Here is a 56,416-nt window from a genome sequence, read left to right as displayed (position 1 = left end):
TGTTCATCGGCGTCAAGCGTCACCGGCTGGCCTGGCTGCAGATGGGTCACCTCGCGCGCCGCTACCGAGGCCTGCTCGGGAAAAAACGGACTGGCATCGACCGCCTCGACCTTGCCGTCCTTGGCCGCTGCCTGCGCCGCCTTGGCCTCGCTGGCGAATAACAGCAGGCGACCGCTGACCGGCTGCTGGGAGGCGCCGTCCAGTTCGATCTGGAACAGACTCTGCGCCGGCGCGGCCTGCTCGGCCTGTGCCAGTCCCGTCCACGCCATCCCGGTGCCGCTTACGCACACTGCCAGCAGTGCGGCGGCGATCTTGGTTTTATATTGACCCACAAACACTCCTAGGCGGCCATAGGCGCCGCCGGTAAAAACATCGCTGATCCAGGAAGCCAATACGAGCTGGGATCCCGGGTATTCTAATTTGGCGTTGACTGGCGCCAATGGCTTTCGCCGCAAGTCCTGATCGTTTGCTTGTGCGTGCGCTGCAGTCATCGTCATGGCAACAGACATCCCGCCAACCATCGATCGCAAGTACTTGTTCGTGATTTGTCTCCAGGAAAGGCCATTGGGGCAATGGCTCTTTTCTACTTCGCTGGCAGTACGAACCCGGTTACGTATTTTTTCTGTCGGATGAAATGAGAGCTGCTCCGAACTCTTCCTGCATGACGAGGCCGGAAATTCGTACCTCCTGCAGTTGCGGGGAGACTAAGCGTCACCGAGGGCCCAAGCCGCGCCAAGGTCAACGAAGCGGAAGAACTTGCTTGTCTTGAGCTGCGCGTGCGCCAGCCGCGCAGCGGCATGATGTCGTTGGCCCGAATTGACCATCAGGCCAAGACGAGATCTCTCAAGGAACATCACTCATGAATCTCACTTGTAGCTTAGGTCGGAACCGTAAGGTCCGCTTTCGACCCGCAGCGGACCTTGCGATACTTGCTTGAGGTTCGTTGGGGGCATGGGGATGGCGCGAGAATGGAACCTGAGTGGGCGCTTGCGGCTGGGCATCGTGTGCCTCGCTGTGGCCTACCTGTTGGTTGCCTGGTTCTGGAGCGCGTATCACCGGTCCATCATGTCTTCCGCCTATGACTGCTCGGCGATGCTTTTGATTCTGGCGCTGGTTCCCAAGCGAACACGACTATGGGTCGCTGTTTGCTTTGCGGTTGCCGTGCCGCTTTTCGTGCGACTTGCGTTGGATTTTTCTCGTCTCTCACAGTAGCGATTGGCTACGAGCTGCCGCGAGATCGGCATGGAAGCCTGCGGTGGCGCTGCAGGCAACGGGTTGTCGCGTGAAGTTGATCGCGCCGCAGTTCGTGGAGCCGTAGGTAAGAAGCAACAAGAATGACGCCAGGGATGCGGGGGCGACATTGGAACGGTGGGAGAATAGATCTTACGGTGCTGCGAGCTACGATCGAAAACGGGATTGAGCACCACGTTTAGAGGTCACGCAGGAGGTCGTATGAGTGTTGATGAGAAGATCAACGACTATTTCGCTGCCCAGCCCGAGCCGAAGCGCACCGATATGAGGGAGTTGCACCGCGTGATCCTGGGTCTCATGCCGAAGTGCAAATTGTGGTTCATGGATGGCAAGGACAGTTCAGGCAAAACCGTCTCCAACCCAAATGTCGGGTACGGAACTCAGACGTTGAGATACGCCAACGGAGACACCCGGGAGTTCTACCAGATTGGCATCAGTGCAAACACCACGGGTATTTCCGTCTACATTCTCGGGATCGAAGACAAGAAGTACTTGGCGCAGACCTATGCAAAGGATCTTGGCAAGGCCAAAGTAACCGGGTACTGCATCAAGTTCAGAAGGCTGCGCGACATAAGCATAGAGACACTGAAAGCAGCCATGCGATATGGCATTGATCAGACGACCGGCTAGCATGGCTGGCAGTAAAGGCAATCGTACCTGTGCGTTGCCGGAGCTGATGTGTCCATGACCCTGCTGGGCGGCTCAGTAGCAGCGGGATAACGTACGCACGCAGCGCAAGGTCCGCTTCCGATCCAAAGCAGAAACCCCATTTGGCCTACTGCCGCCATAAGATTCGTCAAGCCGTTCCAGCCTCAGGTGACAAATGGCCAAGTACCCTGTTGTGAACATCGGCGAGTTGCGTCGCATCGTGAACGACCTTCTGGATCATGTTGAATCCGTGAATGGCCCTGAGCTTCGACTTGACCAGGACTATTACTGGGATTTGAACAGCGAGGCCATGTACGACGTCACCAAGAAGGTGTCTAACGTCGATCTGGTGGGAAGCCTCGGTGATAGTTGGGAGTTTCTACTGAACATGCAGCGCGACGACATCAAGCAATATGGCCCTTCCCTCATGCTCATCCATGCGGCGCCACTGTTGCGCTAGATCGGGGAGAAAGTGGGTCAGTAGGCGGAAGTGCCACCTTTCGGGTCGAAGCGGCCACCGTTTGGCATCCGGGCATGCCGCGCCATCTGCCAATCCAGTACAGGGGATGATTTCATGCAGGCGACGATCACTGGGCTGGCGCTCGTACTGGCAGGGATGAGCATGGCGTCAGCGTCCCATGTGGGACAGGCCGCTTCGCGTGGCGACCTCAATGCGCCCGACACCTATTTCCGTTCGTCTTGGAAATCTACGTGCTCGGTTGCGGGCGGCCCCACGATCATCGAGTTCACGTCGGCTGGCGGAGATGCCACCGAGGACGATATGCAGGTGGTGGCAACGTGGCCTGACGGGTCGTCGACCAAGGTGGGCTTGAAACCGGGGCTCTTTCCCCAGGCCAGGGGATTTTCCAGCGCAAGTGCTGGCTGCGAGGGGATCGGTGTGACGGTGCCGCGGCAGGATCAGATGTTGCTTTGGATTAAACGCGACGAGAGACCGGCCAGGTCCCGCATGGTGCTGGTGTTGCTGGACACGAATCAACGGCGCGTGCTTGATGTGGTGGACGACGCGGGAAACGAACTGTGGGGCAGCGAACTTTGCCTGACAAAGTCGCAACCAGCACTTTACGAAACGGTACTTGTCGGCGGCTACCAGGCGCGCGGCCAGACTGCTGAACCTCTGGATCTGCCGCGTATCATGCGTATCGAAGTAGTTGGCAACCAACTGAAACCGACTTGGGGTGACTGGGTCTCCAAATCGCACAGGAAAGGTAAGTGCTTCGATTAATGGCGGGCAAAGAGTCAAGCGGTTAAAGCGTCCACGTCCGACCCCATGTCGGCATGTCAGAGACCAGGCCGCATGTCGAAGCGGCGGCCCCGGGCATATGAAGACCGCGCTGGGCACCAAGGCCAGATGCGCCGATGGGCGTTGAGCCGTGCCCCGGCGCCTGACGATCTTGTGAATGGCTGCGCAACTTCCGGCGCTTTTCGTCGGTTCCTTGCGCCACGGGCGCTTTTTTATGCGATGTTGTCTGCACATCGCAAGTACCTGCAGAGAGTCTGCGGCTCCTTGCGGGGGACGCCAACCATTTCTCTTCTCAGGTACGGGACCAACATGAAGCGCGCTCTTTCCTTTCTTATCGTGGCCAGCTTGCTTGGCGCCAGCGGTCTGGCTGTTGCTTCGTCCCATGATGATCACGGTCATGGCAACGACAAGCATTGGGACGACGACCATGGTCATGGCCACAATCCCAAGGACGAGGGCCGCCACGACAACGGCAAGCACAAGGGCTGGTACAAGAAGGGCGACCGCTTGCCGGATTACTACTATGCGCGCGAGTACTACGTCGTCGATTACCCGCGGTATCACCTGCGCCGGCCGGATCCCGGCTACCGCTGGGTGCGCGCGGACGGCGGCCAGTTCTATCTGACGCTGATCTCCAGCGGCGTCGTCATCGATATCGCCGCCGGCCTCTGATCGCACATCGGGTTCAGCAGGCCATCCTGGTTGACTGCCTGCTTCCGGCCGGAGGCAGGCCGTCGAGGCAAGTCGGAAGGCAAGCAGCAGGCGGCAGCGCCGCGACTGTCACCTGGGCTTCGCATTGCCCATAAACTACGCATCTTATCCAGGAGATGCCCGCTCGTGACGCACTATATCGGCCCCTTGCTCACGCGCTCCGTTGCCGACGGGCTGTTTGCTGCGCGCGATGCCGGCGCCAGTGAATGGGCGGGTTCGATGGACCTGGGGCGTTCGAGCGGCAGCGCAGCGCTGAACGCGGAAGGCTGGCAGTGGAAGGGCCAGGGCTATCCGTATCCGGCGAAGGTCAAGGATCGCACCATCTATTACTGGGACGGTGAGGCGTTCTCACCGGTGTCGCGCTATGCCGGCTCGCTGATCAAGCTGGTGCCCACCGAGTGGGGCGCGCCTACCTTCGAGATCGACGGCATCAAGATGCTGCCCACCTCCAAGGAATCGCCGGTGGACGATGCGCGCCGCAAGGTGGCGTTGGTGGACCCGCGCGACAAGGTGGTGCTCGATACCTGCGGCGGCCTCGGGTACTTCGCAGCGTGTTGCCTAGAGGCGGGCGTGGCGCGGCTCCAGTCGTTCGAAAAGAATCCGGACGTGCTGTGGTTGCGCACCATCAATCCGTGGTCGCCGGATCCGGACTCCGATGCCGCTGGCGGCCGGCTTGAACTGACCCATGCGGATGTCTCGCAGGCGATCGTGCAGATCGCCGATGCCTCGGTGGATGCCTTGCTGCACGATCCACCGCGCTTTGGCATTGCCGGTGAGCTGTATTCGCAGGTCTTCTACGATCAGCTGGCGCGCGTGCTTCGTCGCGGTGGTCGCCTGTTCCATTACACCGGCAGTCCCAATAAGCTCACGAGCGATCGTGATGTTCCGCGCGAAGTGGCCACGCGGCTGGAGAAGGCGGGTTTCCGTGCCGAGCTGGCATTGGATGGCGTACTCGCAACGCGGCGCTGAGCAGGGCGCTTGACGAGTAGACGGCTAAACATCTGACGGAGGTTTTGCATGTCTGGCAGAACGGCATCGTGTTACTGCGGTCAGTTGAGCATCGAGGTGCAGGGCGAGCCGCTAGGCGTCGGGGTCTGCCACTGCCTGGCCTGCCAGCAGCGCACGGGCAGCGTGTTTGCTGCGCTGGCGGGTTTTAGTGCGCCATACAAGGTCACCGGCCATGCCACCGAATTCGTGCGTACCGGCGACCACGGCTCGCAGTTTCGCTTCCGCTTCTGCCCTGTATGCGGGAGCAACGTGTTCCACACGGAAGAGGGCGTGGAGGGGCGCGTCTCGGTGGCGGTGGGCGCTTTCGCAGATCCCTCATTTCCGCCACCGGCCGACTCGGTCTATGAAAGCCGGCGGCACTGCTGGGTGCAGTTGCCCGAAAACGTCACGCGCTACGACACCGACCCGTCCTAGCGCGCATCGTCACGCGATCACTCAATCCTTGATCGCGCCCAGCTGCTTGAGCAGGGTCAGGTTGTCTTCCAGGTGCCAGTTTTCGACGATCTTGCCGCCGGTGACGCGGTAGATGTCGGTGGCGATGAAATCGATCGCCTGTCCCTTGCCCTGGATGCCGTTGAAGTTGCCGGTGAAGTGGCCGGCGAAATGCAGATGCGACACCACGCGGTCGCCGACCACGAGCATCTGTTCCACCTCGCAGGTCAGGTCCGGCACCGCCTGGCGAAACGCCTTGGAAGCCTGTAACGGACCGTCAGGCCCTTGCACGCGTCCCGGCGGCGGCGTGCGATCGACAAACTGAGGCGACAGCGCCTGCTTGGCCAGTGCTTCATCGCCGTTGTTCCAGAACGTGTCGTAGCGTCGGGCGGCCAGCACGTTGGCGCGGGCGGTGCCTTTGGGCAGGCTGGGATCAACGATCAGCTGTTTGGGCACGACCAGTGAGACGTCGGTGGCCGCCTGGGCCAGGGGTGCGGCAGCAAGTGCAGCCAGGAGCAGGGGGGCGACGAGGTGACGAGGGGCCATGACCGGTCTCCGAAAGGGTGGCTTACGTTAGCGCTGGCCCGGTGACGAAAGAATCAGTGCGGCGCGCAAAGCATCCTTTCCAAAAACGAAAAAAAGGCCGGCCAAGGGGGCTTGAACCGGGCCGGACGAGCCCCAGCAGGACGTGCGCCGTTGGGGTCGTCAAACGCATTTCAAGTGGCCATGCGATCTATTTGGACGGCTAAATAATCGCTGAAAGTGCTTCCTTGAATCACCTGCTGCCAGCCACATCTCCTTGTCACCGGTCGCTACGGGGCCGGTGCGTCGCTGCATGTTGCGCGACGTCTACCTGTTGCTCATTGGAGAATTGGTTATGCGTACTGTTCTGGATTTTTCGCCGCTGCATCGTTCCAGCATCGGCTTTGATCGCGTGTTCGACTTGCTGGAAGCAGCGCGCACGCAGGCCAACGACAACTGGCCGCCGTTCGACTCGGTAAAGCTCAGTGAAGACAGCTACCGCATCACGATGGCCCTGGCCGGCTTCAGCCGTGAAGACATCAGCCTCACCGTGCAGGCCAACATGCTTACCGTCAGCGGCGAGCGCAAGGGCGAGCAGGAAGGTGAAGTGCTGCACCGTGGCATTGCCAACCGCCCGTTCAACCGCCGCTTCGAGCTTGCCGAGCACGTGCAGGTGACCGGTGCGCGCATGGAGCATGGCCTGCTGGTGATCGACCTCAAGCGCGAAGTGCCCGAGGCTTATAAGCTGCGCCGCGTCGAGATCAGTGACTCGGCGGTGTCGCCGTCCGTGTCGCAACTGCGCGATCAGGCCGCGTAATTGCAGCTGGCCACAAGCTGATGGCACCGAGAGGGTGACGGCGTCGTCACCCTCTTTTTGCATGTCCGTGATGCGCGCCGGTGACACTGGTGTTCCATCGATCGAACGTCACAGGAGTACCGCATGCGGGCTAGTCGAATGCTCGTCACGGTGTTGATTGCCATGCTGGCGTGGCCGGCCGCGCATGCACAGCAGCTCGCCAATGAACCGGTGAAGCAGCTGGATCTCAAGCGCTATCTCGGTCAGTGGCACGAGATTGCGCATCTGCCGATGTTTTTCCAGCGCCAGTGCGTGGACAACATCAGTGCCGCCTACCGCTCGTTGCCCGACGGCCAGGTGAGCGTGCGCAACGCCTGCCGCACGCGCAATGGCGAGATGGACGCATCCGATGGCGTCGCTCGCACCACGCCGGTGGCCGGCGCACTCAAGGTGCGCTTTGCGCCTTCATGGTTGTCCTGGGTGCCCTGGGTGTGGGCGGACTACTGGGTGCTGGATGTCGACCCGGATTATCGCTGGGCGCTGGTGGGCAGCCCGAGCCGCAACTATCTGTGGGTATTGTCGCGCGATGCGCACATGCAGCGCAGCCAGTTCGAGGCCTTGCGTCATCGCGCGGCAGAGCGCGGCTATCCCACCGAGCGGCTGGTGATGTCCGCGCCGCTCGATTAAGCGTCGTCGGCGCGTTCGCGCACGCGATCCATCAGCTCGCGCAGGCGCTTTTGCTCATCACGGCTGAGCACGCCGAACAGCTGTTCCACCGCGTGCCGCTTGGGTCCCTGCACCTCGTCGAGCTTGGCCTGGCCGACCGCGGTGATGATCACCAGCTGGGCACGCCGGTCGCTGGGGTGGGGTGAGCGCTCGATCCAGCCACTTTCCTCCAGTGCATCCAGCGCCGTGGTCACGGTGCGGGGTGCGTAACCCATCTGCGTGGCGATATCGCTGGGCCGGCACGGCGCCAGTCGGGCCACCAGGGCCAACAGCTTGGCCTGCGAGAGCGAGAGGCCGGCCGCTGTCATGGCCGCGTCGACGTGCTTGCGCACCAGGTGATGCAGCGCGAGAAAGGCATCGGCCAGTTCGACCGTGGCCGACTTGCCGGGGGTTGACTTGGTTGGGGGCGTCATGGAAAAGTATTGAGCAAGCTCACTATGAGTTGCATCCATTATACCGTCGCGCCCCCACCGCGACCAGCGAGGTCCCCATGTCCACCTCTCCCCGTGAAATCCGGCGCGTCCGCCATCCCCTGAAAATGCGCGAACTGACCGTGAAGCGCCTGACCCCAGTCTCGCCGCGCCTGTTGCGCGTCACCCTGACCGGCGATCTGGACGACTTCGTGTCCGCCTCGTTCGACGATCACGTGAAGCTGTTCCTGCCGGCCGATGGCGAGTCACGGCCAGCGTTGCCCACCGTGACCGAGCAGGGCATGACCTTCGATCCATCACGTCCGCGCCCTCCCAGCCGCGACTACACCCCGCGCCGTTACGACCGGGCCGCCAACGAGCTGGATATCGAATTCGTGCTTCATGGCGACGGTCCAGCCGTGTCGTGGGCGCGAAACGCCGGGGTGGGCGGCGTGCTGGGCCTGGGCGGCCCGCGGGGTTCATCGATCCTGCCCGACGGGCTCGACTGGTACCTGCTGGTCGGTGACGAAACCGCCTTGCCGGCGATCGCGCGTCGCCTGGAAGAGGCCGCAGCGGGCGAATGCATCGTCGCTCTGGTTGAAGTGGAGAGCGCCGACGCACGCATCGACATCACCACCGCAGCAAACGCCAGCGTCACCTGGCTGTGCCGGGAGACCGGCGACGCCGGGCTGGCGGCCGCCGTGGCCGAGTTGATCCTGCCCGAAGGCGACGGCTTCGCGTGGGCGGCCGGCGAGTACGCCAGCATCCGCCAGGTGCGCCAACGCCTGATCGATGTGCATGGGCTGGACCGCCAGCGCATCCGTGCCTCCAGCTATTGGAAGCAGGGCGAAGTGGCCAGCCATGAAACGCTGACCGACTGAGGTCAGGCGCGCGCTCTACGTAGTTTTGCTATTCCACTTTGCAAACCGCGGGCGTCAAATGAAGCGCTCAGGGCCGGCGCTACGCATACCCAGGCCTTCATCGTGAGGTGGCAATCATGTCGAAGACGAAAGACGGGCAAGCTCCCAAGGTCACCCGCATGTCGAGGACGAAGGACGAGCGAGCTCCCAAGGTCACCCGCAAGCGCCCCGCGAGCGCGGACAACGGGCCCTACGACAAGTTCGCCCATCGCGGCGACGGGCCGCTGTCGCAGGAGAGCTGGCTGAAGAGTCCGGGCGATCGTCAGGCGATGGCACGCGCCATCCGCGACAAGGTGACCCGCAAGTCGCTGGGTGGCTGGAAGCCGGCGAAGAATCGCTTCGATCCCGTCGATGTGCTGATGGAAACCTCCAAGGGCCGCGTGGAATCGCTGGTGCCGATCCGTTATGGCCGCATGATGGCCTCGCCGTTTGCGTTCTATCGCGGCGCGGCGGCGATCATGGCGGCGGACCTGGCCACTACCGCGAGCACCGGCATCCATCTGCAGATTTGCGGCGACTGCCATCTGGTCAACTTCGGCGGCTTCGCCACGCCCGAACGCAAGCTGGTGTTCGACATCAACGATTTCGACGAAACCACCGTGGGCCCGTGGGAATGGGACATCAAGCGCTTGTGCGCGAGCCTGGTGGTGGCCTCACGCGCGAACGGCTTCAGCGAGGGCGACGCCAAGGACATCGCGTGGGAGGCCGCAACCGCCTACCGCACGCACGTGGCCGACTACGCCCAGATGCCGGTACTGGAGGGGTGGTACGACCATATCGATCTGCAGGACGTGATCGATCGCATGCGCGACGAGGAGATGAAAAAGCTCGCGACCAAGAGCGTGCACAAGGCCGTGCAATACACCGCGCATACCAAGGAGTTCATCAAGCTCACTGTCGAAGGCGGCTCACCGCCGCGCATCCAGGACGAGCCGCCGCTGATCTATCACGACGAGGATCTGGCCAATTACATCTCGCCGGACGAGCGCGCCGCCGCGTTTGCCGACTATCGCGAGTCGCTGCTGCCCGAACGGCGCGTGCTGCTGGATCGCTTCAATGCGGTGGACTCGGCCGTGAAGGTGGTGGGCGTGGGCAGCGTGGGCACCTATTGCGGCATCTTGCTGATGGTGTCGGGCAATGGCGATCCCTTGTTCCTGCAGTTCAAGGAGGCGCGGCAATCGGTGATCGATCCATTTGTCGCCAACAAGCCCTACAAGCACCAAGGTCAGCGCATCGTGTCCGGCCAGCGCCTGATGCAATCGGCCAGCGATTTGTTTCTGGGCTGGTCGCAAGGGCCTCGGCGCCACTTCTATGTGCGCCAGCTGCGTGATGCGAAGGTTTCGCCCCAGGTGGAGATCATGCGCGTCCCCAATCTGCGTCGTTACGGTCGCCTGTGTGCACACGCGCTGGCACGCGCGCACACGCGTTCGGGCGATGCGGTGCTGTTGTCCGCGTACCTGGGCAAGAGCGATGCGTTTGCCGATGCCATCGCCTCATTCGCGGTGCCGTATGCGGACCAGAACGATCGCGACCACGCGACGCTGGTGAAGGCTGTGCGCGCCGGCAAGGTCGATGCGATGACCATCCCTTAGTGCGACGGCGGCGCTGTCTGCAGGAGCCGCGTCGCCAGCTCCACGCTGTGCGGTGCGGCCAGGCCGCCGAAGTGGTTGTCCACTTCATCCAGCTGTTGTTTCGCCGCGGCGATGTCGTTGCGCGCCCATGCCGCATCGACCTTGGCCAGCGCCTGTTCCAGTTCGCTGGCGATACGTGCGCGGCATGCCTGAAGCCGGGTGGCGTCGGGTGGTTGGTGGCTTTCCAGCGACGTCAGGGCGCGATCCAGTGCAACGGCGCTGGCCAGGTCGTGACCTGTCGAGGGGATCGAGCGCAGGTCGACATCGTCGATGCACCATTCGTGCAGGGAATGGCGGCTTTGCCGGTCCACGTCCATCCGGGCGGAATCTTGCTGGCCGGTGAAATAGACGATGCGCGTGCCCGTCTGAAACTGTTCAAGCAAGGCTCGCGGAGGCAGCGGAACAGCGCTGCCGATGGGATCGCTGCCCGCCTCCAGCAATGCACCGTGGAACAAGTCCGGATAGCCAAGCGCAAGCCGCAACGCCACGCGCGAGCCGCCTGAGAAGCCGCCGATATAGACGCGCTGTGGATTCACGCGGTATCGCGCCATGGCGTTGACGGCGGCAAGCAAGGCCACGGGATCGCGACGATCCAGCAGGCTGGTGTCGTTGCCGATATTCGCGGCGGTTACAAAGATCATGCCGTGGCGATCGAGGATAGACGTCCATTCACTCGGCACCCGCGCCTCGTTCCACGGTGGCACGAACACGAGCAGGGCGTAACCGTCGGGCGGCGCCTGCGCAGGCACGTACAGGGCAAACTGCTCGCGCGTCAGGTCGATGGGTTGGTCGACAATCGCGGTGCCCGTCGATGCGGCGCGTTGTTGCAGGCGCCATCCATTCAAGGGCGTCACCAGTCGGCGCATCAGCTCGGGGCTGCTGGAGACACTGCCGTATTGCGTGAACACCACCTGGGTGAGGACGCCCTGGGCACCATCGCTGGCCGAGGCGGCAAACGCCACCCCGGCCATGCATGCCAATAAAAGGCCACGACAGTTCATCTCGAAAGACTAGCACCGCGATTGCACGGCGCGGCCGGTTGTACGGGTTACTTGCCGGGCGTTTGTGGCATCACCATCGTGCTTGTCCCGTACGGCGGGTGCAGGGTGCCCTTCGCGTAGTCGATAGTCAGCTGCATATAGCCGGCCGAATAACACGTGCTTACGCGTTCGCCATCGGGCTTCAACTCGTACTCGGTCATTCCGTGCTCGGCATGCGGAAACAGTGCGGTGGTGATGGGCAGACCCTTGGCTTGCAGCGAGGCCAGCCGACGCAGGGTCTCACCGCTGGGTGCATCGATATCGTCCTGCGCCAGTTCCCACAGCTGCGGCGTGTGGAGTTTCTCAAGCACCGCCATGGAGTCGTAGTGCCAGGGCGTGTTCCACATATACGCCTTGCCCTTTTCGCGGATATCGGCGCTGCTCATGGGCAGCACGAGATAGCTGAAATCGCCGCGCACATCCTTGTACCAGGGCTCCTTGCCGTACTTGGCCTTGGCCGCGTCGAGCAGGTCGTAGCCTTCGGCGAGATGGCTGGAGAGGATCAGTCCGATGGCATCGGAGAGCTCCCACGCCTTGTCGATCACCGACTGGTCGTAGCCCTTGAGCTTGAGGTCGAACGCGACGGCTTCGCGATCTTCTTCCAGCGGCGAGATGGCAAGGCCATAGCCCACGATCACGAAATCCACCTTGGTGCGCGAGGCGGCGAGCGGAGCCACCCAGCCGCCCTGGCTGCCGCCTCGATAGCCCACGCGGCCTGCGCGCGCGCCGGCCAGACGACGGGCCTCGGCGACCGCGGCCACTGCATCATTGGCGAGCACGTTGAAATCCTGCGTGTAGATGCCACCGGAGGCGCCGGTGCCGCGCTTGTCGTACACGAACGCGCCCACGCCTTCGGCCGGAAGTTCGCGCTGCATGAAGTCGAAGGAGAGCGCCGAATCATGCTCCGAGCCGTGCACCAGCACGACCACCGGAACCTTGGCCTTGCCCGGCGGCAGGATCAGCCGGCCGACCAGCCGCGTGCCGCCGTCGCCGGCAAAAGTGATGTCCTGCACCTGCAAGGCGATGCGCTCGCCCTGTTTGCCATCGAAGGTCAGCTTGCCCTCGGCGCAATCGCTGAAACGCACGTCCTTGCCATCGGGCCGGTCAGTCCAGCCAAAATGGCTGGTCCATACCTCGTTCGCGCCGCGGGTGAGCTTGCCGGTGCTGCCATCGAGGCGTCGCCAGCGCAGCCCATCGTCATCCGTTGGCGCAATGTCCAGCGTGCTGCCATCGCTCAGGCGATAAGCGCCGACATGGCAATTGGCGGTTGGTGTGGCAGCGGCAAGCAAGGTGGCGAGTAGCGTGGCTAGCATGGACGTTTCCATCGTCGATGAGTGATGGGCAGGCTAGCACCGGGGCCGCACACACCCACTGGCCGCAAGTCATGGCGGTGCCAAGAGTCATGGCTGTTTGTGCGGACCTAGTGCGCGGCGTTTGCGACAAGCAGGCCCGTTGGCGTGTCAATCAACTGCCATCAGATAGGATGATCATGCGCGGATCATTGCGCCGCTCTGGCGCATTCAATCCATCGCAAGGAGTTACCGTGCGTCGTCTAGGTTGGGTCGTTTTTGTCGTGGGGACACTGGTAATGACTGCCGCTATCCAAGCTCATGAGGCACCGATCGCGAAGAAGGTGCTGGTGATCGGCCATCGCGGCGCGAGCGCGCTGCGACCGGAACATACGCTGGCCTCGTACGGCAAGGCGATCGCCGATGGGGCGGACTTCATCGAGCCGGATCTGGTGATGACGCGCGACGGCGTGCCGGTGGCGCGCCATGAAAACGAGATCAGCGGCACCACCGACGTGGCGAAGCATGCGGAATTTGCCGCGCGCAAAACCACCAAGACCGTCGATGGCGAAAAAGTCACCGGCTGGTTCACCGAAGATTTCACGCTGGCCGAGTTGAAGACCCTGCGTGCCCGCGAACGTTTGCCGGAGTTTCGCAGCACCGCGTACGACGGCCAGTTCCAGATCCCCACGCTGGACGAAATCATCGACTTCGTGGCTGCCGAGTCGGCCACGCAAGGTCGTCCGATCGGCATCATTCCGGAGATCAAGCACGGCACGTATTTCCAGAAGCTTGGCATGCCGATGGAGGATCGGGTGTTGTCGATTCTTGCCGCCCACGCGTATACGCGCACGGCGCCGGTGGAAATCCAGTCGTTCGAGATCGCCAACCTGCGCTATTTGCGCAGCAAGCTGGGCAAGGATCATCCCAATATCCGCCTGCTGCAGTTGCTCGGCGATGCGAACGAGCAACCCTATGACGTCGTCGCCGCAGGCAAGCAGCTGAGTTATGCGCAGATGATGACGCCAGCGGGCCTGCGCGAGATCGCCGCTTATGCCGATGCTATTGGGCCGTCTATTCGCTCCATCATTCCGCTGGCTGCGGATGGCAGCCTGGGCCGTCCGACGGCGCTGGCGCATGACGCGCATGCGGTGAAGCTGGAGCTGCATCCCTATACGTTCCGGCCGGAGAATTTCTTCCAGGCGAAGAATTTCTGGAAGGGGAGTGACCCGAAAACGTTCAACGAAGCGGGTTCGATTGCCGAGATTCGGGCGTATCTGGATGCGGGAGTGGATGCGTTTTTTACCGATGATCCGGCGATTGGGCGGAAGGCGTTGGATGGGAGGTGATCGGGCGCTCTTTGACCCCCGGATAATGCGCCTTCCGGGCCTACGGCCCTGCCAGTGCGGACAGGCTCGGTTGTAGGAGCGCACTTGTGCGCGACCAGCCAACGGAGCGGTACACCCCAGCGCGGCGTGTCGCGCACAAGTGCGCTCCTACAAGGGGTGGTACGCCGGTGAGTCGCGGATTGCAGCGTGCGCTCCTATAAAGGGATTGCTTGCTTTGGGTGCGCCGAGGGCTATTTGTGGGAGTGCACCCTGTGCGCGACAGTCACGCCTGGGCGTGCCGCTCCGTAGGGTTGTCGCGCACAGGGTGCGCTCCCACAGGCGAGCAGGCACGGCAGAGGGCAAGGCTCACAAACCCTCCATCCCGCCAAATTTTTTGCACCGCGACAGGGCCCCGGAGGCCATTGGTTCTACCATTGGTGGCATCAATGGATCGGGGAATCCATGCATGTCTGTTTCAAACGCCACGATGAGGTCGGCCTCGTCGCTATGGACGGGTCTCGCCGTGCTGCTGCTGGCGCTGGGTGCGATCGCTGGGGCCACATTCGCAACCGCCAGTGAGATCGACGGCTGGCGGTGGCTGCACTGGGTCTGCAAGCCGCTGGCCACCCTGTTGATCCTGGCTACGGCCTGGCGGGCCAAGCCGGCCGTGTCGACGCGCTACCGGCGCTGGATCGTGGCCGGCATGGCGTGCTCGCTGGTCGGCGATGTATTCCTGATGCTCCCGCAGGACGCCTTTGTGGCGGGACTGGTGTCGTTTCTGCTGGCGCACGCCTGTTTCATCGTGGCGCTGCTGGGAGACAGCCGTTTCGCCGAACGTCCCTGGGGCATGCTGGCCTGTGTCGCGTACGGCGTGTTCAACCTGTGGGCGCTATGGCCCTCGTTGCCGGTGCCGCTGCATTTGCCGGTGGTGGTTTATGTGCTGGTGCTGGCCTGCATGGGTGGCCAGGCGGTGGTGCGCGAGCGCAGGCACGCCACCGATGAGCTGGCGACCTCGGCCCACTGGTCGATGATGGGCGCGCTGATCTTCATGCTCAGCGATACACTGCTGGCCTGGGACCGCTTCCGCTTCGTCATACCGCTGTCGACGTTGTGGGTGCTGGTGACCTATTACACGGCCATGTGGTGTCTGGCGCGGTCGGTACGCGGAGGTGTTGAGCGGCGATGAATATGCAGGAAATCATCATCACCTGGGCGACGCCGGTGTTCTTCGCCCTGATCGCGCTGGAACTGCTGGTGGCCAAACTGCGCGGTCGCCGCGTGTATCACGGCAGCGATGCGATCAACAGTCTGGGCCTGGGCGTGATCTCGCAGATCGTGGCCGTCTTCAGCAAGCTGCTTACGCTGGGCATCTATGCGTGGTGCGTGCAGCACTTCGCCATCTTTGCATTGCCTGCAAACAGCGTATGGGTGTGGATTTCCGCGCTGCTGCTCTATGACTTTTGCTACTACTGGCTGCATCGCGCAGGCCATGAGGTGAATATCCTCTGGGCAGCGCACGTAGTGCATCACCAGAGCGAGGATTACAACCTCTCCACCGCGCTGCGCCAGACCGGCAGCGGCGTGTTGCTGGGCTGGTTGTTCTATCTGCCGATGGCCATCATCGGCTATCCGCTGGAAGTGTTCGTGGTGGTGGCGCTGATCGATCTGCTCTACCAGTTCTGGGTGCATACCGAACTGGTCGGGCGGCTGGGCTGGTTCGATCGCGTGTTCTGCTCGCCGTCCAACCATCGCGCGCACCACGCGGTCAACGATAAATATCTCGACCGCAACTATGGCGGCATCCTGATCGTGTGGGATCGTCTGTTCGGCACCTTCATCGAAGAAGACGACACCGATCCGCCGATCTACGGCACGCGCTCGCCGTTGCGCAGCTGGAACCCGCTATGGGCCAACGCCGAGGTGTACTGGGCGACGGCCAAAGACGCCTGGCATGCCCGCCGCTGGCGCGACAAGCTGCTGGTGTGGCTCAAGCCGCCGGGCTGGCGGCCCGCGGATGTGGCCGAGCGCTTTCCCAAGCCGGCGTTCGATATCCAGCGCGAGCGTTTTCTGCCGCCGCTCACCCGCGGGTACATGATTTACAGCCTGGTGCAGTTTGCCTTGCTGCTGGGCATGGCCGTGCAGTTCCTCGATCTGGCCAAGCATTTGCCGGCGGTTTCATTGATTGGCTATGCCGTTTTCCTGGTGCTGAGCCTCGCCGCGCTGGGTGCACTCACCGAGGGTCGTCGCTTGGGCGTCGGCCTGGAGCTCGCCCGCCTGCTGGCGACTGCGGCGGTCCCACTGGTTACCGGTGGCTGGTTCGGTGCACCGCAGCTGGCGGCCGGACCGCTGGCTGCCCTGGTCGCCGTTCCGGCCATCAGCGCGCTGGTGCTGTCCTGGCTGGCGCTCTCGACGGCAGGGCGCGCAGGCGCCGGAAAACCCATCCCCGGCTAGGACCTATGGCACTCCCCCGCAGCTGCAGCATGGCAGGGGCGGGGGCATTCGCTATGATCGCGGCTCGTTTCCCGGGGATGAGCTGATGGGTTTCCTTGATAAGTTGGTGCGCCACAAGCCTGTGGAGCTGTTGCAGGCGGAGGCCGGCAAGCGTGGCGATTTCCGTCGCGTGTTGGGTCTGTGGCAGCTCACTGCCATCGGTATCGGCGGCATTATCGGCGTCGGTGTGTTCGTGCTGGCGGGCAAGCAGGCGGCGATCAACGCCGGACCTGCGGTGGCCATCTCCTTCCTGATCGCAGGCATTGCCAGCGCCGCGGCAGCACTGTGCTACGCCGAATTCGCCGGCATGATCCCGGTGACCGGCAGCGCCTATACCTATGGTTATGCGGTGCTCGGCGAACTGGCCGCGTGGCTGATCGGTTGGGATCTGTTGCTGGAGTACGCCTTGATCGTCGCGGTGGTGGCGATCGGCTGGTCCGGCTACGTGCAATCGGCGTTGACCAGCATGGGCATCACGATGCCTCTATGGGCGCAAGGCGCCATCGGCACGGGCGAAGGGCACGTGTTCAACGTGGTCGCCGCGCTGGTGACGCTGGCTGTTGCCGCGCTGCTGATTTTCCGCACGGAATGGGGCGCGCGCTTCAACACGGTGGTGGTGGCGATCAAGGTCGCGGCGGTCGCACTGGTGATTGGTGTTGGCGTCTTCTACATCAATCCCGCCAACTGGGTCCCCTTCATTCCTGCACGCGTGATCGGCGCGGACGGCGTTGGCCATTTCGGTTACCAGGGTGTTGGCGCGGCGGCAGCGGTGGTGTTCTTCGCCGTGTTCGGCTACGACACGCTGACCACGGCGGCCGAGGAATCGAAGAATCCGCAGCGCGACCTGCCGCGTGCGGTGCTGTTGTCGCTTGGCATCTCGATGGCGATGTATCTGGCCGTGTCGATGGTGCTCACCGGCATCGCGCACTACAGCACGCTCAATACCGATGCACCGGTGTCCGATGCCTTCAAGGGTCTGGGCCTGCACTGGGTGGCGTTGACGGTGTCCATCTCGGCGGTATTCGGCCTGCTCAGCGTGCTGTTCGCCTTCATGCTGGGCGCCACGCGCATCTGGTTTGCGCTGTCGCGCGACGGCTTGCTGCCGGGCTGGTTTGCCCACGTGCATCCGCGCTACGGCACGCCGCATCGCCCCACCATCGTGCTCGGTGTATTCACCGCCCTGGTGGCTGGCCTGCTGCCGATCGAGGAAGTGGCCAAGCTGGTGAACATCGGCGTGCTGTCAGCCTTCATCGTGATCTGCACCTCGGTGATGATCCTGCGCAAGCGCAAGCCGGATCTGCATCGCTCCTTCCGTACGCCGTGGGTGCCGCTGATCCCGCTGATCGGCATCGCGTTTTCCATCTGGCTGCTGGCGGAACTGCCGGCCGTGACGTGGAAGGTGTTCCTGATCTGGGTGAGTATTGGTCTGCTGGTGTACCTGGGTTATGGCATTCGCCACAGCAAGTTGGAGAAGATGCAGTAAGGGCATATCGCAACACTGTGGGAAACTGGATCGCACAAAAAAAACGGCTGCTTTCGCGGCCGTTTTTTGTTTCCACCGTCAACCGACGCTTAGAACTTCACTTCCACCGAAGCGGAGTACGTCGCCACATTGGCATTGGTCTGCGGCTCTTGCGCGCCGTCGCGACCGTACTTGATGTGGTAGTTGTCGTAATTGATGCCGAGCGCCACGTTCTTGGTGACGTCGTAACCCACGCCGGCGCCGGCGTACCAGCCGTTGTTCCAGCTGCGCTCGCTGGCGGTGGTGTCACCCACGGTGACTGCGCCGGTGGTGCGCGAGCGCAGGTAGCCGCCGTGACCGGTGACAAACCAGTTGTTGTAGAAGTTGTACTTGCCGGTCACGCCGATCTGGCCCACGCGCGGCTTGGCCGAGGTGCTGGCGAAATCGAAATCGTTCTTGACTTTGCCAAGATAGGCGTAGCCGATTTCAGCGCCGACGATGCCGTTCCAGCGCCAGCCGAAGCGCACGTTCTGGAACACGTCGGTCTTGTCCGAGACACCGCCGAGACGGTAGTTGCTCTGGCCCAGGTTGCCGGCAACAAAGAAATTGTCGAGCTGGTTGGATTCGTCAGCCTTGGCAGCGAAAGGCGCAACAGCGACCACGGCCAAAGCGGCCGCAAGAAGAGTCTTGTTCATGGAATGCTCCATCTATTTTTGTGATCCGTGACGACAACAAGGGGGAAGGTCGTCACGGTCCGCGTGGGGATCGCGGTGAAAAAAGAATACGGGTTTTTAACGAGCAGAAAACCCGTGAACGGTTTTGCGGAAGGGCGATGTTCAGACACTTCCATGACCAATGGCAGGGGGTGAGATATGTCAACGCCCACTAGCATCAGAGGTTCATGTTTCGTGCAGCTGCGCCGTGCGCACGACTGTTTATCCCAGGGAGAACCTCTTGAAAGTTTCGCGCCTCGCCTCCGCCATCCTCGCTTCGGCTATTGGCCTGGGCAGCTTTGCGGCACTCGCCGATGTGCCTGCCCCGCAGGACATTCCGTTCAATGGCACGCTCAAGATCAACGTCGACGCGACCGATATTGCCCATCGCATCTTCCGCGTGCACGAAACGGTGCCGGCGCAGGCGGGTCCGCTCACGTTGCTGTATCCGCAGTGGCTGCCGGGCAATCACTCACCGACGGGCCCGATCGACAAGCTCGCTGGCCTGACCGTGAAGGCGAATGGCAAGGTCATTCCCTGGAAGCGCGATCCGCTCAACGTGTACGCCTTCCATGTAGACGTGCCGCAGGGCGCAACCGAAGTGCAGGTGGAATTCCAGTTCCTCTCCGCGCAGGACCTCCGCCAGGGCCGCGTAGTGATGACGCCGGAAATGCTCAACCTGCAGTGGAACTCGGTGTCGCTGTATCCGGCCGGCTATTTCGCCCGCCAGATCAAGGCCGAAACCAGCGTGACCTTCCCGGCTGGCTGGCAGTACGGCAGCGCCCTGGAAATGGCCTCGCGCAACGGCGACACGGTGACGTTCAAGCCGATCGACTATGACGATCTGGTCGACTCGCCGATCTTTGCCGGCAAGTACTTCAAGCGCGTGGATCTGGATCCGGGTGCGAAGACGCCGGTGTTCCTCAACATCGTGGCGGACGATGCGAAATTCCTCGAGATCAAGCCCGAGCAGCTGAAGGTGCACCAGAATCTGGTGCAGCAGATGTACAAGTTGTACGGCGCGCATCACTACGATCACTACGAATTCCTGTTCTCGCTCAGTGACAAGATGTCGGGCATTGGCCTCGAGCATCACCGCTCCAGCGAAAACGGCGTGGGCACCGGCTACTTCACCGAGTGGGACAAGAACATGACCATGCGCGACCTGCTCTCGCATGAGTTCAACCACTCGTGGGACGGCAAGTACCGCCGCGGCGCCGACCTGAGCACGCCGAGCTTCAACGTCCCCATGCAGGACAGCCTGTTGTGGGTATACGAAGGCCAGACCCAGTTCTGGGGCTATGTGATGGCCGCGCGCTCGGGCCTGTGGAAACAGGACCAGACGCTGGACATGCTGGCCAACGTCGCGGCCACCTATGATCGTGGCCGCCCGGGCCTGCAGCAGTGGCGCAACATCCAGGACACCACCAACGACCCGATCATCGCGATGCGCCGCCCGCTGCCGTATCGCAATTACCAGATGAGCGAGGACTACTATTCCGGCGGCCAGATGATCTGGCTCGACGTGGACGGCAAGCTGCGTGACCTCACCGGCAACAAGCGTTCCATCGACGATTTCGCCAAGGCCTTCTTCGGCGTCAAGAACGGCGATTGGGATGTCAACACCTACACCTTCGAGGATGTGGTGAAGACGCTCAACGATATCGCCCCGTACGACTGGACGAGCTACCTGCGCGAGCGTCTGGACGGCCACGGCCCGATCATCGGCGGCTTCGAGGCGAACGGCTGGAAGCTGGTCTACAACGACAAGCCTTCCGACGTGGCCAAGGCGATGGAAACGCGCGCTGGCGGCGCCAACCTGACTTTTTCGCTGGGCGTGTCGATGGGCAAGGCCGGCGACATCGTCGACGTGCTGTGGGACGGCCCCGCCTTCAAGGCCGGCCTGTCGCCGGGCATGAAGGTGATCGCAGTCAACGGCAAGGAATATTCCAGCGACGCCATCAAGGACGCCGTGACAGCTGCCGCGAAGGACAAGAACCAGCCGGTGGAATTGCTGGTGAAGAATTTCGACGAGTACAAGACGCTGCGCGTGGATTACCACGATGGGTTGAAGTATCCGCATCTGGAGCGGATCGAAGGCAAGGCGGATCGTTTGTCGGAATTGCTTAAGCCGCGCTGAGGCGCGCCGCTTGTCGCCGCTCTCCCGGCGGGCTCCGGGGTTTTTTCGACAGGACATCCGTGTCCTGTCGAAAATCTGGCCGCATCCACGCGGTCACCCTGCGGGCTTTCCTTCACCCGCCCGCCGCGTCATGCGGGACCCCGTGGAGCGAGAGCCACATCAGGAACCGAATCACGCCCGGCATTGCGAGGCGTCTTCTTTTTGTAGGAGCGCACTWGTGCGCGACCAGCCTACGGAGCGGTACAYCCCAGCKCYGCGGTCGCGCACAAGTGCGCTCCTACAAGGGTTAYGCAGGTTCGTGGGTTGAGGATCAACCTTGCCGGTCGGCTCTTTGTGGGAGCGCACCCTGTGCGCGACAAACCTACGGAGCGGTACACCSCGGCGTGGCTGTCGCGCACAGGGTGCGCTCCCACAGACAAGCCAAGCGCSAGGCGCGCMWCCAGTGCGCCATCTGTGACCCAAAGCCGATGCGCAGCGAGGCYCCGCTTTAAGTCCTCAGCGATTCGGGCGCGTTGCGCAGCGCTTGGAAGTATCCCCTGTGTACCCTCGGAGGTTGTCCCATCAGGACGCGCCTCGAGCGTTCGGGCTTATCCCAACACGATGCTGCGGGCGTTATCAGGCCATTTTCTTTGGGTTACTTTTCTTTTGGGCCAGCAAAAGAAAAGTGATTCGGTCGGCGGCAGCCGATCGAAACGCCCGCCGCGTAGGCGGCACCCTGGCCTCGAGGCGACAACTAAACACCGAAGCTCTGCAATCCGGCCTACACCGGAATGACAAGCAAAGGGGCGGCCCGCGCCAAATCGACCACGCGCCACACCAACAAACCCACCCCGCCCCCACATGGGCTCCCGCCCCCAACTCCGCTATACTGCGCCCTCGCCGTGCCCCGGAGCCCCGGTTCCACGCACGCGCCGACGCTCATGCGCCCGTAGCTCAGCCGGATAGAGTAGTGGCTTCCGAAGCCATTGGTCGGGGGTTCGAATCCCTCCGGGCGCGCCACCTCCTAAGCCTGTGTCTGCCCTGCGGGCAGCATCGTCCAAGTCGCTATCGCTATTGCCTGCTGGCATCGCGATGCCTCATGCGTTCCAATGAGGCGCCATGGACACGAGTAGCGAGCCGTGCAGCGACCTGAGGTAAAGGCCTTCTTCGACGAGTCGACCAACACCTTCAGCTACGTCGTGGCCGATCCGGCGACGCGCAAGGCGGCGGTGATCGACAGCGTGCTGGACTATGACGCAGTCTCCGGCCGCACCCGGCGCGATTCGGCCAACGCCATGATCGACTTCGTCAAGGCGCAGGGGCTGGCGCTGGAGTGGGTCATCGATACCCATGTGCATGCGGATCATCTTTCCGCCGCGCCTTACGTGCAATCCGTGCTCGGCGGAAAGCTTGCCATTGGCGAGCACATCCGCGAGGTGCAGGAAACATTCGGCAAGATATTCAACGCCGGCGACGCATTCCAGCGTGACGGCAGCCAGTTCGATCATCTGTTCAAGGACGGCGAGCGTTACCGCGTCGGCAGCATCGAGGCAGTAGCGATGCACACGCCAGGCCACACGCCCGCGTGCATGACGCATGTGATCGGCGATGCGGCCTTCGTCGGCGACACCTTGTTCATGCCGGACTACGGCACGGCGCGTTGCGATTTTCCCGGTGGCGACGCGCGCACGCTGTACCGTTCCATCCAGCAGCTTTTTACCCTGCCGGACGCAACCCGCGTATTCCTGTGCCACGACTACAAGGCGCCGGGTCGCGATGTCTTCGCGCATGAAACCACGGTGGGCGAAGAGCGCCGCGCGAACATCCACGTGCGCGCAGGCAGCGATGAAGACGACTTCGTGCGCATGCGCAGCACACGCGACGCGACGCTCTCGATGCCGCGGCTGCTGCTGCCAGCGGTGCAGGTGAACATGCGCGCGGGTCGCTTGCCGCCCTCGGAAGACAACGGCATCAGCTATCTGAAAATTCCACTGGACACCTTGTGAGCGCGGCAGCAGTTACTCAGCGCGAGCCCTGCGAGTGACATAGCTGTTTCTCGAAGGCCTTCACCTGCTGATCGGCTTCGTCGCGCGCGATGCCGTAGCGCTGCTGCAGTTTGCCCGATAGATATTCGGCATTGCCTTCGGCGATTCGCAAATCGTCGCTCGTGAGTTTGCCCCAGTGCTGCTTGATCTGGCCGCCTATCTGTTTCCACTGGCCCTGGATATTGCGCTGTTTCATGACAAATCCTCGATGGATGGCCCATCGTGCCGTACGCACCACGCTGCAATTCAAGCAAGCCGCGAGTTAAGTCCACGTGCCATCGATGTAGTGGTTTTGGCCGGATTTCACCCCCTCCGCAACCGGTTGAGACGGCGTTCGCATTGCGTCGACACGCGGGATGCGTCGATGCTGTCTCGGGCGCTCGCGCGACGAGGGGGAGGGCGGCATGTTCCTGCCTGGGCCGTGAGCGTCTGCGGGCAGCTGGTGCCCGCCTTTCAACCTCAAGGAGGGTCGCGACTATGAGTTCCATCCTGCATCGGGGCGTCAGCCGCACGGGCTGGTTGCTGGTGTTCTACGGCGTCATCTCCATCCTGTTTGGCATCAGCGCGCTGGTATGGCCGGGCGGCACCGTGATTGCGCTGACCTGGGCGTTTGGCGTGATGGCCCTGGCGGAGGGCATCATCAGCGTGTTCGCCCTGTTCAATCGCCATCTGGCGATGTCGCGCGGCTGGCTGATCGTGTACGCGGTCGCCTCCATCGTGTTCGGGCTGCTGGCGATCTGGCATCCGCTGGCCGTGGTCAATGTGTTGCTGTTGTTCCTGGCGGCGTGGCTGATCGTGGCGGGCATCTACCGCATCGTGTTCGCCATCCGCGTGCGCAAGGAGATTACCGGCGAGTGGATGATTGCCTTGAGCGGCGTGCTGGCCATTCTGCTGGGCGGGCTGTTCGCCGCTTATCCGGTGGCCGGCCTGCTCACCGTGGCGATCTGGATAGGCGTGGCCGCACTGGTGTACGGCGTGCTGCAGGTGATCGCGGGCGTGCGCGTGCACAAGTGGAAGCGTGCCTTGTAGCCATCTCGCGCAGCCACAAAAAAGGCGCCGTAAAGGCGCCTTTTTCGTGCGTTACGACCGGCCTAGCTGCGTACTTCGAAGTCTTCCGTAGCCACCGGCCTGCCGTTGAGCGAGATCACGACCTTGTACTTGCCCTTGGGCCAGGCATTGGGGTTCTGCACCTTGAACGTCGTGATCGCCGGGCCGTCGGTGGCGATGGATTCGCTGGTGCTGCTGAAAGCCTCGTCCTTGCCGTCGACGTAGCTCCACTTGGCGTTCAAGGTGGCGTTGTCGGTGGTGCCGATGGTGGCCACGCTGGCGTAGATGGCCTGGTCTTCCGGCGCAAATCGTCGCTGTTCCTTGCTGATGGCATGCGCCGCGTCGACCTGGCTGCCCAGGGTGACGGCGGCCACCTTGATCTCGCCGCCGGTCTGTATGCCGGCCGACTTTCCAGTCGTCTGCACCGGTGCGGGAGCGGTGCTGGTTGGCGATGGCGCGCTCGACGGCGGCGGCATCGGCGTACTGGCCGGCGGTGCCGGGGCCACGGGCGCAGGGGCGCTGGTCGCCGGTGCGGTGGGCGTGGTGTTGGACGCTTCCTGGTTCTTGCCGCAGGCGCCCAGCACGAGCAGTCCGGCAAGGGTCGCGCAGTACAAGGCCGTTTTGCGTGGCTGGATATTCATGACTGACCCCGTGGCTGGTGGCGGACATACCCGGCGGGTGAGGCCGGGCGCATTGCCATTGCGAGGCTAGCTTCCGCGGTCTGAAGCTGCGATTACCGCGGTTTCTGCATCCACGCCACCTTCACGGCGGCGACTACTGGCGCGCACCGCGCGGGTTGCCGGGGCGCTCGCTGCCGGTGCTGCGATAGGGGTTGATGTCCAGGCCGCCGCGTCGCGTATAGCGCGCATAGACGCTGAGACGCTGCGGGCGGCAGCGCTCCATCACATCCACGAAAATCCGCTCGACACATTGCTCGTGGAATTCGTTGTGGTTGCGGAAGGAAACCAGATAGCGCAGCAGGCCGGCGTGATCGATCGGCGCGCCGTGGTAGTGGATCTGCACGCTGCCCCAATCCGGCTGGCCGGTCACCGGGCAATTGGAACGCAGCAGGTTGGAGACCAACACTTCCTCGACCACGGGTGCATGGTCGTTGGTCATCAGATAGTCCGCACGCGGCGGGCCGTAGTCGTCAATCTCGATCGCCAGCTCGTCCACCAGGGTGCCCGCGAGGTCCGTGACGGCATGCCCGCGCGCCTGCGCGTGGCTCAGGGTCACTTCCACCGGGGCGCCGGCAGCGGCCGAGAGATCGCGCACCAGGATGGCCGAAAGGCTGTGGCTGTCGGCCATGCGTTCCTGCGAAAAACCGTTGAGGTAAAGCTTGAACGACTTCGACTCGATGATGTTGGGCGAGCTGGCCGGCACGCGGAATTCCGCCAGTGCCACCACCGGCTTGCCGCGAGCGTCCAGCCAGGACAGCTCATAGGCGTTCCAGACATCCTCGCCGTGAAACGGAAGCGGCTCGGACACGCCGATCTCGTCGCGCTTGCCCTGGCGCGGGATGGGAAACAACAGGGAAGGGTCGTAGCGGTCGGCGTAGACGGTGGTCTTGCCGAGCGGGGAATGTTCGGGGGTGCTCATGAGGCCATTGTACCGCCTCGCGCCGCCGCTCCCGGCCTCGCGGCCGGCCCGTTCGCATGAAGATGCGCCGGCGCCCATGACCACTGACCCGGTTCATCCGGCGTCGCGCTGCCTATATTGTCGGGTTCAGACCGGTGAGCCTTGAGGAAAACGCCTGATGAAGAAACTCGTCCTGGGCTGCGCCGTTGCGGCGGGCCTGATTGCAGCTGGCGCCCTGTGCGCGCCGGCCTTTGCCGACGGCACGGACGCCGCGTTCGATCCCCAGGCGTTGTTTGCGCCGCTCACGCTGCCCGATGCGGCCAATGCGTTCCGCGATGGTGCGGGCAAGCCGGGGCCCCAGTTCTGGCAGAACCGCGTGGATTACGCGATCCAGGCAAACATCGACCCGGCCTCGCACACGCTGCGCGGCGATGAAACCATCACCTACACCAACCACAGCCCCGATGCGCTGGACGTGCTGTGGGTGCAGCTGGACCAGAACATCTATCGACGCGACTCGCGCGGCACGCTTACCTCGCCGCGCCCGCGCAACGACTTCACTGACGGCTACCAGATCGAAGCTGTAGAGGTGGATGGCAAGCCCGTGCACTTCCTGGTCGACGACACGCGCCTGCGCGTGGACCTGGGCCAGCCGCTGGCCGCCAACGGCAAGCAGGCCAAGCTGCGCATCCGCTACCACTACACGGTGCCGGGCACCTGGGGCGGTCGCACGGCGGTCACGCCGACCAAGAACGGCGACATCTACGAGATCGCGCAGTGGTTCCCGCGCATGGCCGTCTACGACGATCTGCGCGGATGGGACACCCAGCCCTACCTCGGTTCGGAGTTCTATCTGGAATACGGCGATATCGATTACGCCGTCACCGTGCCGTGGAATTACATCGTGGCCGGATCCGGTGCGCTCACCAATCCCGGCGAGGTGCTCACCGCCGCGCAGCAGCAACGCCTCGCGCAGGCAGCGCAGAGCGATAGCACGGTGATGATCCGCTCGCCGCAGGAAGTGAACGACCCCGCCAGCCGTCCGAAGCAAAGCGGCACCCAGACCTGGCGCTTCCACATGGAGCACACCCGCGACATCGCCTTCGCCGCATCGCCTGCCTTTGTGTGGGATGCCGCACGCATCAACTTGCCCGACGGCAAGCACGCGCTGGCCATGTCGGTGTATCCGGTGGAAGGCGTGGGCAAGGACAAATGGGATCGCTCCAGCGAATACGTGAAGGGCGCGATCGAGCACTTCTCCTCGAAGTGGTATCCGTATCCGTGGCCGGTGGCGGTCAACCTCGGTGGTCATGGTGCCGGCATGGAATACCCCGGCATCGTGTTCGACGGCTTCGAGGACAAGGGCCCGATGCTGTTCTGGATCACCGCGCACGAAATCGGACACACGTGGTTCCCGATGGTGGTGGGCTCCAACGAACGCCGCAACGCGTTCATGGACGAAGGCTTCAATACCTTCATCGACGTGTATGCCTCGGACGCGTTCAACAAGGGTGAGTTCGCGCCCAAGCGAGACAGCGAGTACGCGCCCAAAGGCGGCAATCCGGTTGATGAGATCCTCCCGCTGCTGGCTGATCCCAACGCGCCCACGCTGATGGCGCCGGCCGATTCCGTCGCCGAGAAGTACCGCCATCCGGTGAGCTACTTCAAGGGCGCACTCGGTCTGGTGCTGCTGCGCGAGCAGATCCTGGGGCCGGACCGGTTTGATCCGGCCTTCCGCAAATACATCGCCACCTGGGCGTATCACCATCCCACGCCGTCGGACTTCTTCCGCTTCATGAGCAGCGAAGCGGGCGAGGACTTGTCGTGGTGGTGGCGCGGCTGGTACCTCAACAACTGGCAGCTGGACATGGGCATCAGCGCGGCGAGCTATGTCGACAACGACCCGGCCAAGGGCGTGCAGGTGACCCTGGCCAGCAAGCAGAAGCTGGTGATGCCGTCGACGCTGCGCATCGACTACGCCGACGGCAGCCACGAGGACGTGCCTGTGCCGGTGGAAGCATGGCGGCAGAGTGCGGCGCCGAAGCTGGCGTTGCATACGAGCAAGAAGATCGCGAAGCTCACGCTGGATCCGGAGCACAAGTTGCCTGATGCGGATCGAGGGAATAACAGTTACGCCATGCCGTGATATCGGCAAAGCCTCTACTACCCGTGATTCCGGCGCAGGCCGGAATCCAGTAGCGTGAGCATCCATCAGTGCCTCGCTACGGGATCCCGGCCTGCGCCGGGATGACGCTGTAGGAAGGCAAGGAAATCCCCTTGAGCGCGACGACACCAAGGCACCGAGAACCATGACCATCGCCAAACACTCGCTTTCGGCCGCCATACTGCTCTCGCTCGGTTGCCTCGGCACTGCTCACGCAGCATCCGGCGACGCCTCCCGCTGGAAGACYGAAGCCGCCGCCGTCACCGTCACCCGCGACGACTGGGGCATCGCGCACGTGCACGGCAAGACGGATGCGGACGCCGTGTTCGGCATGGCCTATACGCAAGCCGAAGACGACTTCAACCGCGTCGAGACGAACTACCTCAACTCGCTGGGCTGGCTCGCGCAGGCCGAAGGCGAGCAGGCGATCTGGTCCGATCTGCGTCAACAGCTGTGGATCGACCCGGCCGAGCTGAAGCAGCAGTACGCGAAAAGTCCTTCGTGGTTGCGCGAGCTGATGAATGCCTGGGCCGACGGCCTCAACTACTATCTGGCCACGCATCCGGACGTGCATCCGCGCGTCATCACGCATTTCGAACCGTGGATGGCGCTGAGCTTCAGCGAAGGCAGCATCGGCGGCGATATCGAGCGTGTCTCATTGAAAGAGCTGCAGGCGTTCTACGGCAAGTCCACCGACGCCGTGGCCTTCGTCGATCCGCCGTCGAGCTGGGCCGAGCCCACCGGCTCCAACGGCATCGCCATCGCGCCGAAACTCACGGCCGATGGCCACGCCTTGTTGCTGATCAATCCGCACACCTCGTTCTTTTTCCGATCCGAGCTGCAGATGAGCAGCGATGCGGGACTGGACGTGTATGGCGCGGTGACCTGGGGCCAGTTCTTCATCTATCAGGGTTTCAACAAGCACATCGGTTTCATGCATACCTCGACCACCGCCGACGTGGTGGATGAGTTTGCCGAGACCATCGTGCGTGACGGCGACAAGATCGGTTATCGCTACGGCAAGGAAGTACGGCCGGTCAACGCCAAGCCGATCACCGTGCGCTACCGCAAGCCCGATGGATCGATGGCGCAGCGTACGTTCACCACGTACGCCACACACCACGGTCCGATCGTGCGCACCGAGGGCGACAAGTGGATCGCCACCGCGCTGATGAACAAACCGATGGAAGCGCTGGAGCAGAGCTGGCTGCGCACCAAGGCAACTGACCTTACGAGCTTCATGAAAATCGCCGAGCTCAAGGCGAACTCATCGAACAACACGATTTTCGCCGACGACAAGGGTGAGATCGCATACCTGCATCCGCAATTCATCCCCAAGCGCGACAACCGTTTCGATTACACCAAGCCGGTGGACGGCAGCGATCCCGCGACCGACTGGCAAGGGCTGCTTCCGCTGGACGCCGCGCCGCATCTGCTCAATCCCGCCAACGGCTGGATCATGAACACCAACGACTGGCCGTATTCCGCGGCGGGCCCGGATAGCCCCAAGCGGGAAAACTATCCGCGCTACATGGATAGCGTCGGCGAGAATCCGCGCGGTATCCACGCCACCATGGTGCTGAGCGACAAGCGCGACTTCACGCTGCCGTCGCTGATCACCGCGGCGTTCGATTCGTATCTGCCGGCGTTCGCGCGACAGGTGCCGATCCTGCTGAAGGATTACGACGCGCTGCCCGCGAACGATCCACTGAAGAAGAAACTCGCCGGACCGATCGCCTTGCTGCGCGGATGGGACTATCGCTGGGGCATCGCCTCCATGCCCACCTCGCTGGCGGTGTTCTGGGGCGATACCTTGTGGGACAAGGTCGACAAGTCGGACGTATCCGAAGGGCTCTCCGTCTACGACATCATGGCTGAGCGCGCCGGGCCCAAGGCGCGCCTCGAAGCGCTGGCGGAGGCGTCCGATCGCCTGCAGAGGGACTTCGGCAGCTGGGGCGTGCCGTGGGGCGAGGTCAATCGCTACCAGCGCATCAACGGCGACATCCAGCAGCCGTTCGACGACAGCAAACCCAGCATCCCGGTGCCCTTCACCTCATCGCGCTGGGGCTCGCTCGCTTCGTTTGGTGCGCATCGCTGGCCGGGTACGCGCCGCTACTACGGCACCAGCGGCAACAGCTTCGTCGCAGCGGTGGAATTCGGCGACAAGGTGCGCGCACGTGCCATCACGGCGGGTGGCGAAAGCGGGCATCCGACATCACCGCACTTCAATGATGAGGCCGAGCGCTACACCACAGGCAACTTGCGTGCCGTGTATTTCTGGCCGGAAGACCTGCAGGGGCACATCGAGCGCACGTACCATCCGGGCTCGTAATCACGCTCGATAGGCACACAAGCGAGCGCTTACACGCATCGCTTGCGTGAGCCCGCGCGCGCGTGCGATGCGCGTCGGTGTCGCCAAAGCGCATTTTTTGCGACTCTTCTTTCGACCTCATGAATCCCCGGCCTTGCTGCCGATTCATGCGACGCCGCTGCGCGGGGGAGAGACGCGTTGCCGGCGGTCGTTGAGGCCGCAAGTGCGAGACGCGTTTGCGTGTGATCTGAGAATTGGATTGGGTTGATTCGCTGCGGCACGCGCGGCGCGGGGTGGATTTGTCTTCGCGGAGGGTCACGGACGATTCCCGCGATCGAAGGAGACATCAACGTCGAAGGCTCGACGCATCGAGGCGCCGCCACGGTGGGATTCCGACAGGACGTCACGGGATCACTTCGACCCAGGCATGTATGGGGAGTTCATATGGAACGTCATACTCGCAAGCATTGGCTCATCGTTTCCCTGTTGATGGCGCTGTCCGCGTCCGCCTCTGCGGGCAACACCGGCGCGTCGCCGCCTTCGGATCGCTTCGACCTGAGCCCGCTACAGAAAAATCAGAGCTATACCGGCTTCATCGTCACCTACAAGGACGGTAGCGCCGAACGCCGCAACACCGCGATCGCGGTGCAGAACGTGAGCGCAGCGGTGTCGCGCGCGAAGCTGGCAGGGGGAACACGCGCCGCGCCGCGAACGCTCAAGGTGAGTTACGCCCGCAAGCTGGCCACCGGAGCCGATCTGGTGCATATCGACCGCGCCCTTTCGGCAGGCGAGGCGGCCACGCTGATCAGGCAGATCGCCGCCGATCCCGCCGTCGCCTACGTGGAGCCGGAATACATGCTCCAGGCCGTTGAAGACCTGCGGCCGGACGGTGCGATGGCTTTCGGTGCTCCCAACGACCCCAATTACGCGGTCTACCAGTGGGATTACCTGGCGCCCAATGGCGCGGGTTTCTTCGACCGCGCGCTCAGCGCGAACGTCGCCAACTGGGGCGCCGCCAACATCCAGCAGGCATGGGCGTTAGCCAGCGGCTCTGGCGTCACCATCGCGAGCCTCGACACCGGTGTTACCAACCACCCGGACCTGAACCTCTCGCTCGCCAACGCCGGCTACGACTTCATCGTCAGCGCCGCTACCTCAGGCCGCGCAACCGATGGCCGCGTGCCCGGTGGGTGGGATACTGGCGACTGGATCCCCGCGGTGAATCAGTGCGGCATGGGCGCACGCAAGAGCAGCTGGCACGGCACGCACGTGTTCGGCACGGTAGGCGGCGAGAAGACCAACAACGGCGTCGGCCTGGCGGGTACGGCCTTCGGTGCACAGGTGGTACCGGTACGCGTGCTCGGTCATTGCGGCGGTACCAATGCGGATGTCGCCGATGGCATTACCTGGGCGTCGGGCGGCAGCGTGTCGGGCGTGCCGGCCAATGCGCATCCCGCGCAAGTGCTCAGCCTGAGCCTGGGCGGACCTGGCGCCTGCACGTCGAGCAGTGCGCTGGGCCTGGCGATCATCGGTGCGGTCGGTCGCGGCGCTACCGTGGTGGTGGCCGCCGGCAACAGCAACGCCAACGCCGCGAACTTCTCGCCGGCCAGCTGCGCCGGTGCGGTGGTCGTGGCAGCCACCGGCATCACCAGCTCGCGTACGTTCTACTCCAACTACGGGTCGATCGTGACGGTGGCAGCCCCCGGCGGCGGCGTTTACAAGAACGATGCATCGTTTGGCTCGCAGACCACCACGGGCTTCATCTGGTCCGCGCTCAACGCCGGGACCACGACACCCACCACGCCTACCTACGGCACCATGGCAGGCACCTCGCAGGCCACTCCGCATGTGGCTGGCGTGGTGGCGCTGATGCAAAGCTATCGCCTTGCACGCGGCAAGGCCCTGCTGACACCCGCGAAGATAACGGAACTGGTGAAGTCCTCCGCCACCGTGCCGCACGTGCCGCCCAGCGCAAGCACGCCGATCGGTGCGGGCATCGTCAACGCTTATGCCGCCGTGCAAGCGGCCGGTAATCAGCCGTGATCAACGGCGGGACCGATGCTTCCCGCATCGGTCCCGCTCACCGCTTGTCTTGTATCTGTCGCCTGTTGTGAGTCGTCGGGGGACGGGCACGCACCGCGGCGACAGTAAGAGCGGCAACAGTGATCAAGGTTTCGTCGCCGCGGTGGAGTTTGGCGGCAAGGTCCGCGATATCACGTCGGGTGGCGAAAGTGACCATCAGGCATCGCCGCGCTTCAATGATGAGGCCGAGCGTTACAGCACAGGCGACTTGCGTGCGATGTATTCCTGGTCGGACTATCTGAAGTCGCACGTCGAGCGTAGCCATCACCCGGGCGAATAAGAGAGCTTCATCCATGATCCGAGATGCATTGCCCGAAGATGTCGAGCCGATCCGCCTGTTTCTCGCCGCCAACGGCTGGGCGCATCGCGTGGAGGACGCGCCGCGGTTTGCCCAGTTGCTGCAACAGTCCCAGCGCACGGCCGTCTGCATGGACGACGGCGCGGTGATTGGCTTCGCACGTGCCATCACGGACGGACTGTCCAATGGCTATCTGTCGATGGTGGTCGTGGCGTCGGGGCATCGCCGGCAGGGCGTTGGGCGAGCGTTGGTGGAGCACATCACGCGCGACACGCCGGACATCACCTGGGTACTTCGCGCTGGGCGCGATGGCGCGGCCGAATTCTTTTCGGCCCTGGGATTTCAGCCGTCACTCGTGGCGATGGAGCGCTGCCGCCGCGGAAGCTGAGCGATGACGCACCACTCTTCCTGGGTTGGCGCGGTGCCGTGCAGGCGCGGCCGTCGATGCGCATCGCTTGTGTGAACTTGATCACATAAGCGTGGCATGCCCGCGCCGGTGACGGCAATTATTTGCGATTCCTTCACCGATGCCATGAATCAATGGCACGGTCGCATCTTCATGCGACGTGGCTGTGCGAGGGGACAACAAGCGCGCGCCACCCATGAGTGACCTACGTTGCTGGCGGCTCCTGGAGCCGCCGGAGCGGTGAGCGTTTGCCTTGGCTGTGGGGATTACCGGTTTCGTTGATTCGCTGCGTTACGCGCGGCGCGGGTTCGTCTTGTCTTGGCGGCGGGTCATGGATGACTCCCGCGATCGCGGTAAACATCAACGTCGAAGGCTCGACGCATCGAGGCGCCGCCACGGTGGGATCCCGACAGGACGTCACGGGATCACTTCGACCTAACCCAAGCATGGAGAGTTCGAAATGGAACGTCATACTCACAAGCGTTGGCTGGTGGTTTCCCTGCTGATGGCACTGTCTGCCTCCGCGTCTGCCGCCGAGTTCGGCACGTCGCCGCCGCCCTCGGCCAATTTCGATGTAAGTCCATTGCAGAGCGATCAGAGCTATACCGGTTTCATCATCACCTACAAGGACGGCAGCGCCGAACGCAGCAACGCTGCCATGGCGGTGCAGAACGTGGGCGTGGCGGTATCGCGCGCAAAACTGAGCGCGGGAACGCTCGCCGCGCCGCGTGCGCTCGCCGTGCGATACGAGCGCAGGCTGGCCACCGGTGCCGATCTGGTGCACACCGACCGTGCGCTTTCGGCGACCGAGGCGGCCACGCTGATCCGGCAGATCGCCGCCGACCCCGCGGTTTCCTTCGTGGAGCCGGAATACATGCTCAAGCGCGTGGATGGCATTCTCCCAGCGGGCGCCGCCACTTTTACGGTGCCCAATGACCAGTACTACGGGGCCTACCAGTGGGATTACCTGGCGCCCAGCGGCGCGGCGTTTTTCGACAACACGCTCAACGCAAACGTCGCCAACTGGGGCGCCGCCAACATCCAGCAGGCATGGACGCTGGCCGATGGCACCGGCGTGACGATCGCCAGTCTGGATACCGGCGTCACCAATCACCCGGACCTCAATCTCTCGCTCGCCAACGCAGGTTATGACTTCATCACCAGCGCAGCCGTGTCGGGCCGCTCCAGCAACGGCCGCGTGGCGGGCGGCTGGGATACCGGCGACTGGACCACGGCGAACCAGTGCGGCTCGGGCCAGCCCGCCGAGAGCAGCAGCTGGCACGGCACGCACGTATTCGGTACGGCAGGTGGCGAGATCACCAACAACAGCACGGGCATGGTGGGTACCGCCTTCAACGCACAGGTGGTGCCGGTGCGCGTGCTGGGTCATTGCGGCGGTTCGAACGCCGACATCGCCGATGCCATTACCTGGGCGTCCGGCGGCACCGTGTCGGGCGTGCCTGCCAATGCGCATCCGGCGAAAGTGCTCAGCCTTAGCCTGGGTGGATCGGGCACCTGCCCGTCGAGCAGCGTGCTGGGCACGGCGATCACGGGTGCGATCGGTCGCGGTGCCAGCGTGGTGGTGGCCGCCGGCAACAGCAACGCAAATGCCGCGAACTTCTCCCCGGCCAGCTGCGCAGGTGCGGTGGTGGTGGCCGCCACCGGCGTTACCAGTACTCGCGCGTATTACTCCAACTACGGCAAGATCGTGACGCTGGCCGCACCTGGCGGCGGCGTGTACAAGAACGACGCATCGAGCGGCACGCAGGCCACCACCGGCTTCATCTGGTCCACCATCAATGCAGGCACGACCACGCCGACCACGGCAACCTATGGCGGCATGGCTGGCACCTCGCAGGCCACGCCGCACGTGGCAGGCGTGGTGGCGCTGATGCAGAGCTATCGCGTCGCGCTCGGCAAGGCCCTGCTGACGCCGGCGCAGGTCACCCAGTTGCTGAAGTCCTCGGCGACGGTGCCGCACGTGACGCCAAGCGGCAGCAAGCCGATCGGCTCGGGCATCGTCAACGCCTATGCCGCCGTGCAGGCGGCCGGTAGCCAGCCCTGATCGACCGCGGGGCCGATGTTCCCGCATCGGTCCCGCTTTCCACGCGCCTGCCATGCGCCATCCGTCACGGGTGACGGAACGGGGTTTTACGGTAAGGTGCGGGCAGGGGGATATTGCAAGACCGTGGCGCAACGCGCAGCGTCGGGCTGTCCGCCCACCGTCATCGTCATTGCCCACGGAGATGCTCCATGCGTTTGCTGCCCCTGTTTTCCGCCATCGTCCTAGGCCTGGGTTCGGTCGCTGCCGCGTCGGCGGACGATGCGCCGGCACCGGCACCAACGCGTGTCGCCGTGCGCGCCGCGCACCTCGTCGACGTCAAGGCGGGCACCGTGCGCGACAACCCGCTGGTGATCATCGAGGGCGAGCGCATCACCGAGGTGCGTTACGACGGTCAGGTGCCGGCAGGCGTCAACGTGATCGACCTGGGCAGCGCCACGTTGTTGCCCGGGCTGATCGACTGCCACGTGCATCTCACCGGCGACCCGGGCGAGGTGAAGGGCGATTACTACGAGGCTGTGCTCAAGCGCGGTTCGATCGATTCGGCGATTCTCTCGCCCACCTATGCCAAGCGGACACTGGATGCCGGCTTCACCACGGTGCGCAACCTGGGCGCGCCTGACTATGTGGACGTGGCGCTGCGCAACGCGATCGATCGCGGCGATATCGCCGGGCCGCGCATGCTGGTCTCCGGGCCGCCGCTGGGCGCCACAGGCGGCCATGCCGATGACACCACCGGCTTCTCGCCGTGGATCGAGTTCCACGGCGTCGAAGGTGTGGCCGATGGCGTCGATGCCATCCGCCATCGCGTGCGCGAAAACGTCAAGAACGGCGCCGACGTGATCAAGTTCATGGCCAGTGCCGGCGTGTTGAGCGCGGAGGCATCGGTCGGTGCGCCGCAGTATTCGCAGGAAGAAATGAATGCCGTGGTGGACGAGGCGCACCGCTGGGGCAAGAAGGTCGCCGCACATGCGCACGGCGCCGAGTCGATCAAGATGGCCATCCGCGCCGGCGTGGACTCGATCGAACACAGCAGCATGATCGACGAAGAAGGCCTCAAGCTGGCCAAGCAGCACGGCACCTATCTGGATTTCGACGTCTACAACGACGACTACATCCTGAGCGAATACGCCAAGAAGGGCTTCCCGGCCAGCACTGTGGAGAAGGAGCGCCTGGTGGGCCGCCTGCAGCGCGAGAATTTCCAGCGCGCGGTGAAGGCCGGCGAAAAGATGGCCTTTGGCACTGATGCCGGCGTCTATCCGCACGGCTGGAACGCAAAGCAGTTCGCCGTGATGACCCATTGGGGCATGACGCCGATGCAGGCGATCCAGGCGGCCACGGTCAACGCCGCGGACCTGCTCGGCATGACCGGCAAGGTGGGTGCGGTGGCGCCGGGCTATTACGCCGACCTGGTGGCAGTGAGCGGCGATCCGATCAACGATGTTGCGCAGCTGGAACACGTCAGCTTCGTGATGAAGGGCGGCGCCGTCGACAAGAACGACATCAAGCGCTGATCCGGGCCGGTTGGTGGCAACCTTCGCGGGACGTGGATGTTACTCAGGCTAAGCTTGTGTATCGCTCTCAACCCGTCCCCGAGGTGTGCCATGGAAGTTCGCCAGCCTGTCCCTCCCTTCACCGCCGAAACGGCGGCGCAGAAAGTGCGTCTTGCCGAAGACGGCTGGAACAGTCGCGACCCGGTGAAGGTCTCGCTGGCGTACTCGCCCGACACCTACTGGCGCAATCGCGCCGAGTTCGTGCATGGGCGTGAGGAGGCGCAGGCCTTCCTCGCCCGCAAATGGAATCGCGAGCTCGACTATCGCCTGATCAAGGAGTTGTGGACCTTCGCCGGCAACCGCATCGCCGTTCGCTTTGCGTACGAATGGCACGACGATTCCGGCCAGTGGTACCGCAGCTACGGCAACGAGAACTGGCAGTTCGACGAGAACGGCTTGATGACGCATCGCCATGCCTCCATCAACGACATGCGCATTGCCGAGTCGGAGCGCAAGTATCACTGGCCGCTTGGTCGCCGTCCGGACGATCATCCGAGCCTGAGCGACCTGGGCTTCTGATTGCCGTCACCATTCATCGATCACCGTCAAGGAGGCCACTGATGAGCCAGGCGGATAGCGGCATCAACCTGGATGCCGAACCCAGCGGCGAAGGCTGCGTCGAATGTCTCAAGGCCGGCGGCTGGTGGCTGCATCTGCGCCGGTGCGCGCAATGCGGCCATATCGGTTGTTGCGACAGCTCGCCCAGCCAGCATGCCAGCAAGCACTTTCATGAAACCGGCCATCCGGTGATCGCCAATTTCGAGCCGGACGATCCGTGGTTCTATGACTTCCGTACTCGCCGGGCGTACGACGGCCCCGAGTTGCGTCCACCCCTTTTCCATCCGCTGGATCAACCCACGCCCGGGCCGCGCGGCAAGGTTCCAAGGAACTGGGAAGACCTCCTGCATTGAACGCCAGCGGGGCTTCCACGCACGGACTTGGCGCGACCACATCGACGATGGATGCAACCCCATGAACGACAGCAACGCACTGACCGCCGGCATCGATCATGTGGGTTTGACCGTGAGCGACGTCGAGCTTTCGCGGGCTTTCTTCGTGCAATGCCTGGGCTGGCGGGTGGTCGGTGGCAATCCCGCGTATCCGGCGGTGTTCGTTTCCGATGGCACCTCCGTGCTCACGCTGTGGCAGGTCGACGGCACCGATGGCCACCAGCCGTTCGACCGGCGCAAAAACATCGGTCTTCACCATGTCGCGCTGAAAGTGCCCAGCGAGGAAGCGCTGCATGCGCTGTTCGCCAGGGTGGCCGCGTGGCCCGGTGTGGAAGTGGAGTTTCCGCCCGAGGCCGTGGGCAAGCTGGGCAATATGCACGGTTTCGTGCGTGAGCCGGGCGGCACGCGCGTGGAATTTCGCTACAACGTGCCGGCGTAGACCGCGGCAGGAACGTGCGTGCTTGCCGCTGCGCGCGTTCCACGGGAGACTGGGCCACGCGCTCACACCAGCGCGCAGCGCTACACGCACACGGGACAGGCAATGAACGAACACGTGGACTTTCCAGACGACGAGAACGGCGACGTGCTGCGGCAGATGGCCGAGCAGGGCGACGACCTCTCGATCGCGCGCGAAATCGACTTCTCGGTGATCTTTCCCACCGAGGAAGCCGCGCTGAAGTTCGCGGTGCTATTGCTGAGGAATGGCCAGAAAGTGTCTTTCTCCGAATACGAGGCGGATGAGGAACGCCCCTGGGAAGTGCAAGCCCACCCCTTCATGGTGCCCACGCACGACAACATCAGCGGCTACGAAAGCCTGCTCGCCAGCGAATCCGAATCGCTCGGTGGCCTCAATGATGGCTGGGGCTGCGTGGTGCAGGAGTAAGGCGGAGCGGTCCGCCGCTAGCGCGAAGGCGCGTGGCCGCCCTTGGCAATCACCGCAGCTCGATCGGCATGCTGCACACGCGGTGCCCGCTGGATAGCGGCATGCACCGCGGGGTCAGTCGAGACCGGGGGATGTTCGCTGGCGCGGTGATGAAACGCCAGCGCGGCGGCGCGGACTTCGGGTGGCGCAAAGCGCAGCTCGCAATCGGCATGGGCGTTCAAGCTGGGCGACAACATCAGGGCGAGCATAAGCGTGCGTTGCATGAGATACCTCCGGCKTACTCGGAGGTTCCCATGAGGCGAGGGAAGGCGGCCATCCGGTTCTTGTGATGTGCGACGCTCGTGGCACGCCGCTTCGAACCAGTTGCGTCCAGCGCAAGCTAGAACTTGCTGTGCTCCACCTGCCGCTCACGACGCATCAACGTCCACTCCGCATGCTCGGTCAGCGCGGCATCGCCCAGTGAGCGCAGGATGCCGCGCTTCTCCGCAGGATCGTCGGTACGGTCGAGCGCCGCGCGGGCGCCGCTGAAAATGCGCTGCATGAAGCGGTATTGCCGGATCAGTTCCTTGTCGGCCTTCCTGTATGCATAGGCTTCGCGCACGGCGGCAACGATCGACAGCACGGCCATGATCACCACCAGCGTGTTCTTGATGTCTTCCGGCAGTTTGAGCGCAAACATCGCCAGAAACACACTGATGGAGATGCCCACCCACAAGCTGATCGAGCCCACCGTTTCGGTCAGATGGTGCAGGCCTGCGCTCTCCAGCGTCTTGCATTCGAAGTAGTGCAGTTGGCCCGAGCGGCCCGGTTCGCCCACCCATTCGTTGATGACCTGGGCCAGCGCGTCCGGCTCTGGCTTGGCTGGCGGCTGCAGGCCGACGGCGCGCATCACATTGCGGATCCAGCCCAGCTCGATGTTCTGCTTCTGCAGGAAATTGTCGTGCGCAAACTCGTGGTCGGTGTCTTTGGAGATGCCGGCGCGCCGCCAATACAACTGGATGCGCAGGCCTTCGGCAAGCGCGCGATAGTCCAGATACTTGCGGTGCCATTCGCGGCGCCGCGCGAGTGCGGCGACGATGCCGCCTGCCGCAAACAGCAGCAGGAAGAAATAGATCATGTTGTTCTGCTGGGTGAGATGGGCATAGAGGGTGAAGGCGATGCCCATCAGGGCGGCCAGCGTGTACGTCACGCGCAGCGCCAACAACACGCGCTTGCGAAAATGCATGGCGAGCCAGTCGGCACATCGAAAAAGCCGATCGACCGCTTCCGTGCTTTCGCCGGGTGACACGCCATGCTCGCCGGCCGCGGCGTCGATCTGCGGGGCGTAGGTCTCGCAATCGTCGTTGAATTCGATCATGTGACGAATCATCAGGTCGAATTCTTCCGGTGGTTCGGCCTGCAGCGACACGTGGTCGCCGGTGCGCCAGAGGGTCTGCAGCGCCGTCAGGCCTTCGGCCACCGAACCCTGCGCGCCTTCGCGCGAACAGACGATGTGATAGAGCAGGTGCTCGTCGCCGCCGCTCAGGATATGCCGCGCCTGGCGCGGATGTTCGATGATGCCGGGCAGCGAGCCGTGCAGGTAGTACTTCACGATTTGCGCGGTGCCGCCGAGTCGTCCGGAGTCCTTGCCGTCCCAGATCGACACCAGGATGTGCGCGTGACTGGCGATGAACACGCCGGCCTTCGCATATTGCCGATTACGCGCTTCGCCATGCGCCTGCAGTGCCTCCCGCGACTGGCTTTTCAGCAGCGGCAGGCGGATCACATCGGCGCGTTGAAAAAGCTCCTCGAACCGCTCGCGTACCACGGGCTCGGCGAAATCTTCGACATACATGTCGCGCGGCAAGGGCAGCGGAACCACCAGGCGCGCGCCCGCCGCCAATGCCTCGTTCGCGAACAGCTGATCGCCGCCTTCGGCCAGCGCCGAGAGCGCCACCAGCGGCAGCGACGGGTAATCGCGCTTGAGTGAGGCGAAAAAGGCCTGCAGGCGTTGCCGGATCGGCTCGATCTCAGCCGCGGCGATGTTGCGATGGCTGGTGACGCCGACAACCAAAGGTGTCATGGCAACCTCCGCGCGAGCCACGGTCCGGACCAGCGAACGCGTGGTGTGTCCATGGTGCAGGCAAGGCGGGGCTCACCCTGACGAGAAGGGCGCGTGAAGGCCCGCTCGCATCCCCTCCGCGAAACCACACGCAGCCTACCGCAAAAATGTGATGTACATCACATTCTTGATATCATTCCGGGAGGTGGCGAGGGGCGAGCGTCACCCGTTCCAGTCTGGCTCTGCGCCGGCTGGTCAGCGGTTGCGGGACGTTCCCGGCCAGGAAGGCCATGGCCTTCCTCGGGAGTGCACGGCGTCATGAAGCAGCCTCCGGCGGCCCCGGCATGTCGGTACCGCGCCTTCATCAGCTATAGCCACCGGGACAGTTCCTGGGCGGGCTGGCTGCACAAGGCGCTGGAAACCTATCGCGTGCCGTCGCGCCTGGTGGGCAAGCAGACTGCCGCCGGTGTGACGCCGCGGCGACTCGCGCCGATCTTTCGCGATCGCGACGAACTGGCCAGCGCCACCGATCTGGGCAGCAAGGTACGCGAGGCGCTGGCGCAATCGGCCAACCTCATCGTCATCTGTTCACCGTATGCGGCCACGTCGCATTGGGTGCAACAGGAAGTGCTCGCGTTCAAGCGGCTGGGGCGCAGCGCCAACATCTTCTGCCTGATCGTCGATGGCGAGCCGAACGTAGGCGCGCGCGGTGATCCCGCACAGGAATGCTTTGTCTCGGCGTTGCGCTTTCAACTCGATGCCAACGGTGAACTGGGCAGCGAAACCGCCGAACCCATCGCCGCGGATGCGCGCGCTTCGAAGGACGGGCGTCGCAACGCCAAGCTGAAACTGATCGCCGGCATGCTGGCGATCAGCTTCGACAGCCTCAAGCAGCGCGAACTGCAACGGCGAAATCGACGCCTGAGCATGATCACCGCGGCTGCGCTGGTGGTGGCGGCAGTGACGGCGTCGCTGGCGATCGTGGCGATGCAGGCACGTCACGCCGCCGACGTCGCGCGCGTGGCGGCCGAGCGCCGGCAGCGCCAGGCGGAAGACTTGATCGACTTCATGCTGGGCGACCTCAACGACAAGCTGCATCGCATCGAGCACCTGGACATCATGGAAGATGTCGACAACAAGGCGATGAAATACTTCGCCGGCATGCCGACCACCGACGTCACCGAGCAGGCATTGGCCCAGCGCGCCAAGGCGCTGGAGCGCATCGGCTCGGTACGCGAGGAACAAGGTCATCTGCCTGATGCGATCGCCTCGTACCGGGCCGCGGCCATGCTCGCCTCCGCGCTCGCGCAAAAGGCGCCTACCGACGCGGCCAAGCAGCTGCAATACGCGCGCATCCTGGCCTTCATCGGCCGCGCCCACTGGTTCGAGGGCGAACTCGACGCCGCCCAGACCAGCTTTGAAGAAGCGCAACACGTGCTGCTGCGCGCCGAGCCGTATGCCAAAGGCGATCTCGAGCTGCTGTTGGAGCTTGAGATCGTGGACAACAACATGGGCCATGTACTGGAGGCGCATGGTCGCCTCGACGAGGCGCTGGTCAGCTACCGCAGCGCGCTGGAGCTGGCCGGCAAACTGGTGGCCGCCAAACCCGATCGCGCCGATTGGGCCACCGAACTCGGCGGGGCGCACAACAACATCGGCAAGCTGGCGTTGCTGCATGGCGACCTGGCCGGTGCCATCGCCGAGTACGGTTCGGACGATGCGATTGAAACGGCCTTGTCCGCGCAGCATCCCGACGACTCCAGCCAGCGCGACTCGATGCTCACGGTGCGCGCCATCCTCGGTCGCACGCTGGCCCTGGTCGGTGATGACGCGACCGGCATGCGCCACATGCAACAGGCGGTTGATATCGCCGATGGACTGCTCAAGAGCAGTCCGAACAACAGCGGCTTCCAGGAAGACGTGGCCCGCTATTGCGCGCAGCTGGCACGGCTCAAGCGCCTCAACGGCGATCTGCCCGCCGCCAACGCACTCACCGCACGCTCGCTCGCCCTGGCGGCTGCGCTGGTCAAGCAGAGTCCCACCGACGCCGGCCTCGCGCGCTTGCAAGCCGAAGCGCAGACCGAGCACGCCGCGCAGTTGCTGGCGGCGGGGCAGGCCGACGCCGCGCACGCGCAGTTGCTGGTGGCGCTGGACACGCTCCGCCCCATGCGGGTCAAGCAACCGCATGAGCGCTCGATCGTCTTGGCCAACGGCGCCGCGCAACTGCTGCTGGCGGCGGCCACGACCGATCCGGCGGCAGCCGCGCAGCTGCGTCGCGACGTGGTAGCGATGGCGCAAGGGCAACCCAGCGGGCAAGGCGATCCACGCTTGCTGTCGATGCAGGCCCGGGCCTTGCTCGCGCTAGGTGAGACCGCCAAGGCAGATCCCTTGGTGCAGGCGTTGTGGGACAGCGGCTATCGCGATGCGGAATGGCTGGCCGTGCTGCGCCGCGCCCACGTGGCCTATCCCATCAACACCGTCTTCCAGAAAAAGTTGGTGGCACAAAGCAGCGGCGTTCGCTGATCAGGCTGACCGGGGCAGTCGAGAGTACGGGAGCACCATCGGGTAGGGAACCGCAATCTCTCAACGACGGGAGTTCATCATGAAAACCAGCAACCCCAGCAAGATCGATATTGAAGTGGAGCTTTATCGCAATCCCAAGCCAGGACGGGAGGAAAACCTGTTGGTGGTCAATCAGGGCAAGCACCACCACGCCTTCGAGAAGGTCGCCAGCGATGACCAGCCACATACGATTACCTGGACGCTATCGGGCAACGCCAGCGACGGCGAGTTCTGCGCCGCCGACGATCCGCACAGCCCCGGCTTCTCATGGCTGGTGCGCAAACCGAGCGACAAGGTGTTTCGCAATCTGCGCTACGAAGGCAAGAAGAAGATCAGCATCGACAACTACCATTGCGACAAGAACAGCGAAGGCGTGTGGCACTACCAGCTGTTCGCGCGCTTTGGCGACAAGGTGTACGGCGTGCCGTTGACCTTTGTATGCGGCGAGTCCAACAGCCCTCATCCATCGATCAAGAACAACTGATCCGTCCATCTCGCGCAAGGTCGCCCACGGACGCGGCGGCCTTTGCGCCAACACCTTCATGCGGTGTCGAGACTCGCGTGCGTACAGGGAAAGCCAGTTAACCGGCGTGATGCCGCCCACATCGATCTCTCGCGTTTCTCACACGTTGTCTACGGAACCGGTCGCACTGTCCAGCCACACGCGGCAAGCCTGCCGTGGTCTTGCTGGAGCGTATTCATGAGCGACCTCATCGAAAGCCAGGCCAATGAGTCTGTGGAACCTGCCCAGAAACAACGTGGCGGCATTGGCTACGTCTTGCTCTGGATCCTGGGTGTCCCGCTCCCTGTGCTGATCCTTATCGCGCTGGTTCGTGGTTGCGCCTGACCTCAAGGAGAATCTCCATGGCTACCACCTATAGCAGCGCCATCGCCCTGGACCCTCTTGCGCAGATGCGCTGGAGTGCCGTCTTCGCAGGTTGGTTTGTGGCGACGGGTATCGCGATACTGCTCTACGGCGCGGGCATCGCGTTGGGCTTCACGGCATTCAATCCGCACAACGCGGAAGCGGCCGCCAAGGGCCTGGGCATCGGCACCATCATCTGGATGATCCTGACCTGGGCTGCCTCGCTGTTCGTGGGCGGCCTGTTTGCCAGCTGGTTCGACGGTCGTGCCGACGACACCATGGGCAGCCTGCATGGCATCACGGTATGGGGCGTGGCGATGACTGCGAGCACGCTGTGGCTCGCGCTCACGCTGGGCCAGCTGAGCCATGAGCACAAGTCGCCGCATGGCGACCACGCAGGCACCATGGCGATGGCCGACAACGAGCCGATGGCGGTACTGCGCACGGATGTCCATCGCACGCTGGCGACACAGCGCGAAAGCCGCCCCGACAACGAGACGGAGAAGGCGCTGATCGCGGCCCTGGTAGCCGGACATACCGACACGGCGCGCGCCATCCTGATCGCGCAAACCGAGATGCCCACGGATGCGGCGACCATGCGCGTCAATACCTGGTTGCCGGTGGCCAACGCCACGCGCGACCAGCTCAAGAGTGACGCCGACCGCTTGAAGCACTATGCGGCCGTGGGCATGTTGACCTTGCTGCTCAGCGGGCTGGCCGGTCTGGTCGCGGCTGCCCTGGGCGGCTGGATGGGCTCGCGCCATATCCATCGCATCTACCACTTGCGTCGCTACGAGGGTCGTCCTTTCCGCGGGTAAGCGCGCGGCTGGGGCAGAGGTAACGGCAGCGCCGGTGCAGGCGCTGCCGTTTGCGTTTCACTGGGACAAGCGTTGGCGACGACTGCAGGCCGGGCCGTACGCCAGCGTGATTCGAGCCATCGAGATGAAGAACAAGCTTTTCATCGTGGTGAAATCGACGGTCGATGCGTTCAGCGACGACGAGTTGCTGACGCGGGCAGCGGCCTTGTCGTTCTACGCCGCGCTGTCGCTGGCGCCCTTGCTGTTGCTGCTGATGTGGAGTGTGGCCATCGTCAGGCCGGACTGGGCCGACGGCGTGACCCAGATGATCTCCACCATTGCGGGCGAACGGGCCGCGGTGGCCATCAACGACGTGCTCGGCGCCGTGCGCAATCGCCCCATGACCGGCAGCGTGGCCGGCGCGGTGAGCGTCGGCATCACCTTGTTCAGCGCGACGGCGGTGTTTGCCCAGTTGCAGGGCACGCTCAATCGCGTCTGGCGCGTGAAGCCCGAGCCAGGAGCAGCCATCGGCGCCTGGTTGCGCGCACGTGCGCGGGCGGTGGCGCTGCTGGTCGGCATCGGGTTTCTGCTGGTGATCTTTTTCATCATCGGTACGCTGATACGCCACGCCATACCCGAAGAAGGCGCGGTATGGAACGTGGTGGGGTCGATCAGCGGTTTCGCCGTGCTCTTCATCGCGTTCTGCGCCATGTACAAGGTGTTGCCGGATGCCCGGGTGGATTGGTCCGACGTCACCCTTGGCGCCTTCATCACCGGAGCGCTGCTGCAGATCGGCAAGTACGTGATCGGTTTCTACCTGCAGCGCGCGAATGTCGGCAGTGCCTACGGCTCCGCGGCCGGCCTGGTGGTGCTGCTCACCTGGACCTACTACTCCGCCGTGGTGGTCTTGACCGGTGCTTCGTTGACACGCGCACTGGCAGACGCCTTTGGCAAACCGATCCGACCCAGCGCTCACGCGGTGGAAATCGACTAGCGCCGTTTGCTAAGCGGCAACCAAACGCTGCACGCCTCTATACATTTTGCGCTTAAAAAGTTGACACGCCCGTTATCTCTTCGCGCCCACGCTTCGTGACGCAGTCTCTACTCGGGGCGGTTGCTGCCCTGGGGACATCTCATCATTGCTGGCGCTGCGGTGCCACGAAGGGAAACGCCATGTCGCTCATCCTGTTGATCATCGTCCTCGTCCTTGTGATTGGCGCCTTGCCGTCATGGCCTTATAGCCGCGGGTGGGGTTATTACCCCAGCGGCGGCCTGGGCCTGATCCTGCTGATCTTGTTGATCCTGCTGTTGATGGGTCGCATCTGACGATCTACCGATGCAGCGAGAGCAGGAACAAAGACGGCGCCCTCGTGCGCCGTCTTTGTTTTTGATCAGTTTCAGCGATTCAGCGTTCGGATCACTTTGGACTCTCAAGGGTTCGACAGGTCGTTCACTCCGCGGAACGCAGGATCGACGTCGTACACGTCCCCCACGGCACATCGCTTTGGCGTGACGTGGTGGAGGTTCCTGCATGTCGCTTCAATTCACGCTGGCCCAGCTGCCCCCTGCGGTGACGCTGCGTCGCTGCTGGACCAATGCCAGCTGGGGCTCGCGCCGGCTCGATGTCATGGTCGCCATTCCGGCTCGCAACGAAGCGGGCCGCATCGGCCGCTGCCTCGATGGGCTGGAACGTCAGGACACGCTGCGCCGTTTTGGCGTACTCGTGCTGGTCAATGGCAGCTCCGACGACACCTACGCCGAAGTCGTGGCGCGCGCGCGACGGCATGCGGCATCGCCGCTCCTGGTGGTGGAGGCGCAGCTTCCGCCGGAGCGTTGCGACGCCGGCGCTGCGCGTTGTGTCGCCATGCATCTGGCGGGTCGCTGCCTGCCCAGCGGCAGCGGCGCGATCTTCACCACCGACGCCGACAGCGTGCCGCCATCGCGCTGGATTGCCGAGTACAGCGCGCTGATCCATGCGGGATACGACGCGGTGGCCGGCCTTGCACGACTGCTGCCGGAAGACATGGAAGACATACCGCGCTCGCTGCTGCAGCGTCGGATGGCGGAAACGCGTTATGAAGCCTGCCTGGATGCGCTCGAAGCGTGGCTGGATCCCGTCGCGCACAACCCATGGCCGCGCCACTACCAGGCCAGCGGCGCCAACCTCGCCTTGAGCGCGGCCGCGATGCATTTGGTGGGAGACGCGCCGTGGCCTGCCTGTGGTGAGGACAAATCCCTGGTGCATGCGCTGGAGTTGCGCGATGGCCGCGTGCGGCACGACACCGTGCAGCAGGTGCTGACCTCCGGCAGGTTGTTCGGACGCGCGCGCGGCGGCATGGCCGATACCATGCGCAAACGGATACTGGAGCCCGATGCGCCGTGCGACGAGCGGCTGGAGTCGGTCGAACATGCCTGTTTTCGGGCTCGCACGCGGCGACTGCTGAGGGATTGCCACGCAGGACACCGCAGCGCCGAGCCGCTGGAAGCCTTGGCTGCTCGCGTCCACCTCACTACGCGCACGCTGCAGGCAGCCTTGCGCACGGGCGGGTTCGGCGCCGCCTGGCGCGTGATCGAGAGCGCTTCGCCGCGGCTGGCCAGATGGCCATTGAACCCGTCGCAACTTTCCGCGCAGTGTTCGCGCGGCGAGGCCTTGCTTGCGCGCATGCGCATCCCGCATGCGCGACAGCACGATCAGCTCGCGGGGATCACGCCATGAATGCCATCGCGATGGCACGACCGTCGACGCAGCGGGACCAGATGCTCGCCATGCCGGCCGATCTTGAGTCCACGCTGGATCGGCTCGCGGCGGAAGACGACCGCACCGACAGCGCCCCCATCGATGCGCTGAAGTATCTCGTGCACTGCGGTGCCGCCACGGCCGTGCTGCCGGCATCGCTGGGCGGTGCGGAGTTCGGATGGTCACGGCATGCATCGCCCAGTCTCGGCGAATGGCTGAGGCGACTGGGTGCATCGCATCTCTCGCTGGCGCGCCTCTATGAGGGCCACGTCAACGCCTTCCAGCTGATCTGGACCTACGGCAACCGCGCTCAGCGCGATGCCGTGAGTCGCCATGTGGCGGAAGGTGGCTGGCTCGGCGTGTGGAATGCGCCCCATCCCACGGGCCCGCTCAGGCTTTCGGATTCCGACGAAGCGTACGTGCTCGATGGCCACAAGGCCTACGCGTCCGGCGCGGGCTTGATCAACCGGCCGCTGGTGACGGCGCAGCATGAGCGGCTTGGCTATGTGATGGTATGGCCCGCGGTCGCCTGCCAGGTGGGTGCGCGCGAAGAGTGGGAGATGCACGGCATGCGTGCTTCAGTAACGTTGCCGATTCGCTACCACGCGGCCAGCGTGGCGCCCGATGCCATCATCGGCGCCGACAATGACTACCACCGTGAGCCGATGTTCAGCGCGGGCGCCTGGCGTTTTCTTGCCGCCCAGTTCGGCGCGGGAGAGCGCCTCGGTCGACTCGCGGCGCTCGCGCTCACGCGCGCCGGTCGCGATGGCGATCCGCATCAGCGTGCACGCATGGCCGACGTGGCGATAGCCGTGGAATCGGCGGCGCTTTGGGTGGAGCGCGCACGCTGGGCGGCCGATAGCGATGCGTCTTGTGCGGAGATCATCCATATCGTGCGCATGGCCCGCCTTGCCGTCGAACGCCAGCTGCTCGAGGTTATCCAGTGGGTGCACCGGTCGGTGGGCCTTGCGGCGTTCCGGCGGGATAACCCGATCGAGCGCATCACGCGCGACCTGGAAACCTACCTGCGGCAGCCGGTACCGGATCTGGTCAGGGATCGCATCGGCGAGCACATGCTCAGCTTCGCGGTGCGCCCATGACGTATGCCCAGGCGATGCAGCGTTTGCCGCTGGTGGCGCCAGAAACCCTGCTGGCGCAGCGCGGGCTGATGGTGGTAGCGCCGCATCCGGACGATGAAACGCTGGGTTGCGGTGGCCTGCTCGCGTGGGCGGCGCGCTGCGATCTGTTGCGCCATGTGGTGTTCCTTACCGACGGTGAGTGCTCGCATCCCGATAGCGAGCGCGATATGGGAGCGATCCGCCGTGGCGAGGCGATCATTGCGGCGGCGCATCTGGGCCTGAAGCCATCGCATCTGAGTTTCATGGGCCTGCCCGATACCGGCCTGTTGACCCTGGGCGGCGAGCAGCGCTTGTGGGCGACGCATTGGCTACGCCATCTCGCCGCCGAACGCAGCCCGTGCCTGATCGTGGTCACCGCCGATACCGATCCCCACGGCGATCACCGCGCGGCCTGCACCCTGATCCTGGAAGCCACGCGCGGACTGCACGGCGTGGAGGTGATGACGTATCCGATCTGGAGCTGGCTGCTGCACGACGAGCCGGCGTCGGTCAGCGGCATCCGTGTCGATATCAAAGCACATCGTGCCATCAAGGCATCGGCGATCGAGGCTTACGCCAGTCAGCAAGGCCGCCTCTCGCTCGACGTCGATGGTTTCAAGATACCCGAGGAGTTATTGCGCCATGTCCACGCCGACACCGAAGTTTTCCTCCGCCCCCAGCTATGACCATGAGTTTTTCGAGCACTTGTATACCGGCCAGGTCGATCCCTGGTCGGTACTCACCAGTGCCTACGAGCGCGACAAATACGAGGCAACGCTGCAGGCGCTGAGCAAGCCGCGCTATCGGCATGCACTGGAGCTGGGTTGTTCGATTGGTGGGCTTACACGCTTGCTTGCCACCCGCTGCGATGCCGTGACCGCAGTCGATACCAGCGCCACGGCGCTGCTGCGCGCCAGGCAGTTGTGTGACGCGCCGAACGTGACTTTCGTGCAAGCCCATCTTCCCGATGGCGACTGGGGAGGCTCGTACGACCTGGTGGTGTTGTCCGAAGTCCTCTACTACTTCTCGATACCCGCCCTGGTGCGGCTGGCCGACCGACTGTCCAAAGTGGTCATGCCCGGTACGGAATTCGTGGTGGCGCATTGGACGGGCGAGACCGACTATCCACTCACCGGCGATCGCGCCACCGAGCTGTTTCAAAGCCTGATGCGCGCCGACCTGCGCAGCCGCACGCGCCATCCCAAGTATCGGCTGGAGAGCTGGATGGCGAGCGGGACCTCGTGACTGCGCACCTCACCACGTGCGAGAGCGCACGCTAGACGTGCGCGTTCTTGGCGGCAGGCCGCGCGACAGCGGCCTCGACCACACGCACCAGATCGGCGCGACCGAATGGCTTGGGCAGACGCAGCACGTTCCTGGCCGATCCTTCGGGCAGCTCCGCATAGCCGGACGCCAGGATGATGGGCAGGCCGGGCCAGCGCGACTGGACTTCTTCGATCAACTGCAGCCCGTTCATCACCGGCATCGCGTAGTCGGTGATCATCACGTCGAAAAAGGTTTTCTGCGACAGCTGTTCCAGCGCCTCGCGCGCGGAATGCGCTTCGACGGTGACGTGGCCCAGGTCATTCAACACCGCGGTGATGGTCATGGCGATCAGCGGATCGTCGTCCACCACCAGGATGCTTTGCGCGGTGGCGTTGGCCTCGGGCTCAGGCTCGGGCGCGCGTGCCGGCGCGGCGACTGAGGTCCCGGCCATGGGCAGCCACAGTTCGGCGGTGGTGCCGCGTCCTTCCTGGCTGCGCAGCAGCAGGCGTCCGCCGGATTGCTCGGCCAGGCCGTGCACCATGGACAAACCCAGGCCCGTGCCCTTGCCGATGCCCTTGGTGGTGAAGAACGGCTCGGCTGCGCGCTCGAGCGTGGCGGGATCCATGCCGTGGCCATCGTCGGTCACGGAGAGGCTCACATAGTTGCCCGGCGGCAGGGCGGTGCGATGGCCGCTTTGCTCGATCGTCTCGTTCCTTGAAGTGATGATGATGTGCCCACCCTCGGGCATCGCATCGCGCGCATTCATCACCAGATTGAGCAGGGCCAGTTCCAACTGGTTGCCGTCCACCAGGGTCTGATGCAGCGTGAGCGGAAAGACCGTGTCGATGGTGATGGTGGGGCCGGCTGAGCGCTGCAGCAGGCTGCTGATCTCCTGCACGAGTGCGCGCAGATCGATCGCGGTGGGCTTGAGCTCCTGCTTGCGCGCGAACGCCAGCATGCGTTTGGTCAAGGCGGCACCGCGACGCGCACCGGCCAGGGCATTGCCCAGCAGATTGAGCGCCTGCGGATCATGCGTCAGCCGCGGCTCCATCAACTCCAGGCTGCCGATCACCGCCATCAGCAGGTTGTTGAAATCGTGCGCCACGCCACCGGTGAGCTGGCCGATCGCCTCCAGCTTCTGCGACTGGAACAGCGCCTCGCGTGCGTCGGCGAGCGCGGCGTCGGCATCGCGGCGTGCGGTGATGTCGCGGGTGACCTTGGCAAAACCCACGTGACGTCCGTTGTCATCGGTGATGCGGTCGATGATTACGTGCGCCCAGAACGAGGTGCCGTCCTTGCGCACGCGCCAGCCTTCGGCCTCGAAGCGACCCGTGCTCGCGGCGACACCGAGCGCGCGCTGCGGCTCGCCCGCGGCGCGATCCTCCAGCGTGTAAAACGTCGACAGATGCTTGCCGAGTATTTCCTCGCGCGTATAGCCCTTGATGCGCTGCGCGCCGGTGTTCCAGCTGGTGATGAAGCCGTCCTGGTTGAGCATGTAGATGGCGCAATCGCCGACGCCTTGCAGCAACAGGCGAAATTGCTCTTCGCTGTGGCGCAGGCGGTCTTCCGCCTGCTTGCGTTCGGTGAGGTCGCGCGTGACCGAGGCGTAGCCGATCGGCGTGCCGTCCGAGGTTTTCACCAGGTCGAGCACCATATTGGCCCAGTACTGCGTGCCATCCTTGCGGCAGCGCCAGCCCTCCGCTTCCACGCGACCTTCTTCGTAGGCGGTGACCAGCGCCAGTTCGGGTTCGCCGGCGGCGCGCGCCTCGTCGGTATAGAACATGCTCAGATGTGCACCCAGCACCTCGGACGCGGTGTAACCGGCACTACGCTCCGAACCGATGTTCCRGCTGGCAATGGTTCCATCCAGATTGATCAAACAGATGGCGTAGTCGACAACGGAGTCGACCAGCAGCTCGTACTTGTTTTGTCCCGTGGTGTTCAAGCGCCCCTCTTGGTACCGCGTAGGACTGGGTGGTCATTGTTTGTCGAGGAAACGTGTAGAACGCGTCAAATTCACGGGCTTGTTTGGTTGCTGCGTCCAGGACGCACGTCACGTGACCTGGCGCTGCCTCTTCAAGCCGTCAAAACCGATCGGTGCTCGCCAGATACCGCCATTGACCCGGCTGCAGGCGGGACATCGGGATGCGGCCGATGCGCAGGCGCCTGATCGCCAGCACCTTCAGGCCCACCGCGTTGCACATGCGCTCGACTTTCTCGATCGCAATCCGCTTCAAGGCGAAGCGCAGGTGGTTTTCGTTCTGCCAGCTCACCTTGATCGGCGGCAGCGCGTAGTTGTCGAAGCTGAGCCCATGGTTGAGCAGGGCGAGGCCATTGGGCGCCAGCTTGCCGGTCACTTCCACCACCAGTTCCTGCTCGATGCGGTCGAAGTCTTCTTCCAGGCGACGCTTGACCCGCCAGTCCTGCGTGAATACCAGCAGGCCACTGGCCGCGTCGGGCAGGGCCAGTGGCGACTCCAGTCGGGCGAAGTGACGCTTCAGCAAGCGCACGCCCGAGGCGTCGTCTTCGGCGCGGCTTTCCACGCGGACCAGCGCGCGAGCCTCATCGACCGTGACGCCGGCGGGTTTGTGCAACACCAGGGTGGCCGGTTCGGCGGGCTCGAGCTTGGCGTGCGGATCGATCTCGATGTGCTGTTCCAGCACCTTGAACTGCGGCTCCTCCACGGTCACGCCGTCCACGCGCACCCAGCCGCCTTCGATATACATTTCCGCCTCGCGTCGCGAGCACTGGGTCAGGGCGGCGACACGTTTGGCGAGGCGTTCGGGTTCGGTCATCAGCGTTGCCAGGGAGGGATGTGCGCCATTATAGGCGCTGCGGTGCCGGGTGGAGCCCGTCTTCGCAGCCGGCTGGGGCGTCGCCCTGTGGTGGCATCGTGTCTTCAGGGACGATCAGAGCAGGGGGCAAGCCATGTCGGATCACGAATCGATGAAGGAGGCGCGGCCTGTGGGTCCCGAGCGACGCATCGTCGCCATTGATGTGTTGCGGGGCGCGGCGCTGTTCGGCGTGCTCTGCGTCAATCTCATTAATGAGTTTCGGGTGTCCATTTTCCAGCAGTTTCTTCCCGCATCCACTGACGGTTCCTGGCTGGATCATGCCGTCCAGGCGACGGTGAGCATCGGCATGGAGTTGAAGGCCTTCGCGCTGTTCTCCCTGCTGTTCGGTGTGGGCCTGGCCATTCAATTCGAACGACTGGCAGCGACCTCGCGCCGTCTCCCGCTGCTGAGCCGGCGACTGCTGGTGCTGCTTGGGCTTGGCCTTATCCATCTGTGCTTTATCTGGAACGGCGACATTCTCACCGAGTACGCGCTGGTGGGCTTGCTGGCCTTGCCCTTCCTCTATGCGTCAAACCGCCTTCTTGCCGTGGCAGCCGCGGTCGCCCTCGCGATCTATGCGGCCTTGCCGTTCTGGCTGCCGGATACGTTCTTCTGGCCGAGCGGCGTCTCGCTCCAGCAGTATGTGCAAACGGCTACGGCGGTGTATGCAGGCGGCACATGGGCGGACGTCATCCGCTTCAATCTCGCTGAAATACCGCATTTGATACCGCTGCATGTGCTCGTCGCACCGCGCACGTTCGCGTTGTTCCTGCTGGGTGTGATGGCATGGCGAAGCGGTCTGCTGCGACATCCCGAGCATTATCGTCGCCTGCTTGTCGGCATGGCCGTGGTGGGCGTGGTCTTGGGATTCGCTATGAATTTGCTGGATCCATCCTCGGCTTGGCGCAGCTGGGCGCCGGTCATCTCGGTGCTAAGCACGCTCGGCCCGTTGGTGCTGGCGATAGGCTACGGGGCTGCGATCACGGTGCTTTATATGTTCACCCGGGCCGGCCGTGTGCTTGGTGTGCTGGGTCCACTCGGTCGCATGGCCTTCAGCAACTACCTGGCCCAGTCGTTGATCTTCGGCTGGATCTTCTTCGGCTATGGATTGGGTCGCTTCGGCCAGATGAGTCCATCGCACGCCATGGGCCTTGGCGTAACCGTCTATGTGTTCCAGATCATGGCCAGCCGGTGGTGGCTCGGGCGATACCGTTTTGGCCCGATGGAGTGGCTGTGGCGAACGCTCATGTACGGCGCTCGGCAGCCCTGGCGGCGCTCGACCGACACGTATGGCGAAGAGAGCGCTGGCGCCGCGTCCGAGCTGAAGTAGACTGCCGACCAGTCCATGAGTCACCGACCGCTCCGCTCTCGCTGAAACCACCATCGCACGCACACGAAGGAGTTTGGCATGGCCAGGCAATTGCTCCTGAAAGCGCTCGCCCTGATGTTCACCGGCGCGTGTCTGTACTGCGGCCTCACGGCCACGGATTTCCACGCGCTGACAGTCGGTGCTGCCGACGAGTCCACGAGCTGGCCCAAGGTGATACTCGCGGTTGCCTTCGGCATAGCGGCCGTCACTGCGCTCTACTTGTCCGCTCCGGCGAAAGAAAAAGCGTCGGAGCGTTGAAGAGGGCGGTCGGGTGAAAAAGTGGCCCGCCGGGAAGCAGCTCCCATGGCGAGGCGGGAAAGGATCCAGGGGGCACGGAAAGCCAACCCCGGCGTTATGTGCGCCAGCTGGCACTTCTAGGCTGATCGATCTAATTGTGCACCCATGGATGCCGTGACAGGATTTCCCATTCGATCTCAAGGTTGCCATCGCCCTCGCAAGCTACGGCGTCGTCCTCAAGCAAGGGCAGGTGGTACCGGTGGGCGAAGGTGCGACGTGAGCTGCCGGCTTCCGACCCGGAGCGGACGGTCGTAGTCATCGCGTGGAAGCAGATCTATCCAGGGAGCAGGGGGATCAATGCAGCCTGAAGGTTTGAAAGTCATCATCATTGCCGTCATCGCCATGGCACTCTTCGGTGCGAGCTTTGTTGGTTACATCGCCCATCTGAAGAAGGTCGCTCCCGCAAAAAGCGATCCCGCCTGGCAGGTGACCGGTGTCGACGCGGACAAGCGCTTTGCGAGATTGGGCGGGCACAAGGCATGGACAATCAGGTGCATTCAGGCTCTTTCTTTCGTGTTTTGTATAGCCACTTTTACGGCTGTGGCAGAAGATCTATCCCCGTCCCTGGGCAATCTTCCCGCACGCTACACCGAAGCGTTCAAACTCTACAAAGCTAAGCAATACGCCGAGGCCGCTGCCATCCTGGAGCCATTTCTCAAGGCCGGTTCGGAGGGCATGGATGAGCGCTGGAATCTTGCCATGTACGACCTGGCATGCTTCGAGGCTCTGGCGGGTCGCAAGGAGCTGGCGATAGATGCCTTGATGGCCTGGGAGGCCAAGGGTGGTAGTGGGTCCGCGGAGCATTTGGCCACCGATACGGATCTCTCGTCACTCCATGGAGACCCTCGCTTCGTGCAACTGGTCGAAGCGGCCCGCAACCAGGAGCATCTGTGGGCGCGCGAGCCTGGACAGGGGCTGCCAGCGGTACCGGATCTGAACGATGACGCAAAGGTGGCGGGGCTGTCCGTGGTGTGGTCGGAGACGCGCTTCAACTTTGCCTTCTTCGATCGGCAACCGGGCCTGGACTGGAACCAGGCCTATCTGGACTTCCTGCCCAAGGTGCGTGCCACCTCAACCACCGAGGAGTATTACCGCACGCTGATGCGGTTCGCCGCCATGCTCAAGGACGGCCACACCAACGTGTATCCCCCTGAGGCCCTTCAGGACGCCTTCTACGGCAAGCCTGGGTTGCACACCCAGCTGGTAGAGAGCGCGGTCGTGGTGACGAACGTGGATGACCCGGCATTGCTCACGCAGCGGTGGCGGGTAGGTGACGTGTTGCTGACGATCGACGGGGAAGACATCCGACGCTATGCGGAGCGACAGATTGCGCCTTACCAGAGCTCGTCCACGCTACAGGACTTGCAGGTTCGTACGTTCGACTACGCCTTGCTCAGCGGGCACGCAGGCAGCCAGATCCATGTGAGCGTGAAGACGGCCGCGGGCAAACTAGAGGCGCGGAGCCTGACGCGACTTGCGCTAGCGGACTGGGCGGCGTTCAAGCGAGAACGCGCTTCGTTTCAGCAAAGGCCGGACGGTATCGCCGTGCTCACCATCAACGAGTTCGAGGACACGGAAGGCACCAAGACGTTGCTGGCGAACCTGCCCAGTATCAAGGTGGCCAAGGGGCTGGTGATCGATGTCCGCGCCAATGGCGGCGGCAGCACGCCCGTGGACCTGCTGCAGGTGCTGGCCAAGGAACCGATCCGCGGCCCCCTAATCCGCACCCGCAGTTATCGCGCCGCCGACCGCGCGCGTGGCGCGCTGCCCGGCTGGACGGACCTTCCTGCGTTCCAGGCACCCGTCGACCCGGTCCACCACATCGATGTGCCGGTTGCGGTGCTGACCAGCGCACATACCTTTTCCGCAGCGGAGGATTTCGTGGCGATGTTCAAATCCATGCACCGGGGCATAACGGTGGGTGAGACCACGGCGGGAAGCACCGGGCAGCCATTGTTCTTCCAACTACCCGGTGGCGGCAGCGCGCGCGTTTGCACGCGCAATGATCGTGCGCCTGATGGGACCGTGTTCGAGGGGGAGGGCCTGCGCCCGGACATCGAAGTTTCGCCTACCGTGGAAAGTATCAAGCGAGGCAGGGACATCGCTTTGGAACGCGCGGTAAAGGCGCTGTTGGTCGCCAAGTGACGAGGCGCCCTGGCGTCTGAAACGATACGTGACCAACCGGGGGGCGCTTTCGATCCAAAGCAATGAGATGGACTCCTCCCCGTCTTCGGCATCGAGTGCCAGACTGGAAGCGATTAGAACCAGTCGCTGGCGAAGAGGAGTCCACCCATGAAGCTTACGCGCATCGGAGTAGACGTGGCCAAGCAGGTCTTCCAGGTCCACGGGGTTGATCGACACGAGCAACCGATATGGCGTCGCCGCCTGTCACGG

Annotated in this window: 54 protein-coding genes, 1 tRNA gene and 1 pseudogene (1 of these 56 cut by a window edge); 43 read left to right on the top strand and 13 right to left on the bottom strand. The window is 63.8% G+C overall.

Annotated features, from left to right (window positions below; translation table 11 throughout):
* Positions 1-269: the 5' portion of an alpha/beta hydrolase gene (locus AC1DMG_RS05040; RefSeq protein ID WP_441605603.1), read on the bottom strand. The gene continues 1,318 nt to the left of window position 1, outside the view; 269 of the gene's 1,587 nt are visible here — the first part of the coding sequence; its start codon is at positions 267-269; its stop codon lies off the left edge, out of view.
* A gap of 1,183 nt (positions 270-1,452) precedes the next feature.
* Between AC1DMG_RS05040 and AC1DMG_RS05035 the strand changes: the two genes are divergently transcribed.
* The 6 genes from AC1DMG_RS05035 (at position 1,453) to AC1DMG_RS05010 (ending at position 5,293) form a co-directional block, all read left to right on the top strand.
* Positions 1,453-1,881: a hypothetical protein gene (locus tag AC1DMG_RS05035; RefSeq protein ID WP_441605584.1), complete on the top strand. Its 429-nt coding sequence runs from the start codon at positions 1,453-1,455 to the stop codon at positions 1,879-1,881.
* Between the two features lie 193 nt (positions 1,882-2,074).
* Entirely contained in the window at positions 2,075-2,359 is a 285-nt protein-coding gene (locus tag AC1DMG_RS05030) for a hypothetical protein (RefSeq protein WP_441605585.1), read from the top strand.
* A 114-nt stretch (positions 2,360-2,473) separates the two neighbouring features.
* Positions 2,474-3,142: a hypothetical protein gene (locus tag AC1DMG_RS05025; protein WP_441605586.1), complete on the top strand. Its 669-nt coding sequence runs from the start codon at positions 2,474-2,476 to the stop codon at positions 3,140-3,142.
* 327 nt (positions 3,143-3,469) lie between these two features.
* The gene (locus tag AC1DMG_RS05020; RefSeq protein WP_441605587.1) at positions 3,470-3,832 is read left to right on the top strand and encodes an RcnB family protein; all 363 of its coding nucleotides are present in this window, start codon (positions 3,470-3,472) and stop codon (positions 3,830-3,832) included.
* A gap of 165 nt (positions 3,833-3,997) precedes the next feature.
* Entirely contained in the window at positions 3,998-4,840 is an 843-nt protein-coding gene (locus AC1DMG_RS05015) for a class I SAM-dependent methyltransferase (protein WP_441605588.1), read from the top strand.
* Positions 4,841-4,888: 48 nt separating this feature from the next.
* Positions 4,889-5,293, top strand: coding sequence for a GFA family protein (locus AC1DMG_RS05010; RefSeq protein ID WP_441605589.1), 405 nt, complete (start codon positions 4,889-4,891; stop codon positions 5,291-5,293).
* A gap of 21 nt (positions 5,294-5,314) precedes the next feature.
* Here AC1DMG_RS05010 and AC1DMG_RS05005 read toward each other — a convergent pair whose 3' ends face one another.
* A complete protein-coding gene (locus AC1DMG_RS05005) occupies positions 5,315-5,857 on the bottom strand; it encodes an ester cyclase (protein WP_441611607.1) in 543 nt (180 codons plus the stop codon).
* Between the two features lie 331 nt (positions 5,858-6,188).
* Between AC1DMG_RS05005 and AC1DMG_RS05000 the strand changes: the two genes are divergently transcribed.
* A complete protein-coding gene (locus AC1DMG_RS05000) occupies positions 6,189-6,650 on the top strand; it encodes an Hsp20 family protein (RefSeq protein ID WP_046972018.1) in 462 nt (153 codons plus the stop codon).
* Positions 6,651-6,773: 123 nt separating this feature from the next.
* Entirely contained in the window at positions 6,774-7,316 is a 543-nt protein-coding gene (locus tag AC1DMG_RS04995) for a lipocalin family protein (RefSeq protein WP_441605591.1), read from the top strand.
* On the opposite strand, the gene AC1DMG_RS04990 is transcribed toward AC1DMG_RS04995, so the two are convergent.
* Complete coding sequence (locus AC1DMG_RS04990; RefSeq protein WP_441605592.1) at positions 7,313-7,768, bottom strand: MarR family winged helix-turn-helix transcriptional regulator; 456 nt, start codon at positions 7,766-7,768, stop codon at positions 7,313-7,315. The genes AC1DMG_RS04995 and AC1DMG_RS04990 overlap by 4 nt on opposite strands.
* A gap of 77 nt (positions 7,769-7,845) precedes the next feature.
* Here AC1DMG_RS04990 and AC1DMG_RS04985 point away from each other — a divergent pair, with 77 nt between their 5' ends.
* Both AC1DMG_RS04985 and AC1DMG_RS04980 read left to right on the top strand, forming a co-directional pair.
* Positions 7,846-8,646, top strand: a complete 801-nt coding sequence (locus AC1DMG_RS04985) for a siderophore-interacting protein (RefSeq protein WP_441605593.1) — start codon at positions 7,846-7,848, stop codon at positions 8,644-8,646.
* 116 nt (positions 8,647-8,762) lie between these two features.
* A complete protein-coding gene (locus AC1DMG_RS04980; RefSeq protein WP_441605594.1) occupies positions 8,763-10,277 on the top strand; it encodes a DUF2252 domain-containing protein in 1,515 nt (504 codons plus the stop codon).
* Here AC1DMG_RS04980 and AC1DMG_RS04975 read toward each other — a convergent pair.
* Positions 10,274-11,278: an alpha/beta hydrolase family protein gene (locus AC1DMG_RS04975; protein ID WP_441605595.1), complete on the bottom strand. Its 1,005-nt coding sequence runs from the start codon at positions 11,276-11,278 to the stop codon at positions 10,274-10,276. The genes AC1DMG_RS04980 and AC1DMG_RS04975 overlap by 4 nt on opposite strands.
* A gap of 86 nt (positions 11,279-11,364) precedes the next feature.
* Positions 11,365-12,669 carry an alpha/beta hydrolase family protein gene (locus AC1DMG_RS04970; RefSeq protein WP_441605596.1) on the bottom strand — a complete coding sequence of 435 codons (1,305 nt, stop codon included), beginning with the start codon at positions 12,667-12,669 and terminating at the stop codon, positions 11,365-11,367.
* Between the two features lie 275 nt (positions 12,670-12,944).
* Here AC1DMG_RS04970 and AC1DMG_RS04965 point away from each other — a divergent pair, with 275 nt between their 5' ends.
* The 4 genes from AC1DMG_RS04965 to AC1DMG_RS04950 all read left to right on the top strand — a co-directional run bounded on the left by AC1DMG_RS04965 (position 12,945) and on the right by AC1DMG_RS04950 (position 17,946).
* A complete protein-coding gene (locus tag AC1DMG_RS04965; protein ID WP_441605597.1) occupies positions 12,945-13,994 on the top strand; it encodes a glycerophosphodiester phosphodiesterase in 1,050 nt (349 codons plus the stop codon).
* A 445-nt stretch (positions 13,995-14,439) separates the two neighbouring features.
* Positions 14,440-15,159, top strand: a complete 720-nt coding sequence (locus AC1DMG_RS04960) for a lysoplasmalogenase (RefSeq protein ID WP_441605598.1) — start codon at positions 14,440-14,442, stop codon at positions 15,157-15,159.
* Positions 15,156-16,424: a sterol desaturase family protein gene (locus AC1DMG_RS04955; protein ID WP_441605599.1), complete on the top strand. Its 1,269-nt coding sequence runs from the start codon at positions 15,156-15,158 to the stop codon at positions 16,422-16,424. The genes AC1DMG_RS04960 and AC1DMG_RS04955 overlap by 4 nt, the downstream gene beginning before the upstream one ends.
* Positions 16,425-16,509: 85 nt before the next feature.
* Positions 16,510-17,946, top strand: coding sequence for an amino acid permease (locus tag AC1DMG_RS04950; RefSeq protein ID WP_441605600.1), 1,437 nt, complete (start codon positions 16,510-16,512; stop codon positions 17,944-17,946).
* 89 nt (positions 17,947-18,035) lie between these two features.
* Here the strand turns inward: AC1DMG_RS04950 and AC1DMG_RS04945 are convergent, their stop codons facing one another.
* Entirely contained in the window at positions 18,036-18,620 is a 585-nt protein-coding gene (locus AC1DMG_RS04945; protein ID WP_441605601.1) for an outer membrane protein, read from the bottom strand.
* Positions 18,621-18,879: 259 nt separating this feature from the next.
* Here AC1DMG_RS04945 and AC1DMG_RS04940 point away from each other — a divergent pair, with 259 nt between their 5' ends.
* The 3 genes from AC1DMG_RS04940 (at position 18,880) to AC1DMG_RS04930 (ending at position 22,763) form a co-directional block, all read left to right on the top strand.
* The gene (locus AC1DMG_RS04940) at positions 18,880-20,778 is read left to right on the top strand and encodes a M61 family metallopeptidase (RefSeq protein WP_441605602.1); all 1,899 of its coding nucleotides are present in this window, start codon (positions 18,880-18,882) and stop codon (positions 20,776-20,778) included.
* Between the two features lie 922 nt (positions 20,779-21,700).
* A tRNA-Arg gene (locus AC1DMG_RS04935) sits at positions 21,701-21,777 on the top strand.
* Between the two features lie 119 nt (positions 21,778-21,896).
* Positions 21,897-22,763, top strand: a complete 867-nt coding sequence (locus AC1DMG_RS04930; protein ID WP_441604935.1) for an MBL fold metallo-hydrolase — start codon at positions 21,897-21,899, stop codon at positions 22,761-22,763.
* Positions 22,764-22,779: 16 nt separating this feature from the next.
* Here the strand turns inward: AC1DMG_RS04930 and AC1DMG_RS04925 are convergent, their stop codons facing one another.
* A complete protein-coding gene (locus AC1DMG_RS04925) occupies positions 22,780-22,998 on the bottom strand; it encodes a CsbD family protein (protein ID WP_441604934.1) in 219 nt (72 codons plus the stop codon).
* A gap of 281 nt (positions 22,999-23,279) precedes the next feature.
* Here AC1DMG_RS04925 and AC1DMG_RS04920 point away from each other — a divergent pair, with 281 nt between their 5' ends.
* Positions 23,280-23,831 carry an HdeD family acid-resistance protein gene (locus AC1DMG_RS04920; protein ID WP_441604933.1) on the top strand — a complete coding sequence of 184 codons (552 nt, stop codon included), beginning with the start codon at positions 23,280-23,282 and terminating at the stop codon, positions 23,829-23,831.
* Between the two features lie 62 nt (positions 23,832-23,893).
* On the opposite strand, the gene AC1DMG_RS04915 is transcribed toward AC1DMG_RS04920, so the two are convergent.
* The gene (locus AC1DMG_RS04915) at positions 23,894-24,490 is read right to left on the bottom strand and encodes a hypothetical protein (protein WP_441604932.1); all 597 of its coding nucleotides are present in this window, start codon (positions 24,488-24,490) and stop codon (positions 23,894-23,896) included.
* Between the two features lie 133 nt (positions 24,491-24,623).
* On the bottom strand, positions 24,624-25,448 hold the full coding sequence (queF, locus tag AC1DMG_RS04910; RefSeq protein WP_441604931.1) for an NADPH-dependent 7-cyano-7-deazaguanine reductase QueF: 825 nt from the start codon (positions 25,446-25,448) through the stop codon (positions 24,624-24,626).
* Between the two features lie 157 nt (positions 25,449-25,605).
* On the opposite strand from queF, the gene AC1DMG_RS04905 reads away from it, so the two are divergent.
* The 11 genes from AC1DMG_RS04905 (at position 25,606) to AC1DMG_RS04855 (ending at position 38,136) form a co-directional block, all read left to right on the top strand.
* Complete coding sequence (locus AC1DMG_RS04905) at positions 25,606-27,573, top strand: M1 family metallopeptidase (protein ID WP_441604930.1); 1,968 nt, start codon at positions 25,606-25,608, stop codon at positions 27,571-27,573.
* 163 nt (positions 27,574-27,736) lie between these two features.
* Positions 27,737-29,923 carry a penicillin acylase family protein gene (locus AC1DMG_RS04900; protein ID WP_477180218.1) on the top strand — a complete coding sequence of 729 codons (2,187 nt, stop codon included), beginning with the start codon at positions 27,737-27,739 and terminating at the stop codon, positions 29,921-29,923.
* Between the two features lie 423 nt (positions 29,924-30,346).
* Positions 30,347-31,945, top strand: a complete 1,599-nt coding sequence (locus tag AC1DMG_RS04895; RefSeq protein WP_477180217.1) for a S8 family serine peptidase — start codon at positions 30,347-30,349, stop codon at positions 31,943-31,945.
* Positions 31,946-31,994: 49 nt separating this feature from the next.
* A complete protein-coding gene (locus tag AC1DMG_RS04890; RefSeq protein ID WP_477180216.1) occupies positions 31,995-32,264 on the top strand; it encodes a hypothetical protein in 270 nt (89 codons plus the stop codon).
* 13 nt (positions 32,265-32,277) lie between these two features.
* Positions 32,278-32,670, top strand: a complete 393-nt coding sequence (locus AC1DMG_RS04885) for a GNAT family N-acetyltransferase (protein ID WP_441604926.1) — start codon at positions 32,278-32,280, stop codon at positions 32,668-32,670.
* 478 nt (positions 32,671-33,148) lie between these two features.
* A complete protein-coding gene (locus AC1DMG_RS04880; protein WP_441604925.1) occupies positions 33,149-34,753 on the top strand; it encodes a S8 family serine peptidase in 1,605 nt (534 codons plus the stop codon).
* A gap of 188 nt (positions 34,754-34,941) precedes the next feature.
* Positions 34,942-36,264, top strand: coding sequence for a Xaa-Pro dipeptidase (locus tag AC1DMG_RS04875; RefSeq protein WP_441604924.1), 1,323 nt, complete (start codon positions 34,942-34,944; stop codon positions 36,262-36,264).
* Between the two features lie 90 nt (positions 36,265-36,354).
* The gene (locus AC1DMG_RS04870; RefSeq protein ID WP_046971766.1) at positions 36,355-36,822 is read left to right on the top strand and encodes a nuclear transport factor 2 family protein; all 468 of its coding nucleotides are present in this window, start codon (positions 36,355-36,357) and stop codon (positions 36,820-36,822) included.
* 41 nt (positions 36,823-36,863) lie between these two features.
* Positions 36,864-37,214 carry a UBP-type zinc finger domain-containing protein gene (locus AC1DMG_RS04865; RefSeq protein WP_441604923.1) on the top strand — a complete coding sequence of 117 codons (351 nt, stop codon included), beginning with the start codon at positions 36,864-36,866 and terminating at the stop codon, positions 37,212-37,214.
* A 61-nt stretch (positions 37,215-37,275) separates the two neighbouring features.
* Positions 37,276-37,692, top strand: a complete 417-nt coding sequence (locus tag AC1DMG_RS04860; RefSeq protein ID WP_441604922.1) for a VOC family protein — start codon at positions 37,276-37,278, stop codon at positions 37,690-37,692.
* A 102-nt stretch (positions 37,693-37,794) separates the two neighbouring features.
* Positions 37,795-38,136 carry a ribonuclease E inhibitor RraB gene (locus AC1DMG_RS04855; RefSeq protein WP_441604921.1) on the top strand — a complete coding sequence of 114 codons (342 nt, stop codon included), beginning with the start codon at positions 37,795-37,797 and terminating at the stop codon, positions 38,134-38,136.
* Between the two features lie 17 nt (positions 38,137-38,153).
* On the opposite strand, the gene AC1DMG_RS04850 is transcribed toward AC1DMG_RS04855, so the two are convergent.
* Positions 38,154-38,399, bottom strand: coding sequence for a hypothetical protein (locus tag AC1DMG_RS04850; RefSeq protein WP_441604920.1), 246 nt, complete (start codon positions 38,397-38,399; stop codon positions 38,154-38,156).
* Between the two features lie 116 nt (positions 38,400-38,515).
* A complete protein-coding gene (locus AC1DMG_RS04845) occupies positions 38,516-40,198 on the bottom strand; it encodes a hypothetical protein (protein ID WP_441604919.1) in 1,683 nt (560 codons plus the stop codon).
* Between the two features lie 297 nt (positions 40,199-40,495).
* Between AC1DMG_RS04845 and AC1DMG_RS04840 the strand changes: the two genes are divergently transcribed.
* The 10 genes from AC1DMG_RS04840 to AC1DMG_RS04795 all read left to right on the top strand — a co-directional run bounded on the left by AC1DMG_RS04840 (position 40,496) and on the right by AC1DMG_RS04795 (position 49,501).
* Entirely contained in the window at positions 40,496-42,700 is a 2,205-nt protein-coding gene (locus AC1DMG_RS04840; RefSeq protein WP_441604918.1) for a TIR domain-containing protein, read from the top strand.
* Between the two features lie 79 nt (positions 42,701-42,779).
* Positions 42,780-43,223 carry a hypothetical protein gene (locus AC1DMG_RS04835; protein ID WP_441604917.1) on the top strand — a complete coding sequence of 148 codons (444 nt, stop codon included), beginning with the start codon at positions 42,780-42,782 and terminating at the stop codon, positions 43,221-43,223.
* Positions 43,224-43,439: 216 nt separating this feature from the next.
* On the top strand, positions 43,440-43,586 hold the full coding sequence (locus AC1DMG_RS04830; protein ID WP_441604916.1) for a hypothetical protein: 147 nt from the start codon (positions 43,440-43,442) through the stop codon (positions 43,584-43,586).
* 17 nt (positions 43,587-43,603) lie between these two features.
* Positions 43,604-44,422, top strand: coding sequence for a hypothetical protein (locus AC1DMG_RS04825; RefSeq protein WP_441611528.1), 819 nt, complete (start codon positions 43,604-43,606; stop codon positions 44,420-44,422).
* 34 nt (positions 44,423-44,456) lie between these two features.
* The gene (locus AC1DMG_RS04820; RefSeq protein WP_477180215.1) at positions 44,457-45,395 is read left to right on the top strand and encodes a YihY/virulence factor BrkB family protein; all 939 of its coding nucleotides are present in this window, start codon (positions 44,457-44,459) and stop codon (positions 45,393-45,395) included.
* 179 nt (positions 45,396-45,574) lie between these two features.
* Positions 45,575-45,727 carry a DUF3309 family protein gene (locus tag AC1DMG_RS04815; RefSeq protein WP_204636844.1) on the top strand — a complete coding sequence of 51 codons (153 nt, stop codon included), beginning with the start codon at positions 45,575-45,577 and terminating at the stop codon, positions 45,725-45,727.
* A 205-nt stretch (positions 45,728-45,932) separates the two neighbouring features.
* Positions 45,933-47,117 carry a glycosyltransferase family A protein gene (locus tag AC1DMG_RS04810; protein WP_441604913.1) on the top strand — a complete coding sequence of 395 codons (1,185 nt, stop codon included), beginning with the start codon at positions 45,933-45,935 and terminating at the stop codon, positions 47,115-47,117.
* Positions 47,114-48,238 carry a hypothetical protein gene (locus AC1DMG_RS04805; protein WP_441604912.1) on the top strand — a complete coding sequence of 375 codons (1,125 nt, stop codon included), beginning with the start codon at positions 47,114-47,116 and terminating at the stop codon, positions 48,236-48,238. Before AC1DMG_RS04810 ends, AC1DMG_RS04805 begins: the two co-directional genes overlap by 4 nt.
* Positions 48,235-48,942, top strand: a complete 708-nt coding sequence (locus tag AC1DMG_RS04800; protein WP_441604911.1) for a PIG-L deacetylase family protein — start codon at positions 48,235-48,237, stop codon at positions 48,940-48,942. Before AC1DMG_RS04805 ends, AC1DMG_RS04800 begins: the two co-directional genes overlap by 4 nt.
* Positions 48,899-49,501: a class I SAM-dependent methyltransferase gene (locus tag AC1DMG_RS04795; RefSeq protein ID WP_441604910.1), complete on the top strand. Its 603-nt coding sequence runs from the start codon at positions 48,899-48,901 to the stop codon at positions 49,499-49,501. The genes AC1DMG_RS04800 and AC1DMG_RS04795 overlap by 44 nt, the downstream gene beginning before the upstream one ends.
* A gap of 31 nt (positions 49,502-49,532) precedes the next feature.
* On the opposite strand, the gene AC1DMG_RS04790 is transcribed toward AC1DMG_RS04795, so the two are convergent.
* Together AC1DMG_RS04790 and AC1DMG_RS04785 are read right to left on the bottom strand one after the other, a co-directional pair.
* A complete protein-coding gene (locus tag AC1DMG_RS04790) occupies positions 49,533-51,467 on the bottom strand; it encodes a hybrid sensor histidine kinase/response regulator (RefSeq protein WP_477180214.1) in 1,935 nt (644 codons plus the stop codon).
* 139 nt (positions 51,468-51,606) lie between these two features.
* Positions 51,607-52,317: an rRNA pseudouridine synthase gene (locus AC1DMG_RS04785; protein ID WP_441604908.1), complete on the bottom strand. Its 711-nt coding sequence runs from the start codon at positions 52,315-52,317 to the stop codon at positions 51,607-51,609.
* 133 nt (positions 52,318-52,450) lie between these two features.
* On the opposite strand from AC1DMG_RS04785, the gene AC1DMG_RS04780 reads away from it, so the two are divergent.
* The 4 genes and pseudogenes from AC1DMG_RS04780 to AC1DMG_RS04765 all read left to right on the top strand — a co-directional run.
* Positions 52,451-53,686 carry a DUF418 domain-containing protein gene (locus AC1DMG_RS04780; RefSeq protein ID WP_441604907.1) on the top strand — a complete coding sequence of 412 codons (1,236 nt, stop codon included), beginning with the start codon at positions 52,451-52,453 and terminating at the stop codon, positions 53,684-53,686.
* A gap of 78 nt (positions 53,687-53,764) precedes the next feature.
* Positions 53,765-53,983, top strand: coding sequence for a hypothetical protein (locus AC1DMG_RS04775; protein WP_441604906.1), 219 nt, complete (start codon positions 53,765-53,767; stop codon positions 53,981-53,983).
* 336 nt (positions 53,984-54,319) lie between these two features.
* A complete protein-coding gene (locus tag AC1DMG_RS04770; protein WP_441604905.1) occupies positions 54,320-56,167 on the top strand; it encodes a S41 family peptidase in 1,848 nt (615 codons plus the stop codon).
* Between the two features lie 147 nt (positions 56,168-56,314).
* Positions 56,315-56,416: pseudogene (locus tag AC1DMG_RS04765) on the top strand (IS110 family transposase); the annotation flags it as partial.

The organism is Dyella sp. 01N36, from assembly GCF_056399745.1.
This window is presented reverse-complemented; position numbering and strand designations above follow the sequence as displayed.

Bases quoted from the DNA above. Each gene is read 5' to 3' on its own strand.
- AC1DMG_RS05035 (WP_441605584.1), top strand. From the start codon at position 1,453: ATGAGTGTTGATGAGAAGATCAACGACTATTTCGCTGCCCAGCCCGAG.
- AC1DMG_RS05030 (WP_441605585.1), top strand. From the start codon at position 2,075: ATGGCCAAGTACCCTGTTGTGAACATCGGCGAGTTGCGTCGCATCGTG.
- AC1DMG_RS05025 (WP_441605586.1), top strand. From the start codon at position 2,474: ATGCAGGCGACGATCACTGGGCTGGCGCTCGTACTGGCAGGGATGAGC.
- AC1DMG_RS05020 (WP_441605587.1), top strand. From the start codon at position 3,470: ATGAAGCGCGCTCTTTCCTTTCTTATCGTGGCCAGCTTGCTTGGCGCC.
- AC1DMG_RS05010 (WP_441605589.1), top strand. From the start codon at position 4,889: ATGTCTGGCAGAACGGCATCGTGTTACTGCGGTCAGTTGAGCATCGAG.
- AC1DMG_RS05005 (WP_441611607.1), bottom strand. From the start codon at position 5,857: ATGGCCCCTCGTCACCTCGTCGCCCCCCTGCTCCTGGCTGCACTTGCT.
- AC1DMG_RS05000 (WP_046972018.1), top strand. From the start codon at position 6,189: ATGCGTACTGTTCTGGATTTTTCGCCGCTGCATCGTTCCAGCATCGGC.
- AC1DMG_RS04995 (WP_441605591.1), top strand. From the start codon at position 6,774: ATGCGGGCTAGTCGAATGCTCGTCACGGTGTTGATTGCCATGCTGGCG.
- AC1DMG_RS04990 (WP_441605592.1), bottom strand. From the start codon at position 7,768: ATGACGCCCCCAACCAAGTCAACCCCCGGCAAGTCGGCCACGGTCGAA.
- AC1DMG_RS04985 (WP_441605593.1), top strand. From the start codon at position 7,846: ATGTCCACCTCTCCCCGTGAAATCCGGCGCGTCCGCCATCCCCTGAAA.
- AC1DMG_RS04980 (WP_441605594.1), top strand. From the start codon at position 8,763: ATGTCGAAGACGAAAGACGGGCAAGCTCCCAAGGTCACCCGCATGTCG.
- AC1DMG_RS04970 (WP_441605596.1), bottom strand. From the start codon at position 12,669: ATGCTAGCCACGCTACTCGCCACCTTGCTTGCCGCTGCCACACCAACC.
- AC1DMG_RS04965 (WP_441605597.1), top strand. From the start codon at position 12,945: ATGACTGCCGCTATCCAAGCTCATGAGGCACCGATCGCGAAGAAGGTG.
- AC1DMG_RS04960 (WP_441605598.1), top strand. From the start codon at position 14,440: ATGTCTGTTTCAAACGCCACGATGAGGTCGGCCTCGTCGCTATGGACG.
- AC1DMG_RS04955 (WP_441605599.1), top strand. From the start codon at position 15,156: ATGAATATGCAGGAAATCATCATCACCTGGGCGACGCCGGTGTTCTTC.
- AC1DMG_RS04950 (WP_441605600.1), top strand. From the start codon at position 16,510: ATGGGTTTCCTTGATAAGTTGGTGCGCCACAAGCCTGTGGAGCTGTTG.
- AC1DMG_RS04945 (WP_441605601.1), bottom strand. From the start codon at position 18,620: ATGAACAAGACTCTTCTTGCGGCCGCTTTGGCCGTGGTCGCTGTTGCG.
- AC1DMG_RS04925 (WP_441604934.1), bottom strand. From the start codon at position 22,998: ATGAAACAGCGCAATATCCAGGGCCAGTGGAAACAGATAGGCGGCCAG.
- AC1DMG_RS04920 (WP_441604933.1), top strand. From the start codon at position 23,280: ATGAGTTCCATCCTGCATCGGGGCGTCAGCCGCACGGGCTGGTTGCTG.
- AC1DMG_RS04915 (WP_441604932.1), bottom strand. From the start codon at position 24,490: ATGAATATCCAGCCACGCAAAACGGCCTTGTACTGCGCGACCCTTGCC.
- queF (WP_441604931.1), bottom strand. From the start codon at position 25,448: ATGAGCACCCCCGAACATTCCCCGCTCGGCAAGACCACCGTCTACGCC.
- AC1DMG_RS04905 (WP_441604930.1), top strand. From the start codon at position 25,606: ATGAAGAAACTCGTCCTGGGCTGCGCCGTTGCGGCGGGCCTGATTGCA.
- AC1DMG_RS04895 (WP_477180217.1), top strand. From the start codon at position 30,347: ATGGAACGTCATACTCGCAAGCATTGGCTCATCGTTTCCCTGTTGATG.
- AC1DMG_RS04885 (WP_441604926.1), top strand. From the start codon at position 32,278: ATGATCCGAGATGCATTGCCCGAAGATGTCGAGCCGATCCGCCTGTTT.
- AC1DMG_RS04880 (WP_441604925.1), top strand. From the start codon at position 33,149: ATGGAACGTCATACTCACAAGCGTTGGCTGGTGGTTTCCCTGCTGATG.
- AC1DMG_RS04875 (WP_441604924.1), top strand. From the start codon at position 34,942: ATGCGTTTGCTGCCCCTGTTTTCCGCCATCGTCCTAGGCCTGGGTTCG.
- AC1DMG_RS04870 (WP_046971766.1), top strand. From the start codon at position 36,355: ATGGAAGTTCGCCAGCCTGTCCCTCCCTTCACCGCCGAAACGGCGGCG.
- AC1DMG_RS04865 (WP_441604923.1), top strand. From the start codon at position 36,864: ATGAGCCAGGCGGATAGCGGCATCAACCTGGATGCCGAACCCAGCGGC.
- AC1DMG_RS04860 (WP_441604922.1), top strand. From the start codon at position 37,276: ATGAACGACAGCAACGCACTGACCGCCGGCATCGATCATGTGGGTTTG.
- AC1DMG_RS04855 (WP_441604921.1), top strand. From the start codon at position 37,795: ATGAACGAACACGTGGACTTTCCAGACGACGAGAACGGCGACGTGCTG.
- AC1DMG_RS04850 (WP_441604920.1), bottom strand. From the start codon at position 38,399: ATGCAACGCACGCTTATGCTCGCCCTGATGTTGTCGCCCAGCTTGAAC.
- AC1DMG_RS04845 (WP_441604919.1), bottom strand. From the start codon at position 40,198: ATGACACCTTTGGTTGTCGGCGTCACCAGCCATCGCAACATCGCCGCG.
- AC1DMG_RS04840 (WP_441604918.1), top strand. From the start codon at position 40,496: ATGAAGCAGCCTCCGGCGGCCCCGGCATGTCGGTACCGCGCCTTCATC.
- AC1DMG_RS04835 (WP_441604917.1), top strand. From the start codon at position 42,780: ATGAAAACCAGCAACCCCAGCAAGATCGATATTGAAGTGGAGCTTTAT.
- AC1DMG_RS04830 (WP_441604916.1), top strand. From the start codon at position 43,440: ATGAGCGACCTCATCGAAAGCCAGGCCAATGAGTCTGTGGAACCTGCC.
- AC1DMG_RS04825 (WP_441611528.1), top strand. From the start codon at position 43,604: ATGGCTACCACCTATAGCAGCGCCATCGCCCTGGACCCTCTTGCGCAG.
- AC1DMG_RS04815 (WP_204636844.1), top strand. From the start codon at position 45,575: ATGTCGCTCATCCTGTTGATCATCGTCCTCGTCCTTGTGATTGGCGCC.
- AC1DMG_RS04810 (WP_441604913.1), top strand. From the start codon at position 45,933: ATGTCGCTTCAATTCACGCTGGCCCAGCTGCCCCCTGCGGTGACGCTG.
- AC1DMG_RS04805 (WP_441604912.1), top strand. From the start codon at position 47,114: ATGAATGCCATCGCGATGGCACGACCGTCGACGCAGCGGGACCAGATG.
- AC1DMG_RS04800 (WP_441604911.1), top strand. From the start codon at position 48,235: ATGACGTATGCCCAGGCGATGCAGCGTTTGCCGCTGGTGGCGCCAGAA.
- AC1DMG_RS04795 (WP_441604910.1), top strand. From the start codon at position 48,899: ATGTCCACGCCGACACCGAAGTTTTCCTCCGCCCCCAGCTATGACCAT.
- AC1DMG_RS04785 (WP_441604908.1), bottom strand. From the start codon at position 52,317: ATGACCGAACCCGAACGCCTCGCCAAACGTGTCGCCGCCCTGACCCAG.
- AC1DMG_RS04780 (WP_441604907.1), top strand. From the start codon at position 52,451: ATGTCGGATCACGAATCGATGAAGGAGGCGCGGCCTGTGGGTCCCGAG.
- AC1DMG_RS04775 (WP_441604906.1), top strand. From the start codon at position 53,765: ATGGCCAGGCAATTGCTCCTGAAAGCGCTCGCCCTGATGTTCACCGGC.
- AC1DMG_RS04770 (WP_441604905.1), top strand. From the start codon at position 54,320: ATGCAGCCTGAAGGTTTGAAAGTCATCATCATTGCCGTCATCGCCATG.